Source organism: Streptomyces sp. SLBN-118 (assembly GCF_006715635.1).
Taxonomy (GTDB): Bacteria; Actinomycetota; Actinomycetes; order Streptomycetales; family Streptomycetaceae; genus Streptomyces.
Map to the genome: position 1 here is coordinate 1,022,371 of NZ_VFNP01000002.1, position 56,579 is coordinate 1,078,949.

The following is a 56,579-nucleotide window of genomic DNA, read 5'->3' on the forward strand; positions in this document are numbered from 1 at the left end:
AAGCCGGGGGCGACGGCGTTGGCGGTGATGCCGAACTTGCCGAGTTCCTTGGCGAGGGTCTTGGTGAAGCCCTGCAGACCGGCCTTGACGGCTGAGTAGTTGGCCTGGCCGCGGTTGCCGAGCGCCGAGCTGGAGGACAGCGAGACGATACGGCCGAATCCGGCGTCCACCATGTGCTTCTGGCAGGCCTTGGCCATCAGGAACGCGCCCTTGAGGTGCACGTTCATCACGGTGTCCCAGTCGGACTCGCTCATCTTGAAGAGCAGATTGTCGCGGAGCACGCCCGCGTTGTTGACGAGGATCGTCGGCGCGCCGAGCTCGGCGGCGACGCGCGCGACGGCGGCCTCCACCTGGGTGCCGTCGGAGACGTCGCAGCCCACGGCGAGGGCCTTGCCGCCGGCCGCGGTGATCTTCTCGACGGTGTCCTTGCAGGCCGCCTCGTCGAGATCGAGTACGGCTACGGCGCGGCCCTCGGCCGCCAGCCGTACCGCGGTGGCTGCGCCAATGCCGCGCGCTGCGCCGGTCACTACGGCGACACGCTGCTCGGTGGTGGACATGCTGGTTCTCCTCGCCCTTGGATGCGGCTCACCCGGTACGTCCCACGTCCCACGGATGAGCGACCGCTTAGTACCTTCAGCAGACGAGACGCTAGAAGCCCTGGCACCCGGTGTCAACGGCCCATCGGGTGCGCCCCGTCACGCGCCGGATCGCTCACCGGACGAGCAGGTCGAGCAGCCGCTGCACCTCGGCGCGCGGATCGGAGGTGAGTCCGGTGTGCACGGGGCCCGGCTGTACGACGGTGGAGCGCGGCGCGATCAGCCAGCGGAAGCGGCGTCCCGCGTCGTCGCGCGCCGCCTGGCCTGCGTCCTCGCCGCCCCGGCAGACGCCCTCGACAGCCCGCAGAGCGGCGCGTACCCCCGTCACATCGGCACGCGGGTCGAGGGCCTTGAGTTTGTCCTCGTCGAGATAGGTACGGGCGGCGACGAAGGACTTGGCGCGGCAGTAGACCACCACACCGGCGTTGAAACACTCACCGCGCTCGACCCGCGGCACCACGCGCAGCAGCGCGTACTCGAAGACATCGCGTTCGCTCACTGGCCCGCTTCCCTCGTGCTCTTGGTCGGGTGCGGCCAGAGGGTCAGATGCTCGGTCAGCCATCCGGGCGCCTGCGAGGGCCGGGGTTTGGAAGGCGCGCTCAACGAGATCCGCTCATGGATGGTCGCGGCACGGGGCAGCAGCGCCTCGACATAGGCCCTGCGCAGCGCGTCCGTGGTCCCGAAACCCGGCTCGTCGACCAGCCATTCGTCCGGGACGTCGGCGGCGACCTCGCTCAGCAGCTCCTCTGTGACCAGCGGCGCGAGTTCGGCGGCGGCCGCGTCGATGTCCGGCTCGAAGGGCGCGAGAGCATGGTCGGAGGCGTCGTAGGGCTTGGCCGCGGAGGCCGCGGCGCCCGGCCAGTTGTGGTGCCAGATCATGGTGGCTCCATGGTCGATCAGCCACAGGTCGCCGTGCCACACCAGCATGTTGGGGTTGCGCCAGGAGCGGTCGACGTTGTTGATCAGAGCGTCGAACCAGACGACCTTGCCGGCCTCGGCCGCGTCCACCTCGTACGCGAGCGGGTCGAAGCCGAGCGAACCGGGCAGGAAGTCCATCCCGAGGTTGAGCCCGCCGCTCGCCTTCAGCAGCTCCTGGACCTCCTGATCGGGCTCGCCCAGACCGATGACGGGGTCCAGCTGGATGGAGACCAGCTCGGGCACCCGCAGACCGAGCCGCCTGCCGAGCTGTCCGCAGATGACTTCGGCGACCAGAGTCTTGCGGCCCTGTCCCGCTCCGGTGAATTTCATGACGTACGTGCCGAGATCGTCCGCCTCGACGATGCCCGGGAGCGAACCGCCCTCACGCAGCGGCGTGACGTAGCGGGTCGCTGTGACTTCGGAGAGCATTGCCCCACAGTACTTCGGGGCGGGCCGGTGATCGCTCGTAATTTCGCTTGTCATGGCCTGCGCGAACATGCCAACGATGCCCCATGGCCGCTCGGGAAAGCTCCCGGTGCTCCTCAGCCCGTACTCCGCTGCGGGCATCCAGCTGGTGATGCACGAGTGCGGATGGTGGCCGGCCGTCTCGCAGTGGTTCGCCGAGCAGGGTTGGTCCTCGCGCACATGCTGCGCTTCTCGTCGGCGCTGCTCGCGGCCGGACGCCCGCATACGGTTCTGCCGCTCTCGGGAGCCACCCATCTGGTCACAGAGGAGGACCAGGCGAGCAACCTGATGCTGTTCGAGACGGCCTTTCTGCAGAAATCCTTGAATTCCACGAGCATCTGAACGTGTCGCGCCGCCCACTCGTACCCCATCAAGAACCGGCCGCTGTGCGGGGGCCGGACAGGGACCGTTGAGAGGGAGCCACCATGACCGGATCGCAGGGTTCTGCGCGGAACATGACGCGTCGCACCGTAGTCGCCGCGGTGGGCGGGGCCGGTCTCGCCGCCGCGTTGACCGCGTGCGGCAGCTCGGACGACGGCAGCACGTCGGTGGCCGACAAGCCGGCGGGCGGGGCAGGCGCCGACAAGGCGACAGGCGGGCAAGGGGGTGACCAGTCGGCCGGTGGGACTGGGGGCGGCGGCAAGGAACTCGCCAAGATCACCGACATCCCAGAGGGCGGGGGCAAGGTCATCGGCGATGTGGTCGTCACCCAGCCGAAGCCGGGAGAATTCAAGGCGTTCTCGTCCAAGTGCACCCACCAGGGCTGCGCGGTGAAGCAGGTTTCGAACGGCATCATCAACTGCCCGTGTCACGGAAGCCAGTTCAGCGCGGCGGACGGCAGTGTCACGAAGGGGCCCGCCACCTCGCCGCTGGCTCCGGCGTCGATCTCTGTCGACGGGGGCTCGATCAAGCTGGCGTAGGCCGGCGGAGCCGTTTCCAGCAGGACAGGACATCGTCGGTCGTGGTGATGGTGGCGACCAGCGCCAGAGTGTTGCGGACCATCGCGGGGGTGTACTCGGCCGGCACCCCCGCGATGGCGTCCTGCGGAACCACCGCCGTGTAGCCGTGGTTGACCGCGTCGAAGACGGCGTTGGGGATGGCGACATTCGCCGAGACCCCGGTGACGACAAGCGTGCGGCAGCCGAGATTGCGCAGCAGCGCGTCGACGTCCGTGCCCGCGATGGGTGACAGGCCGTGCAGCCGCCGTACGACGAGATCCTCGTCCGCGACCCGAATCGGCGGTGCGATCCGGACGGCCGTCGTACCGGAGAGCTGTTGGACGGGCAGCCGGGCGGCGGCGCGGAACAGCCGGGCGTTGTGGTTGGCGCCGCGCCCGTCGGGACGCCGCTCGGCGACCGCGTGGAGCACCTGCACGCCCGTCTCATGAGCCCCGGCGACCAACCGGGCGACCTTGTGGAGCGCGCCGGACGAGTCGGCCTGCGCGGCGAGTTCGGGCAGCGCGCTGTCCTTCCCGACGACACCTTGCTGGCACTCGACGGTGAGAAGCACGGTGGTGGCCGGGTCGAGCTGTTCCAGGAGCTGTTCGACGGACGGCACGACGTCCCCTCTCCACTCGGAGCATCGAAGCGCTGGGCGCGCGACGGTAACCGCCATTGCGCGATGACGGAAGAGCCCTCATGATTTCTGACACTCAGTCAATTACATGGGTCAGCCAGGAGGAGGGACCGCGCATGGCCGTCACACAACGCCGGGGCCGTCGCATCATGATGACGCCCGCCGAACTGGACGAGTTCCTGGCCGGGCAACGCACCTGCAGGGTGGCCACCGTGTCCGCGGACGGCCGACCGCATGTCAGCGCCCTGTGGTTCGCCTGGGACGGGACTTCACTGTGGCTGTACTCCATCACCCGCAGCCGCCGATGGGCCGAGCTGCGGGCCGACCCGCGGATCGCGGTCGTGATCGACGACGGCGAGGAGTACGGGGAGCTGCGCGGCGTCGAGCTCTCCGGTACAGCCGTCTTCGTCGGCGAGGCACCGCGCACCGGTGAGCCGTGCCCCGAACTGGACGTACCGGAAAGCCTGTTCGCGCGGAAGAACTTCGGCATCGACCAGATGCCGCACGACGGCAGGCATGCCTGGCTGCGGCTGACTCCTGATGCGATCGCGTCGTGGGACTTCAGAAAGCTGTCGGGCCTCTGAGCGGTCGCAGACGCTGTGGCCGACGAACTCGCAGCCAGGGTCTTTCCGGACGCAGCTACTGTCAGGCCGCAGTAAGACGCGCTGCTGTCAGGCCGCCGAGCCCTTCGTGCCTTCCCTGCCGGCGGCTTCGCGCAGCGCCGCGACCACCGCCCTGATCGACGGCCGACGGTCGGCGTCCGTCCGCCACAACGCGTAGATGTGCCTGAGCATCCGCTGCCGTACCGGTACCAGCCGCACACCCTCCGGCACCCAGCCGCGCCCCAGCCTGGGCGTCACGCACACCCCCAGCCCTGCCTCGATGAGTGCCAGCTGCGTGTGGTGCTCCTCCGCCATGTGCGCGATCCGTGGCTCGAAGCCCTTCGAGCGCAGCGTGAACATCAGCCACTCGTAACAGAATTCGCCTTCCGGCCACGACACCCAGTCGTCCTTCGCGAACTCCTCCAGATCCACCTCGGTCCGGTCCGCCAGCGGATGATCCGCGGGCATGGCGACATCGGGGATGTCGTCGAGCAGATGGGCCTGGGCGAGCCCGCCGGGCATGGGCAGTCGTTTGTTGCTCCAGTCGAGAACGACGGCGAGGTCGAGGTCGCCCCTGACCACCTCCCTGATCCCCTGTTCGGGCTCCACCTCGCGTGAGCGCACGCGCAGTTCGGGATGGGCCGAGCGCAGTGAGGTCAAGGCGGCCGGGAAGAGGCCGCGGGCGGCCGTCGGAAACGCCCCGATCCGCACCTCACCGACGACCTGTCCGCGCTGTGCCTCGATGTCGGACTGGGCGAGTTCGACTTGGGACAGGATGCGGGCGGCATGGCCGGCGAGCAGCTGGCCGGCGTCCGTGAGACGGACTCCGCGCCCGTTCTTCGCCAGCAGCTGCTGACCCACCTCCCGCTCCAGCTTCGCCATCTGCTGGGAGACGGCCGAGGTCGTCACATGCAGTCCGTCGGCCGCTGCGCTGACCGAGCCGTGACGGGCCAGCGCGTCCAGTGTCCGCAGGCGCTCCAGATTCAACATGTAAGCAATACTAAGCGAAGGCGGCAAATAATTCTCGCTTGTCCTACGAGATCGGGGACGCGATCGTTGACGCCATGAGCACCGCTGTCCCCTCCAGAACCTCTTCGGCACCCACCCTCACCCCGACCGGCTCCGCACGCCGCCGCGGCCTCGACTGGCGCATCCGGTTCGCGGTGCTCTCCACCGTCTGGGGCTTCAGCTTCCTCCTCATCAAGGTCGGCACCGGCGCGTACGCCCCCTTTCAAGTGACGTTCGGCCGGCTTTTGTTCGGTACGGCGGTGCTGGCCGTCGCGATGACGGTCCGGCGGGACCGACTGCCGCGCGGAATCCGCACCTGGATGCACCTGGCCGTGGCCGCCTTCCTGCTCAATGCGCTGCCGTTCTCACTCTTCGCCTACTCCGAGCTGACGATCCCCTCGACGCTTGCCGGGATCTGCAACGCCACCTCGCCGCTGTGGGGCATGGCTCTGTCGATGGTTGCTCTCTTCGAGGACCGGCCCACCCGCCGCCGGGTCGCCGGGCTGGGCATCGGCTTCCTCGGCGTGCTGACGGTGCTCGGTGCCTGGCAGGGCTTTTCGGGGCTCGACCTCGGCGGCACGGCGATGGCGCTGCTCGCCTCGCTGAGCTATCCGATCGGCTGGATCTATGTCCGCCGCACACTGGCCGGCAGCAGCCATTCCAACCTCTCGCTGACCGGTGCCCAGCTATTGCTCGCGACTGTTCAACTAGCTGTTGTGACGCCGCTGTTCACCACGCTGCCGACGTCCTTCCCGCTGCTCCCGCTGCTGGCGGTGATCGCGCTCGGCGCCCTGGGAACGGGCTTCGCGCTGCTCCTCCAATACGGCCTGGTGGCGGAGGTCGGCCCCACGACCGCGCAGATGGTCACGTACTTCATTCCGGTCATCGCGACAGCTGCGGGAGTCGCGGTACTGGGCGAGCAGCTCGGCTGGAACACGCCGGTCGGCGCGCTGATCGTCCTGGCGGGCGCGGCTCTGACCCAGAGCAGGCCGAAGGCGCCCTCCGCGCCATAAGTCCTAGCCGTAGCTGCGCGCGGGCGGCGGGCCGGCCGCCGCGGCGACCGCGTCGGCAACCTGCCCGATCTCGTCCATCGCCAGGCCCGAGACGGTGAGCCGCACGGCGGGCGGCGACGACATCCGGAAGCGGGCCCCCGGCGCCACAGCCCACCCCGCGCGCAGCAGCCGGGTCACGGCTCCGGTCTCGTCGGGCACGGGCACCCAGACGTTCATGCCGCTGCGGCCGCGGGCCTGGACACCGCGCTCTGCGAGGGCCTGTACGAGCGCGTCGCGGCGCTGCCCGTAGGAGCGTGCGACCTCCCGGGAATCCACAGCTCCGGACGTCCACAGCTGGACGACCGCGCGCTGGAGCAGCCTGCTGACCCAGCCCGGTCCGAGCCCCTGCCGGGCCATCACGCGATCCACGGTGACGGCGTCGCCCGTGAGCACGGCGACGCGCAGATCCGGGCCGTACGCCTTGGCCGTGGAGCGTACGAGCGCCCAGCTGCCCGTCGGCCCCGCGAGGGGGTACAGGGGCAGATCGACGATGGCGTGCCCGTGGTCGTCCTCGATGAGCAGGGTGTGGGGGAACTGGGCAAGTACCGCGCGCAGTTCACGCGCGCGTGCCCTGCTCACGGCTGCGCCGGTGGGATTCTGGGCACGGTCGGTGACGATGAGCGCCCTGGCTCCGCCGGTCAGTGCCCGCCGCACCTCGCCCGGCAGCGGCCCCTCGTCGTCGAGGCCGACCGGTACGGGCTTCAGGCCCAGCGTCGACACCAGATCCAGCAGACTCCCCCAGCCTGGGTCCTCGACGGCGACGGCGTCACCGGGCTTGAGGTGGGCGGCAAGTACACGCTCGATGGCGTCCAGCGACCCCGATGTGACGGCGACCGGCCCATAGGGCACCCCGTCGGCGTCCATCGCGGCTCGGGCGAGACGCCCGAACTCCGCGTCGACAGAGGCCTGTCCGTACAGACCGGGCTCCTGGGCATTGCGCCGGGCCGCGGCGGCGAGGGCTTCGTGCAGCGGGGGCAGCAGTGCGGGGTCCGGGTTTCCCTCGCCGAGGTCCCGCACTCCGGGGGGCGCTTCGACCCCGATGGTCCCGCGGGGGGTGCCGGCCGGGCGTGGGCGCACTCGGCTGCCCTTACGTCCGGCGGTCTCGATCACCCCGCGTTCGCGCAGGGTCCGGTACGCGGACGCGACGGTGTTCGGGTTGACGCCGAGCTCCGCTGCCAACTCCCGCATGGGCGGCAGCAGGTGCCCCGGCTCGAGGTCGCCCGTGCCGACCCCGCGCTCGACGCTGGCGGCAATCTCCGATGCGCGGCGCCCTACGATCCGATACTCTCCTAGCACAAACGACATTATGCACTAGTGCAATGGAGAAGGCAATGCCGGACGCATACGAGCCGACCGACCGCACCGTCCCGACGCGTGCCAAGGAGCGCGCGGCGTACGACCGCGAGCTGGTCCACTCGATACTGGACGGGGCGTATGTCTGCCACCTCGGTTTCGTCCGTGACGGCGCGCCGGTTGTCCTGCCGACGCTGTACGCCCGCGTCGACGACCGCCTCTACATACACGGCTCGACGGGCTCACGCCCCCTCCGCATGGCGGGTGAGCCGGATCCGGGCCTCGCCGTATGCCTGACGGTCACTCATGTCGACGGCCTGGTCCTGGCCCGCTCGGCCTTCCACCACTCGATCAACTACCGCTCGGTCGTGGTCCACGGCACGGCCCACCAGGTCACGGACGTCAAGGAGAAGCGCACGGCCCTGGACGCCCTGGTGGACCATGTGGTCCCGGGCCGCTCACTCGACTCGCGCCCGGCCAACCCGAAGGAACTGGCGGCGACGGCCGTCCTGCGCCTGGACCTGACGGAGGTCTCGGCCAAGCTCCGCACGGGCGGCCCGAACGACGACGCGGAGGACACGGCGCTCCCGTACTGGACAGGGGTGGTCCCCGTGACCACGAACCTGGGAACCCCCCTCCCGGCGGCGGACCTGGACGAGTCGATCGGCGTACCGGCCTACCTGACGCGGAGCTGAGCTCTCAGCCCGGGGGGTCGGGGCCGCGCCCCCACCCCACGCATCTCCTACCGCCGCCCCACGCGCGTCTCCGCCACTGCCAGCCCCGCCACCGCCGTCAGCAGCAGCAGCGTCCCCGCCACCGTCGCCGCCGTCAGCCGCTCGTCCAGCACCGTCACGGCGATGACTGCCGCGCTCACCGGTTCGAGCAGCATGATCACCGAGACCGTCGCGGCCCGGACCACCGCCGCCCCGGCAAAGTAGAGGGCGTACGCAAGCGCCGTGGGCACCGCCGCCACATAGGCGAGCAGCAAGACCACACGCCCCAGTTCCTCGGTGTGCGGGAGCAGCCCCTCCGCCAGCGCCGGCGGCAGCAGCCCCACAGCTCCGATCGCGAACGCCCAGGCCGTAGTGGAGAGCGAGTCGCCGCCGCCACCGCCGCGTCCGAGCCACCGCGTCAGCAGGGTGATCGCCGCGTATCCGGCAGCGGAGAGCACGGCGAGGGCGACGCCCACCGGCCGTACTGTCCCGCCCCCGCCGCCGAGTACGAGCACGAGCAGGCCGGACAGTGCCCCGGTGACCGCCATGACGCCGCCGCGCCCGAGCCGCTCGCCCATCGTCAGCCGCGCACCCACCGCGATCAGTACGGGGCCCGCGCCCAGCGTGACGACCGTGCCGACGGCGAGCCCCGTCACCTCGACGGCCGCGAAGTAGGCGCTCTGGAAGACGGTGAGGCCGATACCCGTGGCCACAATCCGCAGCAGCCGGCGACGGCGGGGTTCACCGGCCGCGGGGCGGCGCACGGCAGTCCTGCGCCGCATGCGCAGCGCCAGCACGCCCAGCAGCAGCACCAGCCCCCCGGCGCAGCGCCAGAACGACAGCGCGAGAGGACCGAGGTCGCTCGCCTGGAAGACCAGCGAGGCAGCCGCGCCCGCGGTCCCCCAGGCGACCCCGGCGAAGATCAGATAGAGCAGGCTCCGCCCGACGGGCGCAAGGCTCGGCAGCGGGCCCGGCACCGGCACATGTGCGGGCACGCCGACAGCGGGAGTTGAGGACATTTTCGACACGTGACTTCTCCGTGTGAAGAACGGGATGGTGGGTCGCTCGGCTCCGTCACGCGGGCAGCGACTGACCACTCGGGGACACCCCGAGCCCGGTCTTCGTCAACGGCTGGCCGCCCGCGCTAAGCGGCAGGCGGCGGAAGTACGGTCGAATGCATGGCCGTCACCCTACGGGGCGGCGTGCGGGGCCGACAACCGTCCCTCGGGCACAGCGGAATCGGTGGGGCCACCCCCGGCGACCGGTCCGGACGGCGCCTTCGGAGCCTGTGACTGCGCGATGAACGCGCCCGCCAGCACCACAGCACCGCCGAAGATCTGCGGCACCGAGAGATGCTCCCGCAGCAGTACCCACGCCAGCACGGTCGCTATGACCGCCTCCAGGCATGCCACGACGCCCGCCACCTGCGGGGAGAGCCTGCGCACCGAGACGACTCCGGTGACATACGCGAGCACCGTGGCGATCAGGACGATCCAGCCGAGGAGAAGCGCCGCGGGCACCTGCGTGCCGCCCATGTCCGCGTTCGCGCCGAGGAGCGAGAAGTCCATCTCCCACGGCCGCGCCACCAGCGTCAGTACAGCCGCGCCGATGAGCAGTCCGTACGCGATGACGCCCAGCGGGTCCGCCGCGTTCTCCCCGTCCCCGCCGTGGTCGGACAGGACGAAGTAGCCGACCTGGCAGCAGGCGGCGGCCAGGGCAAGCAGCAGCCCGACGACGTCGAAGCCGACACCCGACCACACCTCGACGACGCACGCGAGACCGGCGACGGCCAGAACCACGCCGAACGCGGCGGCCCTTGTGACCGGCCTGCGCTGGACGAAGCGCACCCATCCCAGGACGAGCGCGGGCGCGAGATATTCGATGAGGAGCGCGACACCGACGGGGATCCGGGAGATCGCCGCGAAATAGCAGGCCTGTACGCCCGCGACGGCGAGCAGCCCGAAGCCGACGAGCAGGGCGGGCCTGCGCAGCACGAGGTCACGGTGGCGCCAGACCACCGGCAGCATAACGAGGGCCGATCCGGCCACGCGAAGCCACACCACATGCAGCGGGTCGAGACCCGCTTCGATCAGCGGCTTGGCCGCCACTCCCGATCCACCGAACGCGAACGCCGAGCCCAGGGCGAGTCCCAGGCCGGCGTTTCTTCCCATCGACGCTTGCATCGGCACATCATGACAGTGCACGACAGGACCGTCACCCCCGTGACACATGTCGAGACGCCCATACCTGGAGCTGCGTCCGGCGGTCAGCCGGCCGCAATCCGCCCGCCGAGCACAGCCGGGTCCATCCCGGCTCTCCGCAGCACCTCCACGGCTCGGCACTCCCGATCCACGGCGAGGCAGGCGAGCAGATCAATGCCCGCAGCCCGTGCCTCGCCGCGCAGTTCGGCCCGCTCCAGCGCGGCCCCCATCGCGGCGGCAGCCGCCGGCGACCATCCCGACAGCCCGCCGTCCGTCTCGCGTACGACGGGAAGGGTGCCCGAGTCCTCCACCGACCCCTGCCAGCGCAGGCCGTATCCGATGCTGCGCTGCACGAGATAGCCGAGGACGCGGGCGACCTGCGGCCCGTCGCCGAGCGTCGTACGCACCTCGGCGTCCGACTCGATCAGTGAGTGCAGCAGATGGGCCGTGTCGACCTGACGGTCGCCGTCACGAAGGGCCCTGCGGCGCGCACCCGCGACCACCGAGGCCAGCTCCACTGTGAGCCGTGCATCGATGTCCGTACGGGTGGCTGCGGGCCGCCGGGGCACCCGCGGGGCAGGGCTTTGCACATCTCCCAGCCCATCAGTTCCACAGGGCCCGGGCGTCCCCGCAAGGGCCCATGTGCGCCTCCCACGGAGGTTGGGCATGCGTGACCGGTTCCTCCTCCCTACGGATGAGATCGCGCCACTTCTCCCCCAAGGGGGCGCGCCGCCTTGCCCGATCCAGACCTGACTGTTCATCAGTATTGAATGTTCGGGCAGGTCCGGCTACGTTCCGCGACACCGTAACCCGACATGAAGGGGTGGTCGTATGGCCGAAGTCAGTGCCGAGGCCCGGATCGAGGCGCCGGCCGAGAAGGTCTGGGCCCAGCTGACGGACTTCACCAGCTACGGCCAGTGGAACGCCACCCACACCAGCTTCCCCAACGGCGGGCCGCAGACGCTGGAGCTGGGAGCCACCTATGACGAGAACATGAAACTCATGGGATTTCCGGCCGAAGTCGCCTGGACCGTGGACGAGTTCGAGGCCGGCCGGGTGCTGGGGATCAAGGGCAAGGGACCTATGGGCGTCAGTGTCGGCAACCGCTACACCCTCACGCCCGACGGGAGCGCCACACAGGTGCGCATCGACGGAGAGTTCACCGGGGCCGCCGTGTCGCTGATGGCGGGCAAGCTGAAGGACTCGGCGACCGCCGCGCTCAACGAGTCGCTGCGCAAGCTGGGCGGACTCGTCACCTGATGCCGGGCAGGACAACAACGTGAAGGGCCCCGCACTCGTGCGCGGGGCCCTTCACATGCCATGAGTCAGTGCTCGTCGGCGAGGATCAGATAGAGCTTCTTACGGGCTTCGTTGATAACGGCAACCGCCTTCTGCCGCTGCTCGGCACTGCCGGTCTTCCAGACCTGGCCGAAGGCCTCCATCAGTCCGAACCCGGCCTGGCGGATCTCATTGACCGTGTCCCAGTCGATTCCGCGCCCGGCCTCTTCCCACGGCGCCTCCGGCCCCGATTCGGCCTCGGTACGCCCGGCGTCGGTGAGCGTGAACAGCTTCTTGCCGCCCTCGCTCGCGCTGGTGATCAGGCCCTCGTCCTCAAGCAACTGGAGCGTCGGGTAGACCGAGCCCGGGCTGGGCCGCCAGGCCCCTCCGCTGCGCTCGCCGATCTCCTGAATCATCTCGTAGCCGTGCATGGGCCGGTCCTTCAGCAGCGCCAGGATCGAGGCACGCACATCTCCGCGCCGCGCCCTTCCCCGGCCGCCTCCACGACCGCGTCCGCCCCCGAAGGGTCCGCCGAACGGCGGCCCGAACGGGCCGAACGCCGCGCGCCGCCCCTCGAAGTCGCCCCGACCCTGATGGCCGGGCCCGCAGTGCCCATGCCCGTGACCGTGTTCATGCCCCTGTCCATGTGAACGCATCGCTACGCTCCTTCCATCGTTGATCTGTCGCGATGCGTCAACGATATATCGGAACGTGTCGGCTGGCAACGACCAATGGGTCCAGCAACCTCGAATTGGCCTTGGCCTGCGCCTTCGTCGCACGTCTACGGTCACGGGATGCGGATCCGAATAGTCGACGCCTTCACCGACCGTCCCTTCACCGGCAACCCCGCCGGCGTCCTTCTGCTGGACTGCGACCGGTTCCCCGAGGACTCCTGGCTTCAGCACGTGGCCAGGGAGGTGAACCACGCCGAGACCGCCTTCGCCCACCCGCTCCCCGCCGGCGGCGAGGCCGACTGGGCGCTGCGCTGGTTCACACCGGCCACCGAGGTCGACATGTGCGGCCACGCCACGCTGGCCACGGCCCATGTGCTGCACACCACCGGCGCGGCGAGCGGCACGGTGCGCTTCGCGGCACGCTGCGGCGTCCTGACCGCGACCACCGACACGACCGGCACGATCACGCTCGACTTCCCCACCGCGAAGCTCACCCGCCTGAAGATCCCGGACGGAATCTCCGAGGCACTCGGCGCGGACGTCCTCTCGGCGCACGACACCGGCCCGCACATCGGTGACCTGCTCGTCGAGCTCGCCGACGAGCAGGCCGTACGCTCACTGGCCCCGGACATCCGCGCCCTGGCCCATCACTCGGAGCGCGGCGTCATCGCCACGGCAGCCGCCGAGGACCCGGCGAACGGCTATCACTTCGCCTCGCGCTGCTTCTTCCCGCGGGTCGGCATCGACGAGGACCCGGTGACCGGCAGCGCCCACACAGCACTCGCGCCCTTCTGGTCCGCCCGGCTGGGGCGCACAGAGCTGACCGGGCTGCAGGCCTCCGCCCGCACCGGCCTGGTTCGCACCTCCCTGCGCGGCGAGCGCACCCGGCTGACCGGCCATGCCGTCACCGTCATCGACGGCGAGCTGCTCACGGCACCCTGACTCGCGAGGACTACGAAGAAAGGGGCGCACGGCACCGGCCGCACGCCCCACCCTCGTACCGCGCTCACGGCGTGGGCAGCCACCCCACCTTGCCCGCCAGCAGCCCGTATCCGACGAAGGCCACGATGTCGAGCAGCGCATGCGCCGCCACCAGCGGCCCGACCCGCCCCCATCGCCGGTAGAGCAGCACGAACAACACGCCCATCACCATGTTGCCGACAAACCCGCCGACGCCCTGGTAGAGGTGGTACGAGCCGCGCAGCACGGAGCTTGCCACCAGCGCGGCCATCGGGCTCCAGCCCAACTGCCCCAGCCTGCGGAGCAGATATCCGACGACGATCACTTCCTCCAGTACGGAGTTCTGGATCGCCGAGAGAATCAGCACCGGGTACTTCCACCAGACGTCCGGCAGCGACTCGGGCACCACCGTGAGGCTGAACCCGAGAGCGCGCGTCGCCAGATAGAAGGCGAGCCCGGCGCCCCCGATCCCCGCGGCGACCAGTGCGCCGCGCCCGAGATCGCTCCACGGCCTGCTGCGGTCGAAGCCGATCGACCGCAGCCCGGCGCCCTCCCGGAACAGCAGATGGGCTACGAGCAGAACAGGCACCAGGGCCGTCGCGATGTCGAACAGCTGCCAGGCGAGATCGAGCCATGGCCGCCCCGGGGCGAACGATCCGTTCAGCGTCGCCGCCTGCTGCTTCAGGCTGCCCGGTTTCGTCAGCGACCCAACAAAGCTGATCAGCGCCGACACTGCGCTCGCGCCCAATGAGATCGCCAGCACGAGCAGTGTCTCGGACCGCAAGATCCTTCGCGACATGCCCTCTTGAGGAAGAGAATCAGCCACGCGTCCCGCCTCCGCCTGCACACCGGCCTCCAGTTGCATCGTCCCGTCCCATCCCCATCCTCGCCCCGCCAGGGTCTCGAATACAGGTGCGAAGATCGCGCGCGACAGGCCGGGGAGGAGCGTCATCGCGATGACGCGGACCCCTTTCCTTGTTCATCATGCAAGGAGAGGCACGAGCGCACGGGACGTCACAGCTTGCCGGACGGCTGAGCGAAGGACGCAGGCAGGTCCCGTCCGCGCGTACACAGCCACAACCGGCCCTCCCGGAAGCGGGGGCCCGCCCAGGAGCGGGGACCGCTCAGGAGTGAGATCCGGGAAAGCCGACAGGCCAGGTGTGCACCGGCTCGCCCAGGTGCATCAGCTCGCAGTAGCGCCGGGTGGTGGCCGCCAGCGCGGCCTCCCGTTCGAGCCCGGCCTCCAGCGCGCGGTGATAGGTGTCCGCCTGCCAGGTGGCCCCGTTCACGCGCCGCTTGCACCGCTCTTCGACAACGCCGAGGTAGAAGTCGCGGTCGGCCGGTTCGACGTCCCACGCGTCGAGTCCCGCCGCGGCGAGCGGCAGAAGTTCGTCCCGCACGAGCTTGACGGCCGGCACCGTCGTGATGCCGCCCGCCCTGCCCGGGCGCGGCCAACGGAGTTCCGCGTCAATGCCGTGGCGGCAGGCGATGTCGAAGTTCTCGGCCGCCGCGGAGAAGGGCAGCTTGCTCCACACCGGTCTGGTCTCCTCGGCGAGTGCGCGGACCAGCCCGTAGTAGAAGGCGACATTGGCGATCACGTCGGTGACCGTGGGCCCCGCCGGGAGCACGCGGTTCTCGACCCTCAGATGGGGTACGCCGTCGACGACCCCGTACACCGGGCGGTTCCAGCGGTAGACGGTTCCGTTGTGCAGCACGAGTTCCTGGAGTCCGGGGACCCCGCCGTCGTCGAGCACCCGCAGCGGGTCCTCCTCCGCGTCGCAGATCGGCAGGAGAGCGGGAAAGTAGCGCAGATTCTCCTCGAAGAGGTCATACGCCGAGCTCACCCAGCGCTCGCCGAACCAGGTCCGCGGCCTGACCCCCTGGGCCTGCAGTTCGGGCGGCCGGGTGTCGGTGGCCTGCTGGAACAGGGGCGGCCGCGACTCGCGCCACAGTTCCCTGCCGAACAGGAAAGGTGAGTTGGCGCCGACGGCGATCTGGACGGCGGCCACCACCTGGGCGGCGTTCCACACGTCGGCGAATCTCGCGGGCGTCACCTGGAGGTGCAGCTGTACGGACGTACAGGCGGCTTCGGGCGCTATGGACGCCGAGGTGCAGGTCAACCGCTCCACACCGTCGATGTCGAGTGTGAATTCCTCGCCGCGGGCCGCGACGATCTGGTCATTGAGGAGCGTGTACCGGTCGACGTCCGAAAGGTTCGCAGAGACGAGGTCTTCCTGGGCGAGCGTCGGAAGAATTCCGATCATGACGATCCCCGCGCCGAGTTCGACCGCCTTTCGGTGGGCGTATCCGAGGCCCGTACGCAACTCCTCGGCCAGCTGATCCAGAACCCGTCCGCCCAACCGGTGCGGAACAATATTTACTTCCAGGTTGAACATTCCGAGCTCGGTCTGGAAATCCTGGCTTGCGATACGCTCGAGTACTTCCGCATTCATCATCCGTGGCAGCCCGTCGGAACCGGCGAGATTGAGCTCGATCTCCAGGCCCATGAGATTCTTGGGCCGGTCGAACCGCTTCTCGTCCAGCAGTCTCCCCAGCCCCGCGAGGCACTGCTGCAACTTCCTCCGGTACTTCTGTCGATCGGAGAGCTGGAACCCGCCTGCCAAGACCTTCTCCCCCATCGAAGCGTCCCTCCTCGAGTGGGCGCACGCAGCACCAGCCGATCACGTCACGATCGATAATGCCCACACCGGCTGATCCATAACGCCTCGTGGACAGTTCGCTGCCGGTAGTGTGTACGAAGTGGCCGAGCGGCACATTCCTTCGGCATGACGCAGTTCGCAGTTTCCGCTGCCCGATGCCTGGTGAAAAACACCGAGAGGATTCAGCCTACCGTGCCGACGGTAAAGTCCCAGGCCGTGACGCTGCTCTCTCATGAAATCGGCACATACTTCGCACCAAATAGACCCGATTCCGCCTTGCCGGAAATACGCGGGACCGCTAGCGGAAACATGGCGAGAACACGTGTCGTATAAACTCCGCGAACGAGGCAGAGAGTTGGCGCCCGGTGGGGTTTCCGGCCCCCTCTGACCCCACCACGCTGACAGTGCCGTCCGCACCTGCCCCTGCTCAAACGTGTCTCCGAAGTGAGAGGCGACCCATCATGCCGCTGCATGTCCCCCCGGCCCCCGCGCCTGCCCTCCGCAGCGTCCTCGCAGCACTCGGTTCCCCGACCGCCGTCCGCGAGGCCCGCACACCCGCTCTGAGGTCCGTCCAGGGATCTGTGAGCCCCGAACTGCCGCTTCCCGTACATGTGCTGGATCAGATCGTCCCGAGCAGCAGTGCTCCCTACACCCGCCTCACCGGCTGGCGCTTCCTCATCCGCAGTGGCGAACGCGCCGTGGCCGCGGCGGAGACGATGCTCACCGCCGACGGCTGGACCTTCTCGCATTTCTTCGAAGGCCCCTATCTGAGCTCCACCGAGCTGGCGCTGCGGCAGGCCGAGTCGATGAGGACCCACTTCCAGCCCCGGCTCCTGTCCATCCCCGAGCTCTACATGCTGACGCTCTGGCTGCACGGCGACACGGACGCCGACGCCGGGACCGGCACGCCCCGCCCCACCGACATACTGGTACCGCTGGCTCCGGCGCCTCCGGGCATCACCGCGCACCGGCCGCACCAGGTCTCCGATCTGCTTCCGGTCATGACTCTGCGCCTCACTCCGACCCCGCTGCTCGGCTCCCCCGCCTGACCGCGACCGCGTGACCAGCGCCCCGCAGGCGCCCTGTTCGCACCCCCTTCGCGCCCCGTGACCGTCCGGTCGCGGGGCGCACTCTGTGCCGGGTGGACTAGCCCATACCGGCCACTGCGAACCACCCGAAAGGACAATGCAGTTGAGCTGAACCGTCCGCCTGGGTGATACGTCATTAACCAGTAAGAAGAGCTGCCGCGAAATCCCTGCGGAATGACGCCCGTGGGGCAACACTGGGATCGGACCGAGAGATACGGGGGGCGGCCATGAACTCCTCATCGAGCCGCAGGACAGTCACAGTCGACACAACGCAGCGAAAGAACCCAGCCATGTGCCAGCACCAGCCAGCCTGCCCGACATCCGACTCAGCCGACCGGGAAGCCGCGCGTCTCGTGGCGCACCACCCGGAGCAGGGCTGGAGCCTGCTGTGCAACGGCGTCCTGCTCTTCGAGGACACCGGCGAGCTGCTACCGGACGGGCAGATCATCGCTCCGCACCGACAGGTGGTGACCGCGGCGTAGAGCTCTGACGACGAGGGGCCGGCACGGAGACTGATCTCCGCACCGGCCCTGACGCATGCGCGCCGCCTTGCAGGCCCCGGCCTGCTGGTCGCCGTCCGTCAGTTCTCGTACTCGTCCAGCGGCGGGCAAGAGCAGACGAGGTTGCGGTCACCGAACGCACCGTCGATCCGGCGCACCGGCGGCCAGTACTTGTCCGCGGCGCTCACCCCGGCCGGGAAGACCGCCTCCTCGCGGCTGTAGGAGTGCTCCCACTCCCCGCCGAGCGCGGCCGCGGTGTGCGGGGCGTTGCAGAGCGGGTTGTCCTGCGCGGGCCACTCGCCCGATGCGACCTTCTCGATCTCACCCCGGATCGCGATCATGGTGTCGCAGAAACGGTCGATCTCGGTCAGGTCCTCGCTCTCGGTGGGCTCGATCATCAGCGTGCCGGCCACCGGGAAGGACATCGTCGGCGCGTGGAAGCCGTAGTCGATCAGTCGCTTGGCGATGTCGTCGACGCTGACACCGGTGGCCTTCGACAGCGGCCGCAGGTCCACGATGCACTCGTGGGCCACGAGGCCCGCCGGACCCGTGTAGAGCACCGGGTAGTGCGGCTCGAGGCGCTTGGCGATGTAGTTGGCCGCGAGCACGGCGACCTGTGTCGCGCGCTTGAGGCCCTCGCCGCCCATGAGCCGTACATACGCCCAGGAGATGGGCAGGATGCCCGCCGAGCCCCAGGGAGCGGCCGAGATCGGGCCCACACCCGTCGCGGGTCCCGCCGTCGGCTGGAGCGGGTGGTTGGGGAGGTAGGGCGCGAGGTGGGCGCGGACACCCACAGGACCCACTCCCGGACCGCCGCCGCCGTGCGGGATGCAGAAGGTCTTGTGCAGGTTGAGATGCGAGACGTCGCCGCCGAACTTGCCCGGCTTGGCGAGACCCACCAGCGCGTTGAGATTGGCACCGTCGACGTACACCTGGCCGCCGGCCTCGTGGACCTGGGCGCAGATGTCCGCGACATGCTCCTCGAACACGCCGTGCGTGGACGGGTAGGTGATCATCAGGACCGAGAGCTCGTCGCGGTACTGCTCGATCTTGGCGCGCAGGTCCTCGATGTCCACCTCGCCGTCGTCGGCGGTCTTGACCACGACGACCTTCATCCCGGCCATCACGGCGCTGGCGGCGTTGGTGCCGTGCGCGGAGGACGGGATCAGGCAGATGGTGCGCTGCTCGTCGCCGTTGGCGCGGTGGTACGCGCGCACGGCCAGCAGGCCCGCGAGCTCACCCTGCGAACCGGCGTTGGGCTGGATGGACACCGCGTCGTACCCGGTGACCTCGGCGAGGCGCTCCTCCAGCTCATGGATGAGGGTGAGGTATCCGGCGGCCTGCCCGACCGGGGCGAAGGGGTGGATCTGCCCGAATTCGGACCAGGTGACCGGCTCCATCTCGGTGGTCGCGTTCAGCTTCATGGTGCAGGAGCCGAGCGGGATCATGCCGCGGTCCAGCGCGTAGTCCCGGTCCGCGAGCCTGCGCAGGTAGCGCAGCATCGCCGTCTCGGAACGGTGCTCGTGGAAGACGGGGTGCGTGAGGTAGTCGTCCGTCCGCAGCAGGGACTGCGCGAGGGCGTCCGCGGTCGTCTCGTCCAGCGCCTCGATGTCGCCCTCGAGGCCGAAGGCAGCCCAGACCACGTTCAGCTCCGTGCGTCCCGTGGTCTCGTCGCAGGAGATGGAGACGGTGTCGGCGTCGACGAGGTGGAGGTTGACCCCGCCCTCGCGTGCGGCGGCGAGCACATCTGCGGCCTTGCCGGGCACCCGGACGGTGAGCGTGTCGAAGTACGAGCCGTGCACGACCTCGACGCCACCGGCCCGCAGGCCCTCGGCGAGCAGCGTCGCGTAGCGGTGGGTGCGCTGTGCGATCGACCGCAGGCCCTGGGGGCCGTGGTAGACCGCGTACATCCCGGCCATGACAGCGAGGAGCACCTGGGCGGTGCAGATGTTGCTGGTGGCCTTCTCGCGGCGGATGTGCTGCTCACGGGTCTGCAGCGCGAGGCGGTAGGCCTTGTTCCCGTCCGCGTCGACGGAGACGCCGACGAGCCGTCCGGGCAGGCTGCGGGCGAACTTCTCGCGGACGGCCATGTAGCCGGCGTGCGGTCCGCCGAAGCCCATGGGGACGCCGAAACGCTGCGTGGTGCCGACCGCGATGTCGGCGCCCAGTTCGCCGGGCGAGGTGAGCAGGGTCAGTGCCAGCAGGTCGGCTGCGACCGTGACGATCGCTCCGAACTCGTGCGCCTGCTGGATGACGGGCCTGAGGTCACGGACGGCACCGGAGGCGCCCGGGTACTGGAGCAGTACGCCGAAGACGCCGCGCTCGGCGATCTCGGCGGGGATGCCCTCGCTCAGGTCGGCGGTGACGACCTCGACACCGGTGGGCTCGGCGCGGGTCTCGATCACCGCGAGGGTCTGCGGCAGGGCGTCGGCGTCGACCAGGAAGACGCCGTTCTTGACCTTGCCCACACGGCGGGCGAGCGACATGGCCTCGGCAGCGGCCGTGGCCTCGTCGAGCAGCGAAGCACCCGAGGTGGGCAGACCGGTCAGATCGGCGACCATCGTCTGGAAGTTGAGCAGTGCCTCCAGGCGGCCCTGGGAGATCTCCGGCTGGTAAGGCGTGTACGCCGTGTACCAGGCGGGGTTCTCCATGACATTGCGCAGGATGACCGGCGGCGTGAAGGTGCCGTAGTAGCCGAGGCCGATCATCGGCGCCAGCACCTGGTTGCGGTCGGCCAGCGTGCGCAGCTCGGCCACGACGTCGGCCTCGGTGCGCGCACCCGGGAGGTTCAGCGCCTCCGCGCTCTTGATCACATCGGGCACCGCGGCTGCGGTGAGCTCGTCGAGCGAGCCGTACCCCACCTGCGCCAGCATCTTGGCCTGGGCCTCTGCGTCGGGCCCGATGTGGCGCTGTTCGAAGGGAATGCCCTGCTCCAGCTGGGAGAGCGGAATGCGGTTGGCGGTCATTTGGGAGGCCTCCTGGTCTGACACGACCGGCGAGGGGCATCGCGGCGCGGATGCCCGGACGGCCTCCCCCTCTGTCATCTCAACCTGAGAGCTTCACCGGCACGCGGGCGCGCCGACTTTCACCGTCGGTGAGAGCGGATGCCGTCCGACACCCGCCCTGCTTTCCAGAGTGACCTCATCCGTGCGGTACGGGGGCCTGAGAGATTCCGGGGAGGATTTGCTCCTTCGGCGCCGCCGGTGTGTCACCGGTGGACTCTCCCGCACGGGGTCAGCAGCCGCCTGCCAGCGTACCAGCGCGGTCTCGCATCGATCGCTCAAGTGGCCGACAGGTTAGATGTGCACTTTTGTAGTATTTAAACAGCGATTGCGACCTAGTGGAGGGACCGTGCAGACCGACATCGATCCGCGCAGCCTGATCGGCCGCAAGGCGTTCGACCGCAACGGCACCAAGATCGGGACTGTGGACGAGGTGTATCTCGACGATGCGACGGGCGCGCCCGAGTGGGCCGCTGTGCGCACCGGCCTGTTCAGCAGGGACGCTTTTGTCCCGCTGGAGCCCAGCAAGGTGGTCGACGAATCCCTGCACGTCCCGTACGAACGCTCGCTGATCAAGGACGCGCCGGACTTCGGTGTCGGCCGTCACCTCTCCCCGGAGCAGGAGCTGCAGCTCTACCACCACTACGGCCTCGACCTGTCCGAGGCTCCAGAAACGCCCAGTCCGTCGGGGGACAACTCCTTCGGCCGCGTCGCAGGCCAGGAGGACTGACCCGGGCCCTGCCCCTCCTCCTGCTCCTGCTCCTGCTCCTGCTCCCGCTCCCGCTCCCGCTCGGGGAGCGGCACCAGCGGAAGTGGGTCCGAGGGCTCGAGATCGGGGTCGTCGACACGGAACGTGCGGACGCGTCCCGGCGGCGAGCCGGGCTCCTCGAACCGCACAGTGACCCGCCCGATGCCGCTGCCCTGCACCCAGCCCGCCCCGTACTGGGCATGCCGTACATCGTGTCCGGCCGCCCAGTGCCGCTCCGCGTGTGCCACGGGCTCCGCAGCGCCCGCACCGGCCGCATCCCCGCCTCCATGGGCCCCATGGTCGCTCTCCGCCGCTGCTGCTCCCTCATGCGCCGATCCCGCCTGCTCGTCCGCGGCGGCCTGCTCGTCGGCGGCGGCCTGGGCGAACAGGTCCTCCTGCGTGTAGTCGGCGAGCCCGGTAACGCCCACGCCGAGCAGCCGTATCCCGCCCGTCGTGTCCACGGCCTCCAGAAGCCGCCCGGCCGCCTCCCGCACCACCGAGGGATCGTCGGTCGGCCCGCGCAGCGTCTCCGAGCGCGTCAGCGTCGAGAAGTCGTATCGCCGCACCTTCAGCACGATAGTCCGGCCGGAGTGCCCTGAAGCCCGCAGCCGGTGCACACACCGGTCGGCGAGCCGCTCCACCTCGAACCGCACCCGCACGCGGTCATGGAGATCCACATCGAAGGTGTCCTCCACCGACACCGACTTCGTGTCCCGCTCGGCCACCACAGGCCGGTCGTCGTACCCCATGGCCATCCGGAACAGCGAGGTCCCGTGTGCCCTGCCCAGCAGCCGTACGAGCTCGTCCTCGCCCGCCTCCGCCAACTCGGCGACGGTCGTCATACCCGCGCGGCGCAGATGCTCCCCCGTCGCGGGGCCTACGCCGGGCAGCGTCCGCACCGACATCGGCCCGAGCAGCTCACGTTCCGTACCCGGCTCGATGAGCACGAGACCGTCGGGTTTCGCCTCCTCGGAGGCGATTTTGGCCAGCATCTTGGATCCGGCGAGCCCGACGGACGCGGTAAGACCAGTGACGGCGCGGATCTCCGCACGAAGCCGCTCCCCCGTCGCCCTGGCGGACGCGGAGTCCTCGGCGGCCCCGCCCGCCTCCAGGTCCACGAACGCCTCGTCCAGGCTCAGCGGCTCCACCAGCGGTGAGAGCCTGCCCAGCAGCTCCATCACCTGCTCGCTGACCGTGCGGTAGAGCGAGAAGCGCGGCACGAGATACGCGGCATTGGGCGCGAGCCGTCTCGCCTGCGCCATCGGCATTGCGGAATGGACCCCGAAGCGCCGTGCCTCGTAAGAGGCTGTGGCCACGACCCCGCGCGGCCCGAGTCCGCCGACCACCACCGGCTTTCCGCGCAGACTCGGCTTCGCCGCCTGCTCGGCAGCGGCGAAGAAGGCATCCATGTCCAGATGCAGAATCGTCGGCGCGGATCTCACAACTCCGATGCTGCCCTACACCACTGACATCGGCCCCGGCACAGCGGTGCCGCCCGCCGCGCCGCCGGACGGCCGGTTCGGACGGCCCCGCTCAGACGGCCCGGTCGCGTCTGCGCCTGGCCAACTCGTCCGCGGGATTGTTGCCGATCAGCGTCTCGCCGGTGTCGATCCGCTCGCCGTGGAGCTGCGACAGCGCCGCCTCGACATCACGCCAGACCACGCCGACGGCGATCCCGAAAATCCCCTGGCCGCCCTGGAGCAGATCCACGACCTCGTCCGGCGATGAGCATTCGTAGACGGTGGCCCCGTCGCTCATCAGCGTCATGCGCTCCAGGTCCGAGACGCCACGCTCCCGCAGATGCTGTACCGCGGTGCGGATGTTCTGCAGTGCGACGCCGGTGTCCAGGAAACGCTTGACGATCTTGAGGACGACCACATCGCGAAAGCTGTAGAGCCGCTGCGTACCCGATCCGTACGCCGGACGCACGCTCGGTTCGACCAGCCCGGTGCGTGCCCAGTAATCGAGCTGGCGGTAGGTGATGCCCGCCGCCGCACACGCGGTCGGACCCCGGTAGCCGATCGTCTCCCTGGCGTCGGCCGCACTCTCGTGAAGCGGATGCAGCCCGCCCTCCCCCAGACTCCGTCCGGGGACGCCCCCGGCCGTACCGTCGCCGCTGCTTCTCACGCCGACCTCCGTCCTTGACCTGCCGACTCGACGGTAGGCAGTCACCAGGGGTGCGTCAACGATCGCCACGCCGAGTGATAATCACCCTGAGAGTGGTTTCTCGTGCCCGTATCCGGGGAAAGGCTACTCGAATGCGCTGACGCCGACCGTTCGAACGGTCACTGGCTGTTGGTGCCGAAGTCCTCGGGCGAGATCTGATCGAGGAACTCGCGGAACTTCTCCACCTCGTCCTCCTGCTCGTCCGGGATGGCGATTCCCGCGTCGTCGAGGACCCCGTCGCTGCCGTAGATCGGCGTACCCGTGCGCAGGGCCAGCGCTATGGCGTCGGACGGTCTGGCGCTCACCTCGACGCCACTGGCGAACACCAGCTCTGCGTAGAAAACCCCTTCGCGCAGGTCAGTGATGCGCACCTCGGTGAGCTCCTGGCCCACCGCCTCCAGCACATCCTTGAAGAGGTCATGCGTCAGCGGCCTCGCCGGAGCCATGCCCTGCTGGGCAAAGGCAATGGCGGTGGCCTCCCCGGGACCGATCCAGATGGGGAGGTACCGGTCGCCTCCCACTTCACGCAGGAGCACGATCGGTTGGTTCGAGGGCATTTCGACCCGGACACCCACAACGTCGAGCTCGTTCACACAGCAACCCTAGGACGTGCCCGACCGGTTTGGGTAGTCGGGCTCCTCCATGATCAGTGCAGCCGGACCCCGAGAGCGGTCTGTACCAGGGCCGCATGCAGCCGCACGGACAGGGCAGCGAGCTCTTTTGTGGTCGCCTCGGCATGCGCCCTGGTCTGCGGATTACGGTGCCGCCGCAAGGGTGCAACCACCTGCTCGACCAGGCTCGCCTCACGGTCCGCGGCGGCTTTCATCGCCCGCAGATGCCGCGGCTCCAGCCCGAATCTGCCGAGGTCCGCGACCAGCCTGGCCACCGTCACCGACTCGGCGTCGTAGGCGCCGTCCTCGTCCTGCGCCAGCAGGCCGTACGACTCCCACTCGGCGAGGTCGGCCTCGCTCACGTCAGCGGCCGCGAGGAGCTCGGGACGGCCCACCCGTGCGGCCGTCGGCCGGTCGGCACCGGCTTCCCACGCGGCGTCGAGCAGTTCCCGCTGCGGGCTCTGCGCGGGCAGCTGAGCCTGCTCACCGCGCCCCAGGGCGTCGAGATGCTCACGGATGACCTTCAGCGGAAGATAGTGATCCCGCTGCATCCGCAGCACCTGAGCCAGCCGCTCCACGTCCTCGGGACTGAACTTGCGGTACCCGGACGGGGTACGCCGCGGCTCGACCAGCCCCTCGGACTCCAGAAAACGGATCTTGGAGATGGTCACTTCGGGAAACTCGTCGCGCAGCCGGCTGAGCACCGTACCGATGCTCATCAGCCTCTCGCCCGCGGTGGCGGTGCCGTGCCCGGCACCGCCCGTCGGTGTTCGCCGCATGTGCCTTCCTGGGGTCCCCCCGGACGAATCTGGGGGAGGGTTACACGCCCCGCTGGCTCGCGTAGAAGACCAGCCGGTACTTGCCGATCTGGACCTCGTCACCGTTCGACAGGACGACGGAGTCGATCCGCTCGCGGTTGACATACGTGCCGTTGAGACTGCCGACGTCCGCGACGCTGAAGCGGCCGTCCGGTGCCCGGCGGAACTCCACATGACGCCGCGAGACGGTCACGTCGTCGAGGAAGATGTCGCTCTGCGGGTGACGGCCGGCCGTGGTCAGCTCGCCGTCCAGCAGAAAACGGCTTCCGGAGTTCGGACCCCGGCGCACCACCAGGAGCGCCGAGCCGAGCGGCAGCGCGTCGACGGCGGCCTGAGCCTCGGGTGAGAGCGACGGAAGCTGTGTCTGACCCGTCACCTCCGAGTCGTACGCCTCGAGTCCGGAGATGGAGATCGTCGAGGTCGTCTCCGAAGCCCGCTCGGCGGGCGCCCCGCCACGCAGCGGCGCACCGCAGTTGGAGCAGAACCGACTGGCCTCGGCATTGCGGTGCCCGCACCTCGTACAAACCAGGGCCGACATGGACGGATCCTCCTGCCGCGGCTGCCCCGCGTGGGGGTTGGTCGCGTACGGGTCCGAGGCAAACCCTCCACCCGTACTTGAGGTTGATGGTTCCCCGAAACCTATGCGTCCGGAACCGGCAGGGTCAACAGACGACGCGCCCTGACCGCCCGAAATGTCACCGCCCGGACCAGCTACCTCATCCCGGAAGAGCGGCCGCTCCGCGCCCTGCTCCTCACTCTCGCCATGGCGCGGCGCGCGATGCCGGGCGTTGCCGCCGTCCTCGCGTGCGCTCTTGCCGAACAACTTCCCAAACAACTTCACGGGCGATTCCCCTTGACCGAAATAGACCCGCCCGTGGGGCAGGACGAACCCTCAATGATCAGACCTGCCGACCCGGACATCTTCACAACGTCCGTAACCACCAGACAGTTTCCACCACGCGGCACGCTTGTTGTGTGCCGACCCCCCGCAACGTCATGCCCTGGTCCGCCGGGCACCATGCACCCCCGCCTCACTGCGCGGACGACCGAGCGTAGTCAGGCCGCTTCGCGGGTCGCAAGGCGTCCACAATGATCTTCTCTGAGCGCGACACCGTGGCGGTGGCCTGCTCCTTCTCCAGCGTCTGGACCACGCCGCCCGGGATGTTCAGGGCGGGCTCGAGATCCTGCGGCTTGCCGATGACCTTGAAGCGGTACGGGGCCTTGACCGGTTTGCCGTCCACCTCGATGTCGGCGCCGGTTCCTGTGAAATAGGTGTCCGCGACGACCCGGATGTCGTTGACCTGGATCGCTTCCGCGCCCGCCGCGCGCAGTTCCTGGATCGCGTCGAGCAGCATGTCCGACTCGACCGTGCCGGACGGGTCCTCGATCGTGAGCGTGATGCCCGGACCCTGCGCGGCGACCGTGCCGGCCAGGATGCCCAGCTGCTGCTCCTTCTGAGCGGTCTGCTTGCGGGCCTCTTCGGCCTGGTCCGAGCTGTTCTCCAGCTCGGTGCGCTGGTCCTCAAGACGCTGCTTCTCGTCCTCGAGCCGCTGCGTGCGGTTGTCGAGCTCGTCGAGGATGCGCACCAGGTCCTCCTGGCGGGCGCCGCGCAGCGCGCTGTTGTCGCTGTTGGAGCGGACCTGGATGGCGAGGCCCAGACCGAGGACGAACAGCAGGAGGGCGACGATGAGTTGAGCCCGGCTGACCCGTGGCGGCCACAGCAGCGCGACGAGCCGCTGGCGACCGGTCTGGTGCGCGGGCTCGGGCTCTTCGCGCTCGGACCTTTCGGGCTCGGGACTTCGGGGCTCAGCACTTTCGGGCTGGGGGGTTTCGGGCTCGGGCTGTCCCGGCCGCGGCTGCTCCGGCTCCGCGTCCTTGGGGCCGGTGCCGTCGGCAGGCGGCGTCTGCGACTCCGGCTCCTCGCCCTTGGGGTGCTCTTCACCCTGGGGATTGACTTCGCTGTTCATCGGCCTCACGCCCGGAACACGTGCCGGCGGATCGCGGCAGCGTTGGAGAAGATCCGGATACCGAGCACGACCACCACACCCGTCGACAGCTGGGCGCCCACGCCCAACTTGTCGCCCAGGAAGACGATCAGCGCGGCGACCACCACATTCGACAGGAAGGAGACGACGAAGACCTTGTCGACGAAGATTCCGTCGAGCATGGCCCGCAGGCCACCGAAGACCGCGTCGAGAGCCGCGACAACGGCGATCGGCAGATAGGGCTCGACCACCGCCGGCACTTCGGGCCGGACGAACAGTCCGACCACGACTCCGACGACGAGGCCCAGTACGGCGATCACGATGTGCCCTTCCCTGTGTCAGCCGTGCCCTGTCCGTTGCCCTTCCCGGCGCCGGCGGTCTTCGGCTCTGCTGTACGTACGATCAAGCTCGGCGCCGCCGGCAGGCGCACCCTCTCCTCAGCGGAGATGCTGGTGCGGATACCGAAGTTCTCCTGCAACGCGTGCAGATACTGCCCGTCGGCACTGTCCTGGAACGCGGTGCTCAACTTCTTCCCGTCCCCCACCGCAAGCACCGTGTACGGCGGTACCAGCGGCTTGTTGTCGACCAGTATGGCGTCACCCGCCGCGCGGATCGCCGACAGGGCGGTCAGCCGCTGCCCGTTGATCGCGACGGCCTCGGCGCCCGACTCCCAGAGCCCGTTGACGATCCGCTGCATGTCGCGGTCGCGCACCCGGCCCGTGTCGTTGAAACCGCTGCTCTCACGCGGCCCGCCGCCGCCCTGATCGGTGCCCTTCGCGTCGTCGACGACGAGCTTGACCCCCGGCCCCTCCACCTCGGTGGCACCTGAGAGCAGCGCGACGAGAGCTCCCTGTTCCCCGCCCGGCGTCTTGAGGGCCTTGCGCTGCCGGCTCCCCACCTCTTCGCGGAGCTTGTCGACGCTCCGCTCCAGCGCGTCGGCGTCCGCGGTCTCCGCGTCGATCCGGTCGATGAGCTCCTCGCGCTCCTTCGCCACCACCGGTGCCGATATCCGCGCCTCCGCCGCTCCGACGGTCACAACGAGCGCTGCCAGCACCAGGCCGGCCGCGAGTCCGAGCTTGGCCCGCAGCGTACGGGGAAGACCCCCGCCCTCGGCCTCCCTGCGCGCCGATGCCTCCGCGTATCCGTCGTCGAGGCTGTGCTCCGTAACGTTCGTCAGCAGCGACATGGACGCGTCAGGACGCGCGGGTGGAGAGCCGGTGCTCCGAACGGGGGGCTGCTGCGACATGCCGCACATCGTCGCATGTCGCAGGTGTTACCGCCGAATGGCCCCACCGGTGTGCCGGAAGCCGTCCGCTGACAACTCCCGGCACACCCGTGACATGTCAGTTACCAGCGCTGTCCACGACGGCGGACCACTCGTCCAGGAGCGCCTGCGCCGAAGTGTCGTCCGGCCCTTCTGCCCACAAATGGGTGACGGCCTCCGCGGGATCGGGAAGGACCATCACCCAGCGGCCGTCTGCCTCGACCACCCGTACACCGTCGGTGGTGTCGACATGCCGGTCACCGGCCGCCTCCACGACGCGCCGCATCACCAGACCCTTGACCGCCCATGGCGTCGCCAGATCGCGCCGCAGCACATGTGCCCGGGGGATGCGGGAATCGATCTGGCTCAGCGTGAGCTGCGTACGGGCCACGAGCCCGACCAGCCGTACGAGGGCCGCCGAGCCGTCGAAGACACTGCTGAACTCCGGAATGATGAAGGCGCCACGGCCGTCTCCACCGAAGATCGTGGTCTCCTCGCGCCCGACACGCGTCAGATCGTCGGGCGAGGTGGTCGTCCACTCCACTTGTGTCCCGTGGTACGCGGCGACCTGCTCGGCGATCCGCGTGGTGGTCACGGGGAGCGCCACCCGCCCACTGCGCCTTTCCGCCGCCACCAGGTCGAGGAGTACCAGCAGGGCACGGTCGTCCTCGATGATGCGCCCTCGTTCGTCGACCAGCGACAGCCGCTCACCGACGGGGTCGAAACGCACCCCGAAGGCCGCCCGGGCAGAGGCCACGATCTCGCCCAGCCGCACCAGTCCGGAGCGTCGTGTGTCGGCCGACTCCGTCGGCCTCGACTCGTCGAGCCCTGGATTGATGACCAGGGAATCGACGCCGAGCCGTCCGAGCAGGCTGGGCAACACCAGACCGGCGCTGCCGTTGGACGCGTCGATGACGACCTTGAGGCCCGACTCGGCAATGCCCGAGGTGTCGACATTGCGCAGCAGGGATCCGGTGTACGAGTCGAAGACGCTGGACGGGAAGTGCAGATCCCCGATCTCGCCGGGGAACGCCCGCCGGTACTCCTGGCGCGCGTACACGCGGTCCAGCTTTCGCTGACCGGCCTGCGAGAGGTCGGCACCGCGCTCGTCGAAGAACATGATGTCGACGGAGTCCGGCACTCCGGGAGACGTACGGATCATGATGCCGCCGGCACTGCCGCGGGCGGTCTGCTGCCGGGCCACGGGCAGTGGCACGTTCTCCAGGTCGCGTACGTCGATGGCACTGGCCTGCAGCGCGGAGATGACGGCCCGCTTGAGCGCACGGGCACCCCTGGAGTGGTCGCGCGCCGTCGTGACCGTCGCCCCCTTCTTGAGGGTGGTGGCATAGGCACCGGCCAGCCGTACGGCCAGTTCGGGCGTGATCTCCACATTGAGGATTCCGGACACTCCGCGGGCGCCGAAGAGATGCGCCTGGCCACGCGACTCCCAGATGACCGAGGTGTTGACGAAGGCACCGGCCTCGATGGTCTTGAACGGGTAGACCCGGACATTGCCCTGGATGATCGATTCTTCACCGACGAGGCACTCGTCGCCGATCACCGCGCCGTCCTCGATACGTGCGGCGCGCATGATGTCGGTGTTCTTGCCGATCACGCAACCGCGGAGGTTGCAGTGCTCACCGATGTAGACGTTGTCGTGGATCACGGCCCTGTGGAGAAAGGCACCGCTCTTGACGACGACGTTCGACCCGACGACGGTGTGCTCGCGGATCTCCACATCGGCCTCGACCTTGGCGTAGTCGCCGATATACAGCGGGCCGCGCAGCACGGCGTCCGGATGGACCTCCGCGCCTTCGGCCACCCACACGCCGGGAGAGATCTCGAACCCGTCGAGTTCGACATCGACCTTGCCCTCGAGGACGTCGGCCTGAGCCTTCACATAGCTCTCGTGCGTGCCCACGTCCTCCCAGTAGCCCTCGGCCACATAGCCGTAGATCGGCTTGCCTTCCTTCATGAGCTGCGGGAACACATCTCCGGACCAGTCCACGGGAACATCGGCCTCGACATAGTCGAAGACCTCGGGCTCCATCACATAGATGCCCGTATTCACTGTGTCCGAGAAAACCTGTCCCCAGGTCGGCTTCTCGAGGAAGCGCTCGACCTTTCCTTCTTCGTCGACGATGGTGATACCGAATTCGAGAGGGTTCGGCACTCGCGTCAGGCACACCGTGACCAGTGCGCCCTTCTCCTTGTGGAAGGAGATCAGGTCGCTCAGGTCAAAATCGGTGAGCGCATCACCAGAGATGACGAGAAACGCGTCGTCCTTCAGCGCTTCCTCGGCATTCTTCACGCTCCCCGCAGTGCCGAGTGGCTTCTCCTCATTGGCATAGGTGAGCTCCATCCCGAGCTCTTCGCCGTCACCGAAATAGTTCTTGACGAGTGACGCGAGAAACTGCACGGTTACGACGGTCTCACTGAGCCCATGCCGCTTGAGCAGGCGCAGCACATGCTCCATGATCGGCCGATTGGCCACTGGCAGGAGCGGCTTGGGCATGCTCGAGGTCATTGGGCGAAGTCGGGTACCTTCGCCACCGGCCATCACGACGGCCTTCATGTCGGAAGCGTCCTCCTTGAAGAGACGACGGTCTAGCCGACTGGACCCGTCCAATGAGGCCCTGTGGCGTCATGCACGGCCGGCAACACTGCTCGGCACGGCATTGACGAGGTCAATCGGCCACTGCATCCGCCTTGACGAGGCGGCGGACCTGGACCACGTAGAGGATCCCTGCCCACCAATACAGAGTTGTACCCCATCCCGCGAACGCCCATCCGAAAATAGCAGCGAGTGATGCAAGCCACCCACGTCCGTCACTCAGGAGCAGGAGGGGGAAGGCGTACATGAGGTTGAACGTGGCTGCCTTCCCCAGGAAGTTGACCTGGGGCGGAGGATAGCCGTGACGGCGGAGGATTCCCACCATCACCAGCAGCATCAGTTCCCGGGCCAATAGGGCGGCGGTGAGCCAGATGGGCAGAATCTCGCGCCAGGTCAGCCCGACGAGAGTGGAGAGGATGTACAGCCGGTCGGCAGCCGGGTCGAGGAGCCGTCCCAGACTGCTGATCTGGTTCCAGCGCCGCGCAAGCTTGCCGTCGAGATAGTCACTGATGCCGCTCAGCATCAGCACCAGCAAAGCCCAGCCATCACTGTTGGGCCCCCCGAACTCGGGGCGGAGAATCAGCCACAGGAAGAGCGGCACACCGACGAGACGCGCCATGCTGAGGATGTTGGGGATGGTGAGCACCCGGTCCGTCTGGACGCGGGTCTCCTGGACCTCCACCCGGGGGCCTCCTGTGCGGAACGTGCCGATGATGCTCCCTGACCCTACCCGCAGCCGCAGACGCGGGATGCACAGGGGTAGGACGATGGCAATGACCCGTAAACACAGGAAAGCCCCGCACCAGGAGGTGCGGGGCTTTCCCACAATGATTGTTCGGCGGCGTCCTACTCTCCCACAGGGTCCCCCCTGCAGTACCATCGGCGCTGAAAGGCTTAGCTTCCGGGTTCGGAATGTAACCGGGCGTTTCCCTAACGCAATGACCACCGAAACACTATGAAGATATCCGACACCGGAATCCCCCGGCCAGGGGGACTCGACAGTTCGTTACTTCAGAACTGACACAGTGGACGCGAGCAACTGAGGACAAGCCCTCGGCCTATTAGTACCAGTCAGCTCCACCCCTTGCGGGGCTTCCACATCTGGCCTATCAACCCAGTCGTCTACTGGGAGCCTTAACCCCTCAAAGGGGGTGGGAGTCCTCATCTCGAAGCAGGCTTCCCGCTTAGATGCTTTCAGCGGTTATCCTTTCCGAACGTAGCCAACCAGCCATGCCCTTGGCAGGACAACTGGCACACCAGAGGTTCGTCCGTCCCGGTCCTCTCGTACTAGGGACAGCCCTTCTCAAGACTCCTACGCGCACAGCGGATAGGGACCGAACTGTCTCACGACGTTCTAAACCCAGCTCGCGTACCGCTTTAATGGGCGAACAGCCCAACCCTTGGGACCGACTCCAGCCCCAGGATGCGACGAGCCGACATCGAGGTGCCAAACCATCCCGTCGATATGGACTCTTGGGGAAGATCAGCCTGTTATCCCCGGGGTACCTTTTATCCGTTGAGCGACGGCGCTTCCACAAGCCACCGCCGGATCACTAGTCCCGACTTTCGTCCCTGCTCGACCCGTCGGTCTCACAGTCAAGCTCCCTTGTGCACTTACACTCAACACCTGATTGCCAACCAGGCTGAGGGAACCTTTGGGCGCCTCCGTTACCCTTTGGGAGGCAACCGCCCCAGTTAAACTACCCATCAGACACTGTCCCTGATCCGGATCACGGACCCAGGTTAGACATCCAGCACGACCAGAGTGGTATTTCAACGACGACTCCACCTGAACTGGCGTCCAAGCTTCACAGTCTCCCACCTATCCTACACAAGCCGAACCGAACACCAATATCAAACTGTAGTAAAGGTCCCGGGGTCTTTCCGTCCTGCTGCGCGAAACGAGCATCTTTACTCGTAGTGCAATTTCACCGGGCCTATGGTTGAGACAGTCGAGAAGTCGTTACGCCATTCGTGCAGGTCGGAACTTACCCGACAAGGAATTTCGCTACCTTAGGATGGTTATAGTTACCACCGCCGTTTACTGGCGCTTAAGTTCTCAGCTTCGCCACACCGAAATGTGACTAACCGGTCCCCTTAACGTTCCAGCACCGGGCAGGCGTCAGTCCGTATACATCGCCTTACGGCTTCGCACGGACCTGTGTTTTTAGTAAACAGTCGCTTCTCGCTGGTCTCTGCGGCCACCCCCAGCTCACGGAGCACGTCCGATCACCAAAGATGGCCCCCCTTCTCCCGAAGTTACGGGGGCATTTTGCCGAGTTCCTTAACCATAGTTCACCCGAACGCCTCGGTATTCTCTACCTGACCACCTGAGTCGGTTTAGGGTACGGGCCGCCATGAAACTCGCTAGAGGCTTTTCTCGACAGCATAGGATCATCCACTTCACCACAATCGGCTCGGCATCAGGTCTCAGCCTCAATGTGTGACGGATTTGCCTATCACACGGCCTACACCCTTACCCCGGGACAACCACCGCCCGGGCTGGACTACCTTCCTGCGTCACCCCATCGCTTACCTACTACCACCTTGGACCGGCGGCTCCACCACTCCCCTTCACCCGAAGGATCCAGGACGGCTTCACGGCCTTAGCATCAGAGGGTTCAGTACTGGGCGTTTCAAAGCGGGTACCGGAATATCAACCGGTTGTCCATCGACTACGCCTGTCGGCCTCGCCTTAGGTCCCGACTTACCCTGGGCAGATCAGCTTGACCCAGGAACCCTTAGTCAATCGGCGCACACGTTTCTCACGTGTGTATCGCTACTCATGCCTGCATTCTCACTCGTGAACCGTCCACCACTCGCTTACGCGGCGGCTTCACCCGGCACACGACGCTCCCCTACCCATCCACACTCCCGTTGGGGATCATGTGTGAATGACACGACTTCGGCGGTACGCTTGAGCCCCGCTACATTGTCGGCGCGGAATCACTTGACCAGTGAGCTATTACGCACTCTTTCAAGGGTGGCTGCTTCTAAGCCAACCTCCTGGTTGTCTCTGCGACTCCACATCCTTTCCCACTTAGCGTACGCTTAGGGGCCTTAGTCGATGCTCTGGGCTGTTTCCCTCTCGACCATGGAGCTTATCCCCCACAGTCTCACTGCCGCGCTCTCACTTACCGGCATTCGGAGTTTGGCTAAGGTCAGTAACCCGGTAGGGCCCATCGCCTATCCAGTGCTCTACCTCCGGCAAGAAACACACGACGCTGCACCTAAATGCATTTCGGGGAGAACCAGCTATCACGGAGTTTGATTGGCCTTTCACCCCTAACCACAGGTCATCCCCCAGGTTTTCAACCCTGGTGGGTTCGGTCCTCCACGAAGTCTTACCTCCGCTTCAACCTGCCCATGGCTAGATCACTCCGCTTCGGGTCTTGAGCGCGCTACTAAACCGCCCTGTTCGGACTCGCTTTCGCTACGGCTTCCCCACACGGGTTAACCTCGCAACACACCGCAAACTCGCAGGCTCATTCTTCAAAAGGCACGCAGTCACGACGCACAGAGCAAGCTCTGCACGCGACGCTCCCACGGCTTGTAGGCACACGGTTTCAGGTACTATTTCACTCCGCTCCCGCGGTACTTTTCACCATTCCCTCACGGTACTATCCGCTATCGGTCACCAGGGAATATTTAGGCTTAACGGGTGGTCCCGCCAGATTCACACGGGATTTCTCGGGCCCCGTGCTACTTGGGTGTCTCTTAAACGAGCCGCTGACGTTTCAGCTACGGGGGTCTTACCCTCTACGCCGGACCTTTCGCATGTCCTTCGCCTACATCAACGGTTTCTGACTCGTCTCATCGCCGGCAGACAATGATAAAGAGATCCCACAACCCCGTATGCGCAACCCCTGCCGGGTATCACACGCATACGGTTTGGCCTCATCCGGTTTCGCTCGCCACTACTCCCGGAATCACGGTTGTTTTCTCTTCCTGAGGGTACTGAGATGTTTCACTTCCCCTCGTTCCCTCCACACTGCCTATGTGTTCAGCAGCGGGTGACAGCCCATGACGACTGCCGGGTTTCCCCATTCGGAAACCCCCGGATCAAAGCCTGGTTGACGGCTCCCCGGGGACTATCGTGGCCTCCCACGTCCTTCATCGGTTCCTGGTGCCAAGGCATCCACCGTGCGCCCTTAAAAACTTGGCCACAGATGCTCGCGTCCACTGTGCAGTTCTCAAGCAACGACCAGCCACCCGTCACACACCACCACGTGATGCTGTACCGGGGCCGGCATCCCGAAGGTTCAGACGTTTCAGTCCGTACCCTCAGACACCCAACAGCGCGCCCGGCAGAGTCTCCCGCCCCGGGCTCCGTTCCACGCCCCGAAGAGCAGTACTGGAAGACCGAGTTGGTCAGACCTGCCGAATAGTCAACGTTCCACCCATGAGCTACCAGCACCGGACGTGCGCCGGTGTACTGGCCTCTGACCAGACCGGGGTCTGGTGAGAAGTGCTCCTTAGAAAGGAGGTGATCCAGCCGCACCTTCCGGTACGGCTACCTTGTTACGACTTCGTCCCAATCGCCAGTCCCACCTTCGACAGCTCCCTCCCACAAGGGGTTGGGCCACCGGCTTCGGGTGTTACCGACTTTCGTGACGTGACGGGCGGTGTGTACAAGGCCCGGGAACGTATTCACCGCAGCAATGCTGATCTGCGATTACTAGCAACTCCGACTTCATGGGGTCGAGTTGCAGACCCCAATCCGAACTGAGACCGGCTTTTTGAGATTCGCTCCGCCTCGCGGCATCGCAGCTCTTTGTACCGGCCATTGTAGCACGTGTGCAGCCCAAGACATAAGGGGCATGATGACTTGACGTCGTCCCCACCTTCCTCCGAGTTGACCCCGGCAGTCTCCTGTGAGTCCCCATCACCCCGAAGGGCATGCTGGCAACACAGAACAAGGGTTGCGCTCGTTGCGGGACTTAACCCAACATCTCACGACACGAGCTGACGACAGCCATGCACCACCTGTATACCGACCACAAGGGGGGCACCATCTCTGATGCTTTCCGGTATATGTCAAGCCTTGGTAAGGTTCTTCGCGTTGCGTCGAATTAAGCCACATGCTCCGCTGCTTGTGCGGGCCCCCGTCAATTCCTTTGAGTTTTAGCCTTGCGGCCGTACTCCCCAGGCGGGGAACTTAATGCGTTAGCTGCGGCACCGACGACGTGGAATGTCGCCAACACCTAGTTCCCAACGTTTACGGCGTGGACTACCAGGGTATCTAATCCTGTTCGCTCCCCACGCTTTCGCTCCTCAGCGTCAGTAATGGCCCAGAGATCCGCCTTCGCCACCGGTGTTCCTCCTGATATCTGCGCATTTCACCGCTACACCAGGAATTCCGATCTCCCCTACCACACTCTAGCTAGCCCGTATCGAATGCAGACCCGGGGTTAAGCCCCGGGCTTTCACATCCGACGTGACAAGCCGCCTACGAGCTCTTTACGCCCAATAATTCCGGACAACGCTTGCGCCCTACGTATTACCGCGGCTGCTGGCACGTAGTTAGCCGGCGCTTCTTCTGCAGGTACCGTCACTTGCGCTTCTTCCCTGCTGAAAGAGGTTTACAACCCGAAGGCCGTCATCCCTCACGCGGCGTCGCTGCATCAGGCTTTCGCCCATTGTGCAATATTCCCCACTGCTGCCTCCCGTAGGAGTCTGGGCCGTGTCTCAGTCCCAGTGTGGCCGGTCGCCCTCTCAGGCCGGCTACCCGTCGTCGCCTTGGTAGGCCATCACCCCACCAACAAGCTGATAGGCCGCGGGCTCATCCTTCACCGCCGGAGCTTTCAACCCCCCAAGATGCCTCGGGAGGTGGTATCCGGTATTAGACCCCGTTTCCAGGGCTTGTCCCAGAGTGAAGGGCAGATTGCCCACGTGTTACTCACCCGTTCGCCACTAATCCACCCCGAAGGGCTTCATCGTTCGACTTGCATGTGTTAAGCACGCCGCCAGCGTTCGTCCTGAGCCAGGATCAAACTCTCCATGAATGTTTACCCGTAATCGGGTTCAACACCACAAGAGCGGGACAACCAGTCGGAATAAGACCAGTCGTCCACAGCGTCCTCGCTGTGTTTTCGCCTGCCCGCCACAAGGGCCGACAGGACTTTCAAAGGAACCTCCAACCCACCGAAATGGGCCGGGGTTGTCAATCTGGCGTTGACTTTTGGCACGCTGTTGAGTTCTCAAGGAACGGACGCTTCCATCGGACCCTTTTCATCGGGCCCTCCGGGCGCTTCCCTTCGGTGTTTCCGTACACTATCAGGCTTTTTCGGTCTTCCTGACCACCACCCTGCGGACAGCAGAGGTTTAGACCAGTTAGTATCGCGGCTTGATAGGTGCTGCCGACCCCCGACTCAACGTCGCGTTGGGGCCAGGCAGGGGTACGACAGTACAGCCACACCAGGAGACGAGGCAAATCGTTTCCGGTGCACCCCTAGGTCCGCGAACTGGTTGATCTCTGACGGAACTAGGACATCCCATGCCATACCCTTCTGAACAGTGCGTCGTCTGGGACAGACAGTGACGACGCCGCACGAATCTCCGCCCCTGGGAGGCTCCATGACCACAGTGACGTCCCCTATTGCCGGACGGGCCATCGGACTCGCTGCCGTACCGGACCCCGTCTTCTCCGGTGCGATGGTCGGTCCTGGTACCGCTGTCGACCCCGTGCGTGGGCCTTCGGAGGCAGTCGCCCCCGTCGACGGAATCATCGTCTCCCTGCACCCGCACGCCTTCGTCGTCGTCGACGACCAGGGGCACGGTGTCCTGACGCACCTCGGCATCGACACCGTCCAGCTCAACGGTGAGGGCTTCGAACTGCTCGTCAGCAAGGGCGACACGGTCCAGCGCGGGCAGGCAGTGGTGCGCTGGAATCCGTCGGCCGTAGAAGAGGCCGGCAAGTCCGCGATCTGTCCCATCGTGGCGCTCGAAGCCGCGGCCGACTCCCTCTCCGACCTCCGTGAGGACGGCGATGTCAAGGCCGGGGACTCTCTCTTCGGCTGGCAGTGACGCCGGAGCCGCACTGACGGCTGGCCGGACATCCAACGCGGCGGCACGGGCCGTCGCTGAAACGGAGACGGGTGTAATGGAGACAACGCTGCGAGGCGTCGGCGTGAGCCATGGTGTGGCGATCGGCGAGGTCCGGCACATGGGTACGGCGGTTCTGGAGCCGCCGGCCAAGCAGATTCGGCCCGAGGACGCGGAGCGCGCACAGGGGCGCGCCCGCAAGGCCGTGGAAGCCGTGGCCGCCGACCTGATTGCCCGGGGCAATCTGGCCGGTGGCGAGGCGCAGGCCGTGCTCGAGGCGCAGGCCATGATGGCGCAGGACCCGGAGCTCATGGCCGACGTGGAGCGCCGCATCGCCGTCGGCAGCACCGCCGAGCGCGGTGTGTACGACGCGTTCGCCATGTACCGGGAGATGCTCGCGGGTGCCGGTGAGTACATGGCCGGTCGCGTGGCGGACCTGGACGATGTGCGGAACAGGATTGTGGCGCGGCTGCTGGGTGTGCCGATGCCGGGTGTACCGGACAGCGACGAGCCGTATGTACTGATCGCGCGGGATCTCGCGCCGGCGGACACCGCGCTGCTCGACCCGACACTGGTGCTCGGGTTTGTCACCGAGGAGGGCGGGCCCACCAGCCACAGCGCGATTCTGGCGCGAGCGCTGGGCGTGCCCGCCGTGGTGGCGCTGCCCGGCGCCACGGAGCTGGCCGAGGGCACGCTCATCGCTGTCGACGGCAGCACGGGCGAGATCTTCGTCGAGCCGAGCCGGGAGAAGCGGGGTCAGCTGGAAAGGGCGGCGCAGGAGCGGAAGGCGGCGCTGGCCGCTTCCAGTGGGCCGGGTGCCACGTCCGACGGGCACAAGGTGCCGCTGCTGGCCAATGTCGGTGGGCCTGCCGATGTGCCGGCCGCGATCGAGGCCGGTGCCGAGGGTGTCGGCCTGTTCCGTACGGAGTTCCTCTTCCTGGACGACAGTAAGCAGGCGCCGTCGGAGGAGAAGCAGGTCGAGGCGTACCGCAAGGTTCTGGAAGCCTTCCCCGAGGGCCGGGTGGTCGTGCGGGTGCTTGATGCCGGTGCGGACAAGCCGCTCGACTTCCTGACTCCGGCGGACGAGCCCAACCCGGCGCTGGGTGTGCGCGGGCTGCGAAGCCTGTTGGATCACCCGGAGGTGCTGCGTACACAGCTGGCGGCCCTGTCCAAGGCGGTCGCCGGGCTGCCGGTCTACCTCGAGGTCATGGCCCCCATGGTGGCGGACCGTACCGACGCCAAGGCGTTCGCGGACGCGTGCCGCGAGGCGGGGCTGCAGGCGAAGTTCGGCGCGATGGTGGAGATTCCGTCCGCCGCGCTACGGGCGCGCTCGATCCTGCAGGAGGTGGAGTTCCTGTCGCTGGGCACCAATGACCTCGCGCAGTACACGTTCGCCGCCGACCGTCAGGTGGGTGCCGTGTCGCGTCTGCAGGACCCGTGGCAGCCGGCGCTCCTGGACCTGGTGGCGCTTTCGGCCGAGGCTGCGAAGGCCGAGGGGAAGAGCTGTGGTGTCTGTGGCGAAGCTGCCTCCGATCCGCTGCTCGCGTGTGTGCTCACCGGCCTCGGCGTGACCTCACTGTCGATGGGTGCCGCGTCGATTCCGTACGTCCGCGCGACGCTGGCGAAGTACACGCTCGCCCAGTGCGAGCGCGCTGCCGCCGCGGCTCGTGCTGCGGACACCGCCGAGGAGGCGCGGGTCGCCGCGCAGGCGGTGCTCTCCGGCGAGTAGCCGGTCCGCCCGGGCTCGATGGGTGATCGAGGGGGCTTCCTGCCGGGGACGGCAGGAAGCCCCTTCACCGTTTCAGTGGTGGTTGTCCGGGTCGTCGGCCGTGATGGCGAAGCCTGCGCAGTATTCGACTCCGGGTTCCGGGGACAGCGGCTCCCCGGTGGTGGCGTCGGTGCAATAGGCGCTGAAGACCTCTCCCGCGGTGAGGGGGACGAGGCCGCCGGCGTGGAGTCGCCAGCCGCGGAGGCGGTCGGGGCTGCCCTCGGCGCTCGTGCGGAGAACCACTCCCCCGGGCGTTTCTAGGGCGATGCCCGTGGCGAGGACGGTCACGAACTCCGCGCCGTCCGAGGCGTCCAGCTGGGCCGCCGCGTCGGCGGCTCCCTCGGCGTGGAGGACGGCGATGAGCTGTTCGTCGGGGGCGGGGATGCTGCAGACCATGTGGTGTCTGCCCGGTCCGGCCCCGTCGAGCAGGCTCATCAGGATGCGGGAGGCCCGGTCGAAGGAGGCGCGGCCGATGTCCTGGCCGCAGTCGGCGCAGTGGCCGAGATCGGCGAGGAGCATCGTCGCGTACTCCCAAGTGGCCTGGCGCACGGCGTTGTTGATCAGGGGCGGCAGCAGGCTGGTGACCGGCTGTCCGGTGTACGCCAGGGTGGCGCCGCGGGCTGCGATGGCGGCTGTATAGCGGCTGCGGCTGGCTGCGGCGTCGGGGTCGAGGCCCGCTTCGGTGCAGTATTCGGCGAAGTCTTCTGGGTCGAAGAGGGCGACGGTGGTGTGCAGTTGCCGGGAGGCGAGAGTCTTGAGCAGCGCCTCGATCTGCCGGAGATAGCTGGAGTGGTCGTCGAAGGTGAAGGTGCGGTACCGGCGCATCGCGCTGAAGTCGTACTCGTCGGCGATGAGGGCCACGGTGCTGGGGACTTCGCGGCGGAGGGTGCGGCGCATGGAGGCGGTGGCCTTGTTGCGGCGGCGCGTGGACTGCTTGGTGTATGCCATTTCTCCCCCTGGGTGCTGTCGATGACTGGTGACTCACCGTAATCGACGGCACTGACAGTGGGGTGGGCGGCAGCGGGGCAGCCCACGCCCCGAACGGCCCGGGGCCGGCTCGGCCCCGGGCCCCGCGCCTCAACCGGCGGGCCGGTCCGATGCGCGGGTGCGGGCCAAAGCCTCGTAGAAACGCAGCAGTTCCAGGTTGTCCACGGAGCCCGGGTTGACCGCCTTCGTCAGGGCCGTGCCCTGGAGCAGGCGCTTCACCGGCACCTCGATGCGCTTGCCCGTGAGGGTGTGCGGGACGCCGGGGACCTCGATGATGTCGTCGGGGACATGGCGCGGGGAGAGCTGTTCGCGGATCGTCTGCTTGATGCGGGCGCGCAGGTCGTCGTCGAGAGTGGCGCCGTCCACGAGGTGGACGAACAGGGGCATCCAGTAGCCGCCGTCCGGTTCCTCCAGGCCGATGACGAGGGATTCGCGGATCTCGGGGAGGCGTTCGACGGCTTCGTAGATGTCGGCCGAGCCCATCCGTACGCCCTGGCGGTTGAGCGTGGAGTCGGAGCGGCCGTGGATGACGACGGAGCCGTGGTCGGTGATGGTGATCCAGTCGCCGTGCCGCCAGACGCCCGGGAACATCTCGAAGTAGCTGTCGCGGTAGCGGCTGCCGTCGGGGTCGTTCCAGAAGCGGATCGGCATGGACGGCATGGGGTTGGTGACGACCAGTTCGCCGACCTCCGCGATGAGCGGCTTGCCCTGGGGGTCCCAGGACTGGAGGTCGGTGCCGAGGCAGGCCGCCTGGAGTTCTCCGATGTGTACGGGCAGGGTCGGCACCGCGCCCGCGAAGCAGCTGCAGACGTCCGTGCCGCCGCTGACGGAGGCGATCCACAGGTCGTCCGCCACTTCCTCGTGCAACCAGCGGAAGCCGTCGGGCGGGAGCGGGGAGCCGGTCGTTGCGACGCACCGGACCGCGGACAGGTCGAAATCGCGCGACGGGTGGACCTCGGCCTTGCGGCAGGCCATGACGTAGGCGGCGGAGGTGCCGAACAGTGAGGCGTTGGTGCGCTCGGCGATGCGCCACTGGGCCGCGGTGTCGGGATAGCCCGGGCTGCCGTCGTACAGGACGACCGTCGTGCCGGTGAGCAGGCCGGAGACGAGGAAGTTCCACATCATCCAGCCGGTCGACGTGTACCAGAAGAAGCGGTCCTCGGGGCCGAGGTCGCAGTGCAGGCCGATCTGTTTGAAATGCTCCAGAAGGATGCCGCCCTGCGACTGGACGATGGCCTTGGGCAGGCCGGTCGTGCCGGAGGAGTAGAGGACCCACAGGGGGTGGTCGAAGGTGACCTGCTCGAAGACGGGCTCCGTGTCCCCCGATGTGACCGCCGCCCAGTCGAGAGCTCCGTCGGGGGCCTCGGTGCCGAGCAGCGGGATGTGGATCACGGCGCGCAGCGTGGGGAGCTCGCGGCGCAGCTCGGCGACGGTGTCGGTGCGGTCGTGCTCCTTGCCGCCGTAGCGGTAGCCGTCCACCGTGAACAGGACGACCGGCTCGACCTGCTGGAAGCGGTCGAGGACGCTGCGGGCACCGAAGTCCGGGGCACAGGATGTCCATACCGCCCCGACCGCCGCGGTGGCGAGCAGCGCGGTCACGGCTTGGGGGATGTTGGGCAGGTAGCCGCTGACGCGGTCCCCCGGGCGTACGCCCAGGGCGCGCAGTTCGGCAGCGAGCGCGCCTACCTGGCGGCGGAGCTCTGCCCAGCTGACCGGAGTCGGCTCATGTGTCTCGTCCACATGAAGCAGCGCCGGATCGTGGGGGCGCTCCTCGGCGGCGCGCAGGGCGTGCTCGGCGTAGTTGAGCGTGGCGCCGGGGAACCAACGGGCGCCGGGCATGGCTCGATCGGCCAGCACGCGCTCGTACGGAGTGGAGAAGCGGATGTCGAACCATTCGGCGACCGCTTGCCAGAAGGTTTCGAGCTCGTCGATCGACCAGCGGTGCAGCGCCGCGTAGCCGCCCTCAGCAGGGGCCCCGTGGCGCTCGGCGGCCCAGGCCTGGAAGCGGGTGATCCGGGCGGCGGCGATGCGGTCGGGGTCCGGCTGCCACAGAGGGGCAGGGTTCGCAGCTGAGGTCATGGGTCGGCTCCCGGGTGGCTCTACGCGGTGTGTGCGTGTCTCGCGCGCACGAGCGGGGTGTGCGCGTGACGCGGCTGACACGGACGATGCCATGTGATCGTCTTTCGCACCAGGGCTCCCCACCCATGGTCGGGCAAGGGAATATGTGCTCCCGCCACGGGTGAACGGGAGTTGAACAAACCTCGCGCACCTACGACCGGATGGCAGGCTGAGCTGCATGGACGGTCGTGATCTGGTGCGCTCGGTGAGAATCTTCGGAACGATGCAGGGGCTGCGTGCGGCACGCTCGGCCTGGCGGCAGCGTCGGACCGATGCCCGGGCCCTGCCGGCGAGAGGCACGGAACGGGCCAGAACGCCTGGGCCGGTCACCGGGGCCGAGCCACTGCCGGGCGGCGGGATCGTCCGGTTCACCCGTTCTCAGCTGCGGATCCGGGTGGCCGGCGGCGGCGCCGTCTTCTGGGGCTGGGACGGCGCCGAGCCCGAACCCTCCTACGCCCTGGCGGGTGCCCCTCCCGAGCCGGACCCGCGGGCCGAACTGGAGCCCGACAAGGACGGCGGCTGGCGTGTGGTGTCGGAGCGGGTGACGGTGGAGGTCTCCCGGCACGGTGCCGTGGAGATCCGCACGCCCGGAGGTGTCGTACTGCGCCGGGATCTGCCGCCGCGCTGGTGGGAGCCGGTGAGGGGCGGGCCCGCGCGGTGGGTGCAGCGCACCGAAGTGCCCGCGGACGCGCGCTTCTTCGGGCTGGGCGGACGGGCGTCCGGACCCCGCCTGCGCGACGGCTCGTACCGGCTGTGGAACACCGACCCGCGCGGCAGCTTCGAGCCCGGCGACGACCCGCTGTACATCACCATGCCGGTCCAGCTGGTGGTGGCCGACGCGGGCACCCATCTGGCCTTCCACGACAACTCCTGGGACGGCCGGGTCACCCTCCGGGAGGGAGAGGAGGGCGCGGGCTCCGGGCACGACCGGCCTGGTACCAGCGAGGTACGTATGGACGGCGGGCCGTTGCGCTGCTGGGTGGTGGTGGGAACACCCAGGCGCGTACTGGCCGGCTGGACCCAGCTCACGGGCGCGCCCGCGGTGCCGCCGTCCTGGGCGCTCGGTCCGCAGCACGCGCGGTGGGGGTTCGGCAGCGAGCAGGAAGTGCGGCGGATCGTCGCGGGCTACCGGGAGCGCGAGCTGCCGCTGTCCGCGGTTCATCTCGACATCGACCACTACGACGCGCATCAGGTCTTCACCGTCGATCGTGAGCGCTTCCCCGATCTGCCGGGGATGGCGGAGGATCTGCGCGACGACGGAATACGGCTGGTGTCCATCGTCGATCCGGCGGTGAAGGCGGAACGCGGGAACGCCGTGTACGACAGTGGCGCGACGGCTGGGGTGTTTGTGCGGGACCCGGCGGGCCGTGAGGTCCGGGGCGTCGTCTGGCCCGGCGAGAGCGTCTATCCGGATTTCACCGATCCGGCGGCCCGCCGTTGGTGGGGAGACCTGTACGAGGAGCGGCTCGCGCAGGGCTTCTCGGGCGTCTGGCACGACATGAACGAGCCTGTGTCCTTCACACCGTTCGGCGACATGACGCTGCCGCGCTCCGCCAGGCACGCGCTGGACGGACAGGGTGGCGATCACCGTGAGGCCCACAATCTGTACGGCCTCACGATGGCCCGTGCCGGGTACGAGGGGCTGCGTCGGCTGCGTCCCGACGAGCGGCCGTTCCTCTTCTCGCGCTCGGGCTGGGCGGGCATGCAGCGGTACGGAGGCACCTGGTCCGGTGACGTGTCCACCAGCTGGCCGGGGCTGCGGGCCTCGCTCGCGCTGGTGCTCGGGCTCGGGCTGTGCGGGGTGCCGTACTCCGGGCCGGATGTGGGCGGCTTCGACGGCAGTCCGTCGCCGGAGCTGTATCTGCGCTGGTTCCAGCTGGGGTCGCTGCTGCCGCTGTTCCGTACGCACGCGGCGATCGACGCGGGGCGCAGGGAGCCTTGGGAGTTCGGGCCCGCGGTCCTCGAACACGCGCGGGCCGCACTCGCCGAACGGGAGCGGCTGCGCCCCTACTTCGTCACCCTCGCGCATCTGGCGCGGCTGACCGGGGCGCCGTATGCACGGCCGCTGTGGTGGGGCTGTCCGGAGGACCGGGTGCTGCGCGACTGCGACGACGCGTTTTTGCTGGGTGACGCTCTGCTGGTGGCACCGGTACTGGAGCGGGGGACGGACCGGCGGGCGGTGCGGCTGCCGAGGGGACGGTGGTACGACACGGCGACGGGCCGGGCGTACGAGGGGCCGGGCCAGGTGCTGGTGGACGCGCCGCTGTCACGTATCCCGGTCCTGGCGCGGGGTGGCTCGGTGATCCCGGTGCGGGGCGATGACGGCGGGACGGAGCTCGAGGTGTGGGCGCCGTCGGAGGCGCGCACAGGCGGGGGCCTGGTGGTGGCGGACGTGGGCGACGGCTGGGGAGAGCCGGAGGTGGAGCGGTACACGACACGGCTGGTGGAGGGGCAGGTCGTGGTGAAGCAGCAGAAGGGCAGGGGGGCGGCACAGCCGAGGTGGCGGGTGAGGGTGCGGGGGCTCGGGGCTTAGGGCGTGAGGATCTGGTGGGTGGCAACACCCGCCAGGGCCCCGAACCCGGTCGCTATCGGTACTGGCCCTCGAACCACTTCCGGACGGCGATCGTGTGCAGCGGGAACGTCAGCTCCGTCGGTTCGTGCAGCACGTGCCAGCCCGTCGTCTCCGAGGTCGGGGCGGGTCGTGGAAGGGCCTGAACCGAGCGCGGCGGCAGCAGGCCGAACAGGAGCAGATGGCCGTCCGGGGCGCTGAGTGCGTCGGCGAGGCGGACGTCTTCGTGAGGGGCCTCGATGCCGGTTTCTTCGGAGAGTTCCCGTACGACAGCCTGCTGCCAGTCCTCGCCGAGGTCGATATAACCGCCCGGCAGCGCGATGCCGCCCCGCCCGGGGTCGATCGTGCGGGTGATGACGACAAGTCCGGTTCCGTCGGCGTCGTACGCGGGCAGCAGCGCGACGGCGACCGGCAGCGGATTGCGGTAGGCCGTCTCGCCGCAGGCCGGGCAGGTGCGGGGCCAGCCTGTCAGAGAGCCGTACGGTGCCCCGCAGTTGCCGCAGTGGGAGTCCATGGACACGCGCGGACTGTATCCGATCACTGGTAGAGCGTCTGCCCATGACAGGATCTACTTCCGCTTCGCGCACCTTTGTCGTGGCGGCCGCCGCCGTCCTCTTGGCGCCCGCAGCTGCCGGGCCGACGGCGGCCGGGGAGTTCGTGGCGCTGCGCTCGGTCGACGCGACGATCATCCAGGAGCTGCGCTACACGGGCCGTCACAACTTTGTGGGCGCGCCCGTCGACGGCTATCGGCAGCCTCTTTGCATCGTCACCCGGCCGGCGGCTCGAGCCTTGCACCGGGCGCAGTCGAAGCTGCTGCGGCAGGGCTATTCGCTGAAGGTGTACGACTGCTACCGGCCCCAGCGAGCCGTGGACCACTTCGTACGGTGGGCCAAGAACCTCGATGACGAGACCATGAAGAAGGAGTTCTATCCACAGGTCGACAAATCGAGGCTGTTCGCGGACGGTTACATCGCACAGAGGTCCGGGCACAGCCGCGGCAGCACCCTCGATCTCACGATCGTGAAACTGCCCGCTCTCTCCACCAGGCCGTATGTCCCGGGTGAGCCTCTCGTCCCCTGCTCCGCCCCTCAGTCCGAGCGCTTTCCTGACATTTCCGTCGACATGGGGACCGGATTCGACTGCTTCGACACCCTGTCGCACACCGACGACCCCAGAATCCAGGGCGGGCAGCGCGCCAACCGGCAATTGCTGAAGCGCACCCTGACCGCCGAAGGCTTTGTGAACCTGCCGGAGGAATGGTGGCACTTCACCTTCAGGCCTGAGCCCTTCCCCGACACCTACTTCGACTTCCCGGTCGCCGGGCCTGCGAACGGGCGGCCGGGACCACCCCCGTAGGCTCCGGCCGCCCGCTCACTGAAGTCGGACGCGGCGGGGCCGTATCCGGTTCTCCGCGGAAGGATTACGGTGCGGCTATGACGCAGCAGACATTCAATTCGTACGAGGAGTTCTGGCCGTATTACGTCGCCATGCACTCCAAGGCGGCCACCCGCTGGGTGCATCTGACCGGTACGCTGACCGGCCTCGCGATCAGCGCGTACGGGCTGGCACGCGGCCGGAAGCGGTATGCGGCCGCGCTGCCGCTCATCGGATACGGGACGGCCTGGCCCGCGCATTTCCTCATCGAGAAGAACAACCCCGCGACGTTCGGGCACCCGGCCTGGTCACTGCGCGGCGATGTGCAGATGATCCGGATGATGCTGGCGGGCAGAGACGGGGAGCTGGCCGAGATCGCCGCCAAGTGGCTCGCCGAGAACCGCTGACCCGTGGCACACTTCTGACGTCCCGTCAGATTGCTGGGCCCGGGAGGAACCGTGACGCGCACGCCCGTGGTGGCCGGGTGGTTCACACAGGAGAGCAGCGAGGAGGACTTCCGGCTGCTCGGCACCCGGTGCACCGCCTGTTCGTCGGTGTTCTTCCCGCGCGAGGACTCCTTCTGCCGCAACCCGGCTTGCGGGGGCGCGGAGTTGACGGAGGTCCCGCTGTCCAAGCAGGGACGGGTGTGGTCGTACACGGACGGGCGCTACCGCCCGCCGGCGCCGTATGTCTCCGACCCGGACACGGAGTGGGAGCCGTACACCCTTGTCGCCGTCGAGCTGGAGGCCGAGCGCATGGTCGTTCTCGGGCAGGCGGTGCCGGGTGTGTCCGTCGGTGACCTCGCGGTCGGAATGGAGGTCGAGGTCGTGCCCGGAGTGCTGGGCGAAACCACGGAGACCATCTGGACGACCTGGCACTGGCGGCCCGTGGGGGTGGCGTCGTGACCGGCGACGTGGCGGTCCTCGGGGCCGGGATGCACCCGTGGGGCAAATGGGGCCGCAGTTTTGTGGAGTACGGGACGGTCGCGGCCAGGGCCGCGCTCGCCGACGCCGGGATCGACTGGCGGCAGGTGGAGTCCGTGGTCGGCGCGGACACTGTGCGCTGCGGCTATCCCGGTTACGTGGCGGGCGCGACGTTCGCCCAGGCGCTGGGCTGGCAAGGCGCACGCGTCACCAGCGTCTACGCCGCCTGCGCCTCGGGCGCGCAGGCGATCAACACCGCACGATCCCAGATCCTTTCGGGCATGGCCGACGTTGTGCTGGTGGTGGGCGCGGACTCGGCTCCGAAGGGATTCTTCGCACCGGCCGGCGGCGATCGCCCAGACGATCCCGACTGGGTGCGCTTCCGGGTGCTCGGCGCCACCAACCCCGCCTACTTCGGCCTCTACGCACGGCGCCGCATGGCACTGTACGGCGATTCCCCCGAGGACTTCGCGCTGGTCAAGGTCAAGAACGCGGCTGCCGGGGCGCTGAACCCCAACGCCCGCTACCGCACGGCCGTTTCGGCCGAGGACGTCGCCATGTCGGCGGTCGTTGCCGATCCGCTGCGGCTGCTCGACATCTGCGCCACCTCTGACGGAGGGGCCGCGCTGGTGCTGTCCGGCATGGACTTCGCCCGGCGGCACGGGGTCCGTGATCCGGTGCGTATCCGCGCCGTATCGACCGTCACTCCGACCTATCCGAAGACCGTGCTCGATCTCCCGGACATCGCCACCGACTCGGCGGCCGCCGTCGATCCCTTCCCGCACACCTTCCGGGCGTCCATCGCCCGTGCCGCCTACGAGGAAGCGGGCATCGGCCCCGAGGACCTGTCGCTGGCCGAGGTGTACGACCTCTCCACCGCCCTGGAGCTGGAGTGGTACGAGGACATCGGTCTGTGCGGCACGGGCGAGGGCGCCAAGCTGGTGCGCGAGGGCGCCACCTCGCTCGGTGGGCGAATTCCGGTCAATGTCAGCGGCGGGCTCGCGTCCTTCGGCGAGGCGGTGCCAGCGCAGGCCATCGCCCAGGTGTGTGAGCTGACCTGGCAGCTTCGCGGGGCCGCCGGGGAGCGCCAGGTGCCGGGTGCCCGTACCGGAATCACCGCCAATCAGGGGCTGTTCGGCCATGGTTCGGCCGTCGTCGCCGTGCGCTGAGCAGAGTGCCGAGGCGTACTCCCGCTGCCTTACGTTCCCCGCTAGCGTGTCAACACACCGGTGGTGAACTGCGCGTGCTGCCAACGACCTTGACGGCCCATCAGCACCGGTGAACACTGCCTCTTCGTCGGCGCCGCACTCCGGCACGCTCGTCACGGACGCCGGGCGGGGTCGGGACTCCCCTGTCTCCTGCCCGTACCCATGGCACGCCATGTTGCACGCACCCTGTACGCAGGACCGGGGCCAGGGCCCCGGGCGAAGCCTAGGAGCCGCCATGAGCAATGGAGACATCTTTCTCGGTGAGGTCATCGGCACCGCGATACTCATCCTCTTCGGGGCCGGCGTCTGCGCTGCCGTCACCCTCCATCACTCCAAGGCCAGGGCTTCGGGCTGGGTCGTCATCGCCTTCGGCTGGGGCTTCGGCGTGCTGGCGGGGGCGTACACCGCCGCGCCGCTGTCCGGCGGGCATCTCAATCCCGCAGTGACCCTCGGGGTCGCCGTCGACACCGGGGAGTGGAGCAAGGTCCCGCTCTACTTCCTGGCGCAGATGGTCGGAGCGATCCTCGGCGCCGTGCTCGCCTATCTCGTCTACTTCGCACAGTTCCAGGCCAACGCCGACAAGAAGAACGCCCTTCCCACGCTGGGCATCTTCTCGACCGGCCCGGAGATCCGCAGTCCCGTCGCCAACATGATGACCGAGATCATCGCGACGATCGGCCTCGTGCTGCCGATACTCGCCTTCGGCAGGAACGACGGCATCGGCATCGGCCAGATACCCGGACAGAACGCCGGCATCTACGGCTCCGGCATCTCCATCCTTCTGGTGTCGCTGCTGGTCGTCGGCATCGGTCTGTCACTGGGCGGGCCGACCGGTTACGCCATCAACCCGGCTCGTGACCTCGGACCGCGTATCACCCACGCGCTGCTGCCGATCCCCAACAAGGGCACATCGGACTGGGGTTACGCCTGGGTGCCGGTAGCCGGACCCGCCATCGGCGGGCTGCTGGCCGGCCTCATCTTCAACGCAGCCTTCTAGGCCTTCCAGTACCAGGTCTTCTGGGCCTCATTGACAAGGGGAAGTCATGACGGACAAGTTCGTCGCCGCAATCGACCAGGGCACCACGTCCAGCAGGTGCATCATCTTCAACCAGGACGGCGCCATCGTCGCCGTCGACCAGCGTGAGCACCGTCAGATCTTCCCCAAGCCGGGCTGGGTGGAGCACGACGCCACCGAGATCTGGTCCAAGGTGCAGGCCGTCGTGGCCGGGGCGATCGCCAAAGCCGGCCTGCGTGCCGACCAGCTCAGCGCGCTCGGGATCACCAACCAGCGGGAGACGACGGTCCTGTGGGACCGGGCGACCGGCAAGCCGGTGCACAACGCGATCGTCTGGCAGGACACCCGTACCTCCGCGCTCTGCAACGAATTGGGCGGCACACACGGGCAGGACCGATTCCGCGACACCACCGGGCTCCCCCTCGCCAGCTATTTCTCGGGGCCCAAGGCGGCCTGGCTGCTGGACAATGTGCCCGGGCTGCGCAGCCGGGCGGAGCGCGGCGAGATCGCCTTCGGCACCATCGACTCCTGGCTGATCTGGAACCTCACGGGTGGCACCGAAGGCGGCGTCCATGTCACCGATGTGACCAACGCGTCACGCACGATGCTGATGGATCTGCATACCCTTGAATGGGATCCGGCGATCCTGTCGGTGATGGATGTGCCGCAGGTGATGCTCCCGGAGATCACGTCCTCCGCACAGGTCTACGGGAGCGCTGTCGGCCAGCTTGCGGGTGTGCCGGTGGCTTCCGCCCTGGGCGACCAGCAGGCAGCGATCTTCGGGCAGGCCTGCTACGACACGGGAACGGCCAAGAACACCTATGGCACCGGCAGTTTCCTGCTGCTGAACACCGGCAACCGGCCTGTGCCGTCGAAGAGCGGGTTGATCACGACGCTCGGGTACAAGATCGGCGACGAGGCGCCGGTGTACTGCCTGGAGGGGTCGATCGCGATCACCGGCGCGCTGGTGCAGTGGTTCCGCGACCAGCTCGGCATCATCCGCAGCGCGGACGAGATCGAGACGCTGGCGGCGAGCGTGGACGACAACGGCGGGGCGTATGTCGTGCCCGCCTTCTCGGGACTGTTCGCCCCGTACTGGCGCTCCGACGCGCGCGGTGTCATCACCGGTCTGACGAGGTATGTCACCAAGGCGCATCTGGCGCGCGCGGTGCTGGAGGCGACCAGCTGGCAGACGCGTGAGGTCGTCGACGCGATGTACCAGGACTCCGGGGTGCAGATCACCACTCTCAAGGTGGACGGCGGCATGACCGCCAACAATCTGCTGATGCAGCATCAGGCGGATGTGCTGGGGGTGCCGGTGATCCGGCCGAAGGTGTCCGAGACGACATGTCTCGGTGCCGCCTACGCGGCTGGGCTGGCGACCGGTGTCTGGTCGGACCTCGACGAGCTGAAGGCGCACTGGCGGCGGGACGTGGAGTGGTCGCCGCGGATGGAGGCGCAGGACCGGGAGCGCGAGTACGGCAACTGGCGCAAGGCGGTGGAGCGCAGCTTCGGCTGGCACGAGGAGGACGGGGCCTAGTTACCGGGATCCCGCGGCGGTCCTGACGGTTCCCGCAAGACCCACGGCCCGTACCCCAGTCGGTGGGGGTACGGGCCGTGTCCTGCCGTGACGATCGCGTCAGGTCGTGGCGTGCTCGCGCTGCCGGTCGGCGCGGGTCAGTGCGTGCTCGACCACCGCCACCAGCACCTCCTTGACGGACTCGCGCTCCCGCGCGTCGCACATCAGCAGCGGCACCTCGGGATCGAGGTCGAGCGCCGACCGTACCGTCTCGCCGGGGAAACGCCCCGCCCCTTCGAAGCAGTTGACGGCGACGGTGAACGGAATGCCGCGGCGCTCGAAGTAGTCGATGGCCGCAAAGGAGTCCTCCAGACGGCGCGTGTCGGCGAGGACGACCGCGCCGAGCGCGCCCTGTGCCAGCTCGTCCCAGAGGAACCAGAAGCGGTCCTGGCCCGGTGTGCCGAAGATGTAGAGCACCAGGTCCTCGCGGAGCGTGATGCGCCCGAAGTCCATCGCGACGGTCGTGGTCTTCTTGCTCTCGACGCCCTCGGTGTCGTCGACAGGACGGCCCACCTCGCTCAGCGTCTCCTCGGTGCGCAGCGGTCTGATCTCGCTGACCGCGCCCACCAGTGTGGTCTTGCCGACGCCGAATCCACCCGCGACCAGGAGTTTCAGCGTGACGGGCTCGATGGGCGGCTTTCGGCGGCTAGAGCGCCCGAAGACCATTGATCACCTCGCGGAGAATGCTCACATCCGGCAGCTCGGCCGGCGGAACGGGACGGGTTACGTGCACCAGGGCGTCCTCGACGAGATCGCCGACCAGGACGCGGACCACCCCTACGGGGAGGTCGAGAGTGGCCGCGAGTTCGGCGATCGACTGAGGTATGTCGCCGCAGCGTTCGACGATCTCGACATGCTCCGGCGACAGCAGTTGGTCGCGACCGGGGTCGTCGGCGGCGGCCTCCGGGACGACAAGGGCGATCAGGTCCAGCCGATGACGGGTCGTACTGCTCGTCCGGCCGCGGGTCATGGCGTACGGACGGACCACCGGGCCTGCGTCGGCGTCGAAGAAGTGGTGCGGGTCGGTTGCGTACTGAGCCGATTCACTCATCCCGGCCATCACCCTCCGGCGGTCTGACCGGTCCGTGGGGCGGTGGACAGGTGGACGCCGACCCGCTTGACCATGAGCGTCATTTCGTACGCCACCAGGCCGACGTCGGAGTCCGCGTCGGTGAGCACGGCCAGACAGCTGCCGTCGCCCGCGGCCGTGACGAAGAGGAACGCGTCGTCCAGCTCGACGACGGTCTGGCGCACCCGGCCCGCCTCGAAGTGGCGCCCGACTCCCTTGGCCAGACTGTGGAAACCGGAGGCGACGGCGGCGAGGTGCTCACTGTCCTCGCGGGTGAGATCCCGCGAGGTGCCGGTTGCCAGGCCGTCGCTGGAGAGCACCAGGGCCTTGCGGATGCTGGCGACGCGGTCGACCAGCTCGTCGAGAAGCCAGTTGAGCTCGCCCGCCCCCTGTACGGCCGGTCCGGCCATGGAGTTGATTGCTGCGGCATGTGGTGCGGTCATCGACCGTCCCCCTCAGATGTCGTTCGTGGTGCGGTCTCGCCGGGGCCGGTGGCCTGGTCGGAGTGTTCGGCCTCTTCGGCGTTGTGGCGGCGGCCTCGCTGCCACCCTCGTTGCATGGATGCCATACGGCTGCGTACTTGCTCCGCGTCCCGCTCGACGTCCTCTCCCTCGGCCGGGGCCCACGGCTGCCGGTCGGCGGCGGCCCCCCGCAGCTGGGGGGCGAGGCTGGCCTGGCGCACGCGACGGGGCAGGCCGTCGAGCGACGGCGCCGTTTCGGCGGCGGGATGCGGGGTGGATCGCGGTGAAGACGTAGGAGCAGGACCGGGCGCGGCCGGGGCGGAGGCGGGCCATGGACCGGGGCGCGGCTCGGGAGCCCGGCGGGAGACCGGGTCCTGGCGCGGCTCGGGGACCCGCCACGGCTCGGGAGCGGGCGCGAGCGGCGGCTCGGCGGCGCTCCCGGGCTCGCGGGCCGGAGCCGGGTGGGTGCGGCCCCGCTCGTCCACCCTGCGGCCGTGGTCGGTGATCAGGGTCGGCGGCTTGCGGCGGGGCAGCGGGACGGGGCCGGAGTTCCGTTCGGGCGTCTGGTCCAGCGCCTGCTGGTGCTGCTCCTCGGCCGTCGTGCCCCGGCGGTCGCGGGCAGCGCGGGGCCGGAAGATCCCGCCGCGCTCGCTCTCGGTGTCCTGGATGTCGGCGACGGAGTCCACAGCGCCGCGGACCGCGCGGTCGTCGAGGCCCAACGAGCCGACCGGCGCCTCCAGTTCGACGGGCCCGTCGAGCAGCGGGGAGCTGCCCAGTGGGGTGGGGACCTTGGTGAGCGCGGAGAATTTGCCGTCGGTGCCGCGCCGTCCGGCGGGGCTCTCGCTCTTGCGGTCGAGGCGGAAGCCGGTGCCCTGGGTCTCCGGGGCCTCGGTGAGGAGGGCCGCGGGGATGAAGACGACCGCGGTGGTGCCTCCGTACGGCGAAGGCTGCAGCGAAACCCGGACGTTCTGGCGCTGGGCGAGCCGGCTGACGACGAACAGGCCGAGCCGGTCGGTGTCCGACAGTTCGAACTCGGGGGTCTCCGCGAGCCGCAGGTTGGCGTCGAGCAGCGCCTCGGGCGCCATGCCGAGACCGCGGTCGTGGATTTCGAGGGTGAAGCCGTTGGCGACCCGCTCGCCGTGCACCTGCACCCCGGTGTGCGGGGGTGAGAACACCGTTGCGTTCTCCAGGAGTTCGGCGATCAGGTGGGTGAGGTCGGCGACCGCGGGCCCGCCGACCCCGATCCGCGGAAGCCTGCGCACCTCGATGCGCTCGTAGTCCTCGACCTCGGCGACCGCGGCCCGTACGACGTCCATCAGCTGGATCGGCTTGCGCCACTGGCGGGAGGGGGCCGCGCCGGAGAGGATCACCAGGCCCTCGGCGTGCCTGCGCATACGCGTGGTGAGGTGGTCCAGGCGGAACAGGTCCGCGAGTTCCTCGGTGTCCTCGGTGCGGCGCTCCATGGTGTCGAGGAGCGTGAGCTGGCGGTGCAGCAGAACCTGGTTGCGGCGGGCCAGGTTGACGAAGACGTCGGAGACGCCGCGCCGCATGTCGGCCTGCCGGACGGCGGCCTCGACGGCGGCCCGCTGAAGGGTGTTGAGCGCCTGGCCCGCCTGCCCGATCTCGTCCTTGTCGTATTCGAGTCGCGGCGCCTCGGTCTCGACGTCCACATGCTCACCGGCGGCGAGCCGGCGCATCACGCTGGGCAGCCGTACGCCGGAGACCTCGTGGGCCTCCTTACGGAGGCGGGTGAGGTCGCGTACGAGGTCGCGCCCGATGCGTACGGAGACGATGACGGAAACGAGGAGCGCGAGGAAGCCGAGGACACCGGCGACGCCCGCCTTGACGAAGACGCTGTACGCGGCGGGCTCGACGCGGTCCTCGTAGCGGACGCCCGCCTCCTTGGCCTCTCGGGCGAGGGCGTCGAGGACCGGTGTGGCCGCGGCCTGCCAGCGTGCGGCTTCGGAGGCGTCCGTGTTCTTGGTGGCGCCCACGGTGATCAGGTGCTCTTCGACGTCGCGCAGGGGTGCTGTCTCGGGGCTGCGCCAGTACTGCTCGTAGATCTCCCGCTCGTCGGCGGGCAGTACCTCGAGATTGGTCTCGTAGTACAGCTTGCGGTTCGCGACGAAGTCGGAGAGCGCGCGGATCTCGTGGGCGGTGACCTGGCCCGTGGTGAGCGCGGAGGTGATCAGCGCGTCCTCGCGGGAGAGCATTTCCGTGGCGCGGACGAGACCGACGAGAGCGCGGCCCTGGCGTTCCAGCTCGACGTCGCTGAGGGCGTGGAGCGTCGTCAGGAAGCTGAAGCCGGGATCGATGATGCGGTTGTAGAAGTCGAGCGCCTGATTGCGGGAGATGGTGCCCGTCTCGACCGAGCGCCGCAGGGCGCTCAGTCCGTCGAGGCCCTCGACGAGCGAGCGCAGTTCCTCGCGGGTGTCGGACCGCATGTCGTCGCGGACACCGGCCTTCACCATGTTCGCCGTGATCTTGGCGACGGCCTTGTCGGTGGCCTGGCGCTGACGGCGCAGGGCGGGCAGGGCGTCGGAAGCGCGTTGGTCCGCAAGGTAGATGAGCGTCTGGCGGCGTTCCTTCTGGACGTCGCCGAGAGCGTCCGCCACCGGATATCCGACTTCCTTGACGACGGAGGTGACGTCCAGGAGTTCGCTGGCCTCCCGACCGGTCAGTACGGTGGCGAAGCCCCAGAGGGCGGTCAGGGAGACAAGCGGCACCAGCAACAACGCCACGATCTTCCGGCGGATGGACTTCCCGCGAAAGCGCATGGCCTCCCCCTGCTCAACCCCCGCCCGGTGCGGGTGGTGTTCCGTCAACAAACGGCGCGAGCCTACTACTGTCACACAGACAACTCGAAGGCACGTCCGGACGATTTTCGGCCTACGACAGACGTGTTGATCATGAGTTGTCCTGGTATTCGGGGAGATGACATTCCCGGCGGTGTCGGACCACACCTGGCGGCACGTCAGCTTTCGGACGGCGGGAGATGGCTGGAATTCTTCGCTCCACGGGAATCATCGGGCCTGGTCAATCGTCATTCTGTATGGGGGCACGGGGGTTCGCGGGTACCGCGCGGACATCGCATCCGGTTTCGGTTCCGCGTTCGATGCGGCGGCCGGAGTAAAGCAGCGGAATGCGGGCAGCCACCCTGAAGTCGGACAGAGGTGGGGAGTGACAGGGTCCATGGACACGGACGAGCGTCGCGGCGGGGTCCGGGCGACGAGTTGTGCGGATGTCTCGCGGCAACTCTGGGTGGAGGAGCCGGCGGTCAGACGGCGCATGCCCGATCCGGTCCGTACGGCAGCGGTGCGCGCGGTCATCATCGCGTCGCTGACGATGATTCAGGGAATGATCGCGTTTCTCTGCACGTTGGCCGGGTCGTGGCTGGCCTTTCCGATGGTGTTCAGCAGCGTCGGCAGTACGGTGGTGGCGACCTGGGCGGTGCTGGACGTCTGGGTGACCCGCCAGGTCTGGAACCAGCGCCATGGGGTCGTGTCGGTGCCGAGCAGCACGGCGCGTCAGCTGCGCCGTGAGCGCCGCCGCGCGCGCCGGACGGCGCGAGCGGCACAGCGGCAGCCGGGGCCCAGCGCCCGGCCCCGGTCATCAATCGCCGGACGGGCCTGATGTCCCAGCGGGCTCCGGTGGCGTCGGAGTCCGCTTGAAC

At 68.3% G+C, this 56,579-nt stretch carries 51 protein-coding genes, 3 rRNA genes and 1 riboswitch (2 of these 55 only partly in view); of the genes, 20 read left to right on the forward strand and 34 right to left on the reverse strand.

The genetic code is table 11. The features are described from left to right. From fabG to FBY35_RS23220, 3 genes are all read right to left on the reverse strand, one after another. Positions 1-557: the 5' portion of a 3-oxoacyl-ACP reductase FabG gene (gene fabG / locus FBY35_RS23210; protein WP_142215922.1), read on the reverse strand. 205 nt of this gene lie to the left of the window's left edge; only the first 557 of its 762 coding nucleotides appear in the window; its start codon is at positions 555-557; its stop codon lies beyond the left edge, outside the window. A gap of 154 nt (positions 558-711) precedes the next feature. After that, positions 712-1,095 carry a DUF3037 domain-containing protein gene (locus FBY35_RS23215; protein WP_142215923.1) on the reverse strand — a complete coding sequence of 128 codons (384 nt, stop codon included), beginning with the start codon at positions 1,093-1,095 and terminating at the stop codon, positions 712-714. Then, the gene (locus FBY35_RS23220; RefSeq protein ID WP_142215924.1) at positions 1,092-1,943 is read right to left on the reverse strand and encodes a HipA family kinase; all 852 of its coding nucleotides are present in this window, start codon (positions 1,941-1,943) and stop codon (positions 1,092-1,094) included. Before FBY35_RS23220 ends, FBY35_RS23215 begins: the two co-directional genes overlap by 4 nt. Positions 1,944-2,159: 216 nt before the next feature. On the opposite strand from FBY35_RS23220, the gene FBY35_RS23225 reads away from it, so the two are divergent. Further along, entirely contained in the window at positions 2,160-2,321 is a 162-nt protein-coding gene (locus FBY35_RS23225; protein WP_186357040.1) for a hypothetical protein, read from the forward strand. Positions 2,322-2,404: 83 nt separating this feature from the next. Continuing rightward, positions 2,405-2,899 (forward strand): Rieske (2Fe-2S) protein, encoded by a 495-nt coding sequence (locus FBY35_RS23230; protein WP_142215926.1) that lies wholly within the window; start codon positions 2,405-2,407, stop codon positions 2,897-2,899. Here the strand turns inward: FBY35_RS23230 and FBY35_RS23235 are convergent. Next, complete coding sequence (locus tag FBY35_RS23235) at positions 2,886-3,536, reverse strand: cysteine hydrolase (RefSeq protein WP_186357041.1); 651 nt, start codon at positions 3,534-3,536, stop codon at positions 2,886-2,888. The two genes, FBY35_RS23230 and FBY35_RS23235, sit on opposite strands and share 14 nt — an antisense overlap. Before the next feature lie 134 nt (positions 3,537-3,670). Here FBY35_RS23235 and FBY35_RS23240 point away from each other — a divergent pair, with 134 nt between their 5' ends. Continuing rightward, positions 3,671-4,138 (forward strand): pyridoxamine 5'-phosphate oxidase family protein, encoded by a 468-nt coding sequence (locus tag FBY35_RS23240; RefSeq protein WP_142215928.1) that lies wholly within the window; start codon positions 3,671-3,673, stop codon positions 4,136-4,138. Positions 4,139-4,225: 87 nt separating this feature from the next. On the opposite strand, the gene FBY35_RS23245 is transcribed toward FBY35_RS23240, so the two are convergent. Then, positions 4,226-5,146, reverse strand: coding sequence for a LysR family transcriptional regulator (locus FBY35_RS23245; protein WP_142215929.1), 921 nt, complete (start codon positions 5,144-5,146; stop codon positions 4,226-4,228). A 74-nt stretch (positions 5,147-5,220) separates the two neighbouring features. On the opposite strand from FBY35_RS23245, the gene FBY35_RS23250 reads away from it, so the two are divergent. Next, positions 5,221-6,177, forward strand: a complete 957-nt coding sequence (locus FBY35_RS23250; RefSeq protein WP_399208705.1) for a DMT family transporter — start codon at positions 5,221-5,223, stop codon at positions 6,175-6,177. 3 nt (positions 6,178-6,180) lie between these two features. On the opposite strand, the gene FBY35_RS23255 is transcribed toward FBY35_RS23250, so the two are convergent. Further along, positions 6,181-7,512 carry an aminotransferase class I/II-fold pyridoxal phosphate-dependent enzyme gene (locus tag FBY35_RS23255; RefSeq protein WP_186357042.1) on the reverse strand — a complete coding sequence of 444 codons (1,332 nt, stop codon included), beginning with the start codon at positions 7,510-7,512 and terminating at the stop codon, positions 6,181-6,183. A gap of 23 nt (positions 7,513-7,535) precedes the next feature. Between FBY35_RS23255 and FBY35_RS23260 the strand changes: the two genes are divergently transcribed. Next, positions 7,536-8,204, forward strand: coding sequence for a pyridoxamine 5'-phosphate oxidase family protein (locus FBY35_RS23260; protein WP_142215932.1), 669 nt, complete (start codon positions 7,536-7,538; stop codon positions 8,202-8,204). Between the two features lie 47 nt (positions 8,205-8,251). On the opposite strand, the gene FBY35_RS23265 is transcribed toward FBY35_RS23260, so the two are convergent. From FBY35_RS23265 to FBY35_RS23275, 3 genes are all read right to left on the reverse strand, one after another. Continuing rightward, positions 8,252-9,241, reverse strand: a complete 990-nt coding sequence (locus FBY35_RS23265; protein WP_142218120.1) for a DMT family transporter — start codon at positions 9,239-9,241, stop codon at positions 8,252-8,254. A gap of 171 nt (positions 9,242-9,412) precedes the next feature. Further along, positions 9,413-10,405, reverse strand: coding sequence for a DMT family transporter (locus FBY35_RS23270; protein ID WP_142215933.1), 993 nt, complete (start codon positions 10,403-10,405; stop codon positions 9,413-9,415). A gap of 83 nt (positions 10,406-10,488) precedes the next feature. Continuing rightward, a complete protein-coding gene (locus FBY35_RS23275; protein WP_186357043.1) occupies positions 10,489-11,013 on the reverse strand; it encodes a Clp protease N-terminal domain-containing protein in 525 nt (174 codons plus the stop codon). Positions 11,014-11,254: 241 nt separating this feature from the next. On the opposite strand from FBY35_RS23275, the gene FBY35_RS23280 reads away from it, so the two are divergent. After that, the gene (locus FBY35_RS23280) at positions 11,255-11,683 is read left to right on the forward strand and encodes an SRPBCC family protein (RefSeq protein WP_142215934.1); all 429 of its coding nucleotides are present in this window, start codon (positions 11,255-11,257) and stop codon (positions 11,681-11,683) included. 65 nt (positions 11,684-11,748) lie between these two features. Here the strand turns inward: FBY35_RS23280 and FBY35_RS23285 are convergent, their stop codons facing one another. Next, positions 11,749-12,357: a PadR family transcriptional regulator gene (locus FBY35_RS23285; protein ID WP_142215935.1), complete on the reverse strand. Its 609-nt coding sequence runs from the start codon at positions 12,355-12,357 to the stop codon at positions 11,749-11,751. Positions 12,358-12,495: 138 nt separating this feature from the next. On the opposite strand from FBY35_RS23285, the gene FBY35_RS23290 reads away from it, so the two are divergent. Beyond that, positions 12,496-13,317: a PhzF family phenazine biosynthesis protein gene (locus tag FBY35_RS23290; RefSeq protein WP_142215936.1), complete on the forward strand. Its 822-nt coding sequence runs from the start codon at positions 12,496-12,498 to the stop codon at positions 13,315-13,317. A 64-nt stretch (positions 13,318-13,381) separates the two neighbouring features. Here the strand turns inward: FBY35_RS23290 and FBY35_RS23295 are convergent, their stop codons facing one another. Both FBY35_RS23295 and FBY35_RS23300 read right to left on the reverse strand, forming a co-directional pair. Continuing rightward, entirely contained in the window at positions 13,382-14,200 is an 819-nt protein-coding gene (locus FBY35_RS23295; RefSeq protein ID WP_399209472.1) for a CPBP family intramembrane glutamic endopeptidase, read from the reverse strand. A 259-nt stretch (positions 14,201-14,459) separates the two neighbouring features. After that, positions 14,460-15,974 (reverse strand): glutamate-cysteine ligase family protein, encoded by a 1,515-nt coding sequence (locus FBY35_RS23300; protein WP_142215937.1) that lies wholly within the window; start codon positions 15,972-15,974, stop codon positions 14,460-14,462. A 482-nt stretch (positions 15,975-16,456) separates the two neighbouring features. On the opposite strand from FBY35_RS23300, the gene FBY35_RS23305 reads away from it, so the two are divergent. Next, positions 16,457-17,044, forward strand: coding sequence for a hypothetical protein (locus tag FBY35_RS23305; protein WP_142215938.1), 588 nt, complete (start codon positions 16,457-16,459; stop codon positions 17,042-17,044). A 329-nt stretch (positions 17,045-17,373) separates the two neighbouring features. Beyond that, positions 17,374-17,565, forward strand: coding sequence for a DUF5999 family protein (locus FBY35_RS23310; RefSeq protein ID WP_313904704.1), 192 nt, complete (start codon positions 17,374-17,376; stop codon positions 17,563-17,565). Between the two features lie 98 nt (positions 17,566-17,663). On the opposite strand, the gene gcvP is transcribed toward FBY35_RS23310, so the two are convergent. Then, positions 17,664-20,549, reverse strand: a complete 2,886-nt coding sequence (gcvP, locus tag FBY35_RS23315) for an aminomethyl-transferring glycine dehydrogenase (protein ID WP_142215940.1) — start codon at positions 20,547-20,549, stop codon at positions 17,664-17,666. A gap of 174 nt (positions 20,550-20,723) precedes the next feature. Continuing rightward, positions 20,724-20,820: riboswitch (glycine riboswitch) on the reverse strand. A 114-nt stretch (positions 20,821-20,934) separates the two neighbouring features. Between gcvP and FBY35_RS23320 the strand changes: the two genes are divergently transcribed. Further along, complete coding sequence (locus FBY35_RS23320; RefSeq protein WP_186357044.1) at positions 20,935-21,315, forward strand: PRC-barrel domain-containing protein; 381 nt, start codon at positions 20,935-20,937, stop codon at positions 21,313-21,315. Here FBY35_RS23320 and FBY35_RS23325 read toward each other — a convergent pair. From FBY35_RS23325 to FBY35_RS23390, 13 genes are all read right to left on the reverse strand, one after another. Then, entirely contained in the window at positions 21,228-22,775 is a 1,548-nt protein-coding gene (locus tag FBY35_RS23325; RefSeq protein ID WP_142215942.1) for a DNA polymerase IV, read from the reverse strand. The genes FBY35_RS23320 and FBY35_RS23325 overlap by 88 nt on opposite strands. 91 nt (positions 22,776-22,866) lie before the next feature. Continuing rightward, positions 22,867-23,460, reverse strand: coding sequence for a MerR family transcriptional regulator (locus FBY35_RS23330; RefSeq protein WP_142215943.1), 594 nt, complete (start codon positions 23,458-23,460; stop codon positions 22,867-22,869). A gap of 158 nt (positions 23,461-23,618) precedes the next feature. Then, positions 23,619-24,092 carry a bifunctional nuclease family protein gene (locus tag FBY35_RS23335; RefSeq protein ID WP_006123076.1) on the reverse strand — a complete coding sequence of 158 codons (474 nt, stop codon included), beginning with the start codon at positions 24,090-24,092 and terminating at the stop codon, positions 23,619-23,621. Positions 24,093-24,145: 53 nt separating this feature from the next. Further along, a complete protein-coding gene (locus FBY35_RS23340) occupies positions 24,146-24,889 on the reverse strand; it encodes a MerR family transcriptional regulator (RefSeq protein WP_142215944.1) in 744 nt (247 codons plus the stop codon). Between the two features lie 40 nt (positions 24,890-24,929). Next, positions 24,930-25,811 carry an FHA domain-containing protein gene (locus tag FBY35_RS23345; protein ID WP_260848952.1) on the reverse strand — a complete coding sequence of 294 codons (882 nt, stop codon included), beginning with the start codon at positions 25,809-25,811 and terminating at the stop codon, positions 24,930-24,932. 148 nt (positions 25,812-25,959) lie between these two features. Beyond that, the gene (locus tag FBY35_RS23355) at positions 25,960-26,895 is read right to left on the reverse strand and encodes a DUF881 domain-containing protein (protein WP_186357045.1); all 936 of its coding nucleotides are present in this window, start codon (positions 26,893-26,895) and stop codon (positions 25,960-25,962) included. A 5-nt stretch (positions 26,896-26,900) separates the two neighbouring features. Beyond that, complete coding sequence (locus tag FBY35_RS23360; protein WP_031069011.1) at positions 26,901-27,233, reverse strand: small basic family protein; 333 nt, start codon at positions 27,231-27,233, stop codon at positions 26,901-26,903. Then, a complete protein-coding gene (locus tag FBY35_RS23365) occupies positions 27,230-28,159 on the reverse strand; it encodes a DUF881 domain-containing protein (RefSeq protein ID WP_142215947.1) in 930 nt (309 codons plus the stop codon). The genes FBY35_RS23360 and FBY35_RS23365 overlap by 4 nt, the downstream gene beginning before the upstream one ends. A gap of 97 nt (positions 28,160-28,256) precedes the next feature. Further along, the gene (locus FBY35_RS23370; RefSeq protein WP_142215948.1) at positions 28,257-30,752 is read right to left on the reverse strand and encodes a mannose-1-phosphate guanyltransferase; all 2,496 of its coding nucleotides are present in this window, start codon (positions 30,750-30,752) and stop codon (positions 28,257-28,259) included. Positions 30,753-30,864: 112 nt separating this feature from the next. Further along, on the reverse strand, positions 30,865-31,473 hold the full coding sequence (locus FBY35_RS23375) for a CDP-alcohol phosphatidyltransferase family protein (RefSeq protein WP_142215949.1): 609 nt from the start codon (positions 31,471-31,473) through the stop codon (positions 30,865-30,867). A gap of 151 nt (positions 31,474-31,624) precedes the next feature. After that, a 5S ribosomal RNA gene (gene rrf, locus FBY35_RS23380) occupies positions 31,625-31,741 on the reverse strand. Between the two features lie 91 nt (positions 31,742-31,832). Further along, positions 31,833-34,956 (reverse strand): 23S ribosomal RNA (locus FBY35_RS23385). A gap of 314 nt (positions 34,957-35,270) precedes the next feature. After that, positions 35,271-36,796: ribosomal RNA gene (locus FBY35_RS23390) — 16S ribosomal RNA — on the reverse strand. The 16S, 23S and 5S rRNA genes sit together here, the layout of an rRNA operon. A gap of 571 nt (positions 36,797-37,367) precedes the next feature. Between FBY35_RS23390 and FBY35_RS23395 the strand changes: the two genes are divergently transcribed. Continuing rightward, complete coding sequence (locus tag FBY35_RS23395) at positions 37,368-37,817, forward strand: PTS glucose transporter subunit IIA (RefSeq protein ID WP_142215950.1); 450 nt, start codon at positions 37,368-37,370, stop codon at positions 37,815-37,817. Positions 37,818-37,893: 76 nt separating this feature from the next. Further along, positions 37,894-39,564 carry a phosphoenolpyruvate--protein phosphotransferase gene (gene ptsP, locus FBY35_RS23400; protein ID WP_142215951.1) on the forward strand — a complete coding sequence of 557 codons (1,671 nt, stop codon included), beginning with the start codon at positions 37,894-37,896 and terminating at the stop codon, positions 39,562-39,564. 72 nt (positions 39,565-39,636) lie between these two features. On the opposite strand, the gene FBY35_RS23405 is transcribed toward ptsP, so the two are convergent. Then, positions 39,637-40,551, reverse strand: coding sequence for a hypothetical protein (locus FBY35_RS23405; protein WP_142215952.1), 915 nt, complete (start codon positions 40,549-40,551; stop codon positions 39,637-39,639). A gap of 129 nt (positions 40,552-40,680) precedes the next feature. Next, a complete protein-coding gene (locus tag FBY35_RS23410; protein ID WP_142215953.1) occupies positions 40,681-42,669 on the reverse strand; it encodes an acetoacetate--CoA ligase in 1,989 nt (662 codons plus the stop codon). A gap of 217 nt (positions 42,670-42,886) precedes the next feature. Between FBY35_RS23410 and FBY35_RS23415 the strand changes: the two genes are divergently transcribed. Next, positions 42,887-45,241, forward strand: a complete 2,355-nt coding sequence (locus FBY35_RS23415; protein WP_142215954.1) for a glycoside hydrolase family 31 protein — start codon at positions 42,887-42,889, stop codon at positions 45,239-45,241. A 52-nt stretch (positions 45,242-45,293) separates the two neighbouring features. On the opposite strand, the gene FBY35_RS23420 is transcribed toward FBY35_RS23415, so the two are convergent. After that, positions 45,294-45,791, reverse strand: a complete 498-nt coding sequence (locus FBY35_RS23420) for an NUDIX domain-containing protein (protein ID WP_142218124.1) — start codon at positions 45,789-45,791, stop codon at positions 45,294-45,296. 44 nt (positions 45,792-45,835) lie between these two features. Between FBY35_RS23420 and FBY35_RS23425 the strand changes: the two genes are divergently transcribed. The 6 genes from FBY35_RS23425 to glpK all read left to right on the forward strand — a co-directional run bounded on the left by FBY35_RS23425 (position 45,836) and on the right by glpK (position 51,337). Then, the gene (locus tag FBY35_RS23425; RefSeq protein ID WP_142215955.1) at positions 45,836-46,633 is read left to right on the forward strand and encodes a M15 family metallopeptidase; all 798 of its coding nucleotides are present in this window, start codon (positions 45,836-45,838) and stop codon (positions 46,631-46,633) included. A 77-nt stretch (positions 46,634-46,710) separates the two neighbouring features. Beyond that, a complete protein-coding gene (locus FBY35_RS23430; protein ID WP_142215956.1) occupies positions 46,711-47,058 on the forward strand; it encodes a DUF962 domain-containing protein in 348 nt (115 codons plus the stop codon). Positions 47,059-47,124: 66 nt separating this feature from the next. Continuing rightward, positions 47,125-47,556, forward strand: coding sequence for a Zn-ribbon domain-containing OB-fold protein (locus tag FBY35_RS23435; protein WP_142218125.1), 432 nt, complete (start codon positions 47,125-47,127; stop codon positions 47,554-47,556). Next, positions 47,553-48,743 (forward strand): lipid-transfer protein, encoded by a 1,191-nt coding sequence (locus FBY35_RS23440; protein WP_142215957.1) that lies wholly within the window; start codon positions 47,553-47,555, stop codon positions 48,741-48,743. Before FBY35_RS23435 ends, FBY35_RS23440 begins: the two co-directional genes overlap by 4 nt. 274 nt (positions 48,744-49,017) lie before the next feature. After that, complete coding sequence (locus FBY35_RS23445; RefSeq protein ID WP_142215958.1) at positions 49,018-49,779, forward strand: MIP/aquaporin family protein; 762 nt, start codon at positions 49,018-49,020, stop codon at positions 49,777-49,779. Between the two features lie 46 nt (positions 49,780-49,825). Continuing rightward, complete coding sequence (glpK, locus tag FBY35_RS23450) at positions 49,826-51,337, forward strand: glycerol kinase GlpK (protein WP_142215959.1); 1,512 nt, start codon at positions 49,826-49,828, stop codon at positions 51,335-51,337. 99 nt (positions 51,338-51,436) lie between these two features. Here the strand turns inward: glpK and FBY35_RS23455 are convergent, their stop codons facing one another. Genes FBY35_RS23455 through FBY35_RS23470 form a run of 4 tightly spaced genes read right to left on the reverse strand, consistent with a single transcriptional unit; the run spans position 51,437 to position 55,683 of the window. Beyond that, positions 51,437-52,042: an ATP/GTP-binding protein gene (locus tag FBY35_RS23455; RefSeq protein ID WP_142215960.1), complete on the reverse strand. Its 606-nt coding sequence runs from the start codon at positions 52,040-52,042 to the stop codon at positions 51,437-51,439. Beyond that, the gene (locus FBY35_RS23460; RefSeq protein WP_399208717.1) at positions 52,023-52,436 is read right to left on the reverse strand and encodes a DUF742 domain-containing protein; all 414 of its coding nucleotides are present in this window, start codon (positions 52,434-52,436) and stop codon (positions 52,023-52,025) included. The genes FBY35_RS23455 and FBY35_RS23460 overlap by 20 nt, the downstream gene beginning before the upstream one ends. Next, a complete protein-coding gene (locus tag FBY35_RS23465) occupies positions 52,436-52,888 on the reverse strand; it encodes a roadblock/LC7 domain-containing protein (RefSeq protein WP_142215962.1) in 453 nt (150 codons plus the stop codon). Before FBY35_RS23465 ends, FBY35_RS23460 begins: the two co-directional genes overlap by 1 nt. Next, positions 52,885-55,683 (reverse strand): nitrate- and nitrite sensing domain-containing protein, encoded by a 2,799-nt coding sequence (locus FBY35_RS23470; RefSeq protein WP_142215963.1) that lies wholly within the window; start codon positions 55,681-55,683, stop codon positions 52,885-52,887. Before FBY35_RS23470 ends, FBY35_RS23465 begins: the two co-directional genes overlap by 4 nt. Before the next feature lie 415 nt (positions 55,684-56,098). Here FBY35_RS23470 and FBY35_RS23475 point away from each other — a divergent pair, with 415 nt between their 5' ends. Further along, positions 56,099-56,539, forward strand: a complete 441-nt coding sequence (locus FBY35_RS23475; protein WP_142215964.1) for a hypothetical protein — start codon at positions 56,099-56,101, stop codon at positions 56,537-56,539. Here FBY35_RS23475 and FBY35_RS23480 read toward each other — a convergent pair. Next, on the reverse strand, positions 56,519-56,579 hold the 3' end of the coding sequence (locus FBY35_RS23480) for a hypothetical protein (RefSeq protein WP_142215965.1). It continues 4,691 nt past the right edge of the window; only the last 61 of its 4,752 coding nucleotides appear in the window; its start codon lies off the right edge, out of view — the gene reads right to left on this strand; its stop codon occupies positions 56,519-56,521. The two genes, FBY35_RS23475 and FBY35_RS23480, sit on opposite strands and share 21 nt — an antisense overlap.

Coding starts and splice junctions, on each gene's coding strand:
- FBY35_RS23220 (WP_142215924.1), bottom strand. CDS start 1,943: ATGCTCTCCGAAGTCACAGCGACCCGCTACGTCACGCCGCTGCGTGAG.
- FBY35_RS23225 (WP_186357040.1), top strand. CDS start 2,160: ATGCTGCGCTTCTCGTCGGCGCTGCTCGCGGCCGGACGCCCGCATACG.
- FBY35_RS23230 (WP_142215926.1), top strand. CDS start 2,405: ATGACCGGATCGCAGGGTTCTGCGCGGAACATGACGCGTCGCACCGTA.
- FBY35_RS23240 (WP_142215928.1), top strand. CDS start 3,671: ATGGCCGTCACACAACGCCGGGGCCGTCGCATCATGATGACGCCCGCC.
- FBY35_RS23245 (WP_142215929.1), bottom strand. CDS start 5,146: ATGTTGAATCTGGAGCGCCTGCGGACACTGGACGCGCTGGCCCGTCAC.
- FBY35_RS23250 (WP_399208705.1), top strand. CDS start 5,221: ATGAGCACCGCTGTCCCCTCCAGAACCTCTTCGGCACCCACCCTCACC.
- FBY35_RS23260 (WP_142215932.1), top strand. CDS start 7,536: ATGGAGAAGGCAATGCCGGACGCATACGAGCCGACCGACCGCACCGTC.
- FBY35_RS23265 (WP_142218120.1), bottom strand. CDS start 9,241: ATGTCCTCAACTCCCGCTGTCGGCGTGCCCGCACATGTGCCGGTGCCG.
- FBY35_RS23270 (WP_142215933.1), bottom strand. CDS start 10,405: ATGCAAGCGTCGATGGGAAGAAACGCCGGCCTGGGACTCGCCCTGGGC.
- FBY35_RS23280 (WP_142215934.1), top strand. CDS start 11,255: ATGGCCGAAGTCAGTGCCGAGGCCCGGATCGAGGCGCCGGCCGAGAAG.
- FBY35_RS23285 (WP_142215935.1), bottom strand. CDS start 12,357: ATGCGTTCACATGGACAGGGGCATGAACACGGTCACGGGCATGGGCAC.
- FBY35_RS23290 (WP_142215936.1), top strand. CDS start 12,496: ATGCGGATCCGAATAGTCGACGCCTTCACCGACCGTCCCTTCACCGGC.
- FBY35_RS23295 (WP_399209472.1), bottom strand. CDS start 14,200: ATGCAACTGGAGGCCGGTGTGCAGGCGGAGGCGGGACGCGTGGCTGAT.
- FBY35_RS23300 (WP_142215937.1), bottom strand. CDS start 15,974: ATGGGGGAGAAGGTCTTGGCAGGCGGGTTCCAGCTCTCCGATCGACAG.
- FBY35_RS23305 (WP_142215938.1), top strand. CDS start 16,457: ATGCCGCTGCATGTCCCCCCGGCCCCCGCGCCTGCCCTCCGCAGCGTC.
- FBY35_RS23310 (WP_313904704.1), top strand. CDS start 17,374: ATGTGCCAGCACCAGCCAGCCTGCCCGACATCCGACTCAGCCGACCGG.
- gcvP (WP_142215940.1), bottom strand. CDS start 20,549: ATGACCGCCAACCGCATTCCGCTCTCCCAGCTGGAGCAGGGCATTCCC.
- FBY35_RS23340 (WP_142215944.1), bottom strand. CDS start 24,889: ATGCGGCGAACACCGACGGGCGGTGCCGGGCACGGCACCGCCACCGCG.
- FBY35_RS23355 (WP_186357045.1), bottom strand. CDS start 26,895: ATGAACAGCGAAGTCAATCCCCAGGGTGAAGAGCACCCCAAGGGCGAG.
- FBY35_RS23365 (WP_142215947.1), bottom strand. CDS start 28,159: ATGTCGCAGCAGCCCCCCGTTCGGAGCACCGGCTCTCCACCCGCGCGT.
- FBY35_RS23370 (WP_142215948.1), bottom strand. CDS start 30,752: ATGAAGGCCGTCGTGATGGCCGGTGGCGAAGGTACCCGACTTCGCCCA.
- FBY35_RS23395 (WP_142215950.1), top strand. CDS start 37,368: ATGACCACAGTGACGTCCCCTATTGCCGGACGGGCCATCGGACTCGCT.
- ptsP (WP_142215951.1), top strand. CDS start 37,894: ATGGAGACAACGCTGCGAGGCGTCGGCGTGAGCCATGGTGTGGCGATC.
- FBY35_RS23405 (WP_142215952.1), bottom strand. CDS start 40,551: ATGGCATACACCAAGCAGTCCACGCGCCGCCGCAACAAGGCCACCGCC.
- FBY35_RS23410 (WP_142215953.1), bottom strand. CDS start 42,669: ATGACCTCAGCTGCGAACCCTGCCCCTCTGTGGCAGCCGGACCCCGAC.
- FBY35_RS23415 (WP_142215954.1), top strand. CDS start 42,887: ATGGACGGTCGTGATCTGGTGCGCTCGGTGAGAATCTTCGGAACGATG.
- FBY35_RS23420 (WP_142218124.1), bottom strand. CDS start 45,791: ATGGACTCCCACTGCGGCAACTGCGGGGCACCGTACGGCTCTCTGACA.
- FBY35_RS23425 (WP_142215955.1), top strand. CDS start 45,836: ATGACAGGATCTACTTCCGCTTCGCGCACCTTTGTCGTGGCGGCCGCC.
- FBY35_RS23430 (WP_142215956.1), top strand. CDS start 46,711: ATGACGCAGCAGACATTCAATTCGTACGAGGAGTTCTGGCCGTATTAC.
- FBY35_RS23445 (WP_142215958.1), top strand. CDS start 49,018: ATGAGCAATGGAGACATCTTTCTCGGTGAGGTCATCGGCACCGCGATA.
- glpK (WP_142215959.1), top strand. CDS start 49,826: ATGACGGACAAGTTCGTCGCCGCAATCGACCAGGGCACCACGTCCAGC.
- FBY35_RS23455 (WP_142215960.1), bottom strand. CDS start 52,042: ATGGTCTTCGGGCGCTCTAGCCGCCGAAAGCCGCCCATCGAGCCCGTC.
- FBY35_RS23460 (WP_399208717.1), bottom strand. CDS start 52,436: ATGGCCGGGATGAGTGAATCGGCTCAGTACGCAACCGACCCGCACCAC.
- FBY35_RS23465 (WP_142215962.1), bottom strand. CDS start 52,888: ATGACCGCACCACATGCCGCAGCAATCAACTCCATGGCCGGACCGGCC.
- FBY35_RS23470 (WP_142215963.1), bottom strand. CDS start 55,683: ATGCGCTTTCGCGGGAAGTCCATCCGCCGGAAGATCGTGGCGTTGTTG.
- FBY35_RS23475 (WP_142215964.1), top strand. CDS start 56,099: ATGGACACGGACGAGCGTCGCGGCGGGGTCCGGGCGACGAGTTGTGCG.